The following is a 47,077-nucleotide window of genomic DNA, read 5'->3' as shown; positions in this document are numbered from 1 at the left end:
CCTGCGGGCCGCGCGCGAGGGCAACGCGGCGCGGCTGATCAGCGTCCCGGATTACGACCGCTACCTGGCCCTGCCCGAAAGCCAGAGGCGGCCGAACGACCTGCTGGTCGTGGACGGGCGGGAAGCGGCGCCGGTGATCCATGGCACCATCGAGCGCAGCCTGTTCCAGGGGGTGCAGCAGGTCTATCTGGGCGGCGAGCCGGCGGCCTTGCTGGAGGCGAGCGGCGCAGTGCTGATCGAAGCGCAATCCTCCGTCCCTGCGGCGGCCCCGACGATCACCCGCCAGCCCGCGTTGCTGCCCGAAGGGGCGGGGCTGGGCGACAGCATCACCCTGGACCTGGGCGCGGCGGAGGGCGCGCCGCCGCCAGTCGCGGAATGGGATCTGACGCTGGGCGAAAGCTCGATTCGCGACCAGGTCGACCCGGACCAACTGAGCATGGACCTGTCCGAGCCCGGCGAATATGCGCTGGCCGTCAACTGGAGCAATGCCTCGGGCACGGCCGCCGCCGCCCCGGCGCTGCTGACGGTCGCCGAGCCGGGGGCGCCGGGCCTGGATTACGCGCGGGCGGCGGGGTATTTTCACGCCGGTTCCGTGTTTTCCGGCACGGCCGAGGCCGTCTCGGGGGTGGCGAACGGCGGCAATGGCGGCTGGGACCTTGCGCGGGTCGGCTCGGGACAGGCTATCGCCATGACGCCCGCGGGCATCCGCTTCGACGGCGGCAGCTTCCTGCAGGCCTCGGGGATATCGACCAGCGGCATCGGCGGGATGTTCCTCGTCCTGCGCGTGGCGATCGAGCATCACAACTCCGGGGTGGCGCAGCTTTTCGCGACCAATCCCGCCGGCGGCCCCGTCTCGATCACCAGCAACAAGGGCAAGCTGCAAGCCTATTACCACGACGGGGAAACCTCGCGCGTGGTCAATCTCGGCGGGGCACCCGCCACGCCCGAGGCCTTCGTGATCGGGATCGAGATCGACAATGCGGCGCAGACGGTGCGCGCCTATACGCGGGGGGGAAGCATCGCGACCTTCAGCGTGCCAGGCATTCCGGGCGTGGAATACGGGACCGTCGCCATCGGCCAGAGGCTGCACGGCACGCTGACGCGCGCGGCGCTGTTCGGCCGCCCGGCGGGCGGCAGCTTTGCCGCCAGCTTCGAGCAGGTGATCGAGGATTTCCTGTCCGCCTGACGGCCCCGCAGCCCTGCCCGTTCTGCCAGCGGTCGCCCTGCCGGGGCGGCCTTTTCATGCCTGCTTTTCATGCCTGTGCGGCCAGCCCCGCATCGCCTTGCGCAAAACCGCTTGTCGGCGGGCGTTTCCCTGTGGGACATGGCGGTGATCGCTGCAAGACCGCGGCGCAGGCGTCAAGGCGGAGAAGACCCATGAACCTGACCATCGACGAGGCGCTGGCCCAGGGCGGCGCTGGCCGTTTCCAGCAGCGGCTGCTGGGCATCTTCGGCCTGGTCTGGGCGGCGGATGCGATGCAGGTCATCGCCATAGGCTTCACCGCCGCCTCGATCGCGACGAGCTTCGGGCTGACCGTGCCGCAGGCCTTGCAGACCGGCACGCTGTTCTTCCTGGGCATGTTCGCGGGCGCGACGCTGTTCGGGCGCATCGCCGACCGGATCGGGCGGCGCAACGTGCTGCTTCTGACGGTGGGCTGCGACGCGGTCTTCGGCCTGGCCTCGGTCTTCGCGCCGGACATCTGGTCGCTGATGCTGCTGCGCTTCCTGACCGGCATGGCGGTCGGCGGCACGCTGCCCGTGGATTACGCCATGATGGCCGAGTTCCTGCCGCCGCGGAACCGCGGCCGCTGGCTGGTCTGGCTGGAAGGGTTCTGGGCCATCGGCACCATCGCCATCGCCCTGACCGCCTGGATCGCGCATCTGGCTGGTGCGGCCGAGCCCTGGCGCTGGATCTTTGCTGTGGCGGCGCTGCCGGCGCTGATCGGCATCTGGCTGCGGCTCTGGGTGCCGGAATCGCCGATGTACCTGCTGCGCAAGGGCGACGAGGCCGGCGCGCGAAGGGTGGTCGACCGGGTGCTGACCGCGAACGGCGCCCGCGCGCTGCCCCAGAGCACCCGCCTGACCGCGCCGCCCGTCACCGCCGAGGCGCGGCTTTTCGGCCCCGAGCTGCGCAACCGCAGCCTGGGCATCTTTGCCGCCTGGTTCCTGGTATCGCTGTCTTATTACGGCGTCTTCGTCTGGCTGCCGGCGGAACTGGCCAAGGGCGGCTTCGGCTTCGTGCGCGGCTATGGCTTCCTGGTGCTGATGGCGCTGGCGCAGCTGCCGGGCTATGCGCTGGCGGCGCATGGCGTGGAAAGCTGGGGCAGAAAACCCACCCTGCAGGTCTTCCTGCTGCTCAGCGCCGCGGGCTGCTTCCTTTTCACCGTTGCCGTCAGCCCCTGGCTGGTCGCCCTCGCGCTCTTGCTGATGAGCTTTGCGCTTCTGGGCACCTGGGGCGCGCTTTACGCCTATACGCCCGAGCTTTACCCGACCGGGCTGCGCGGCACCGGCATGGGCACGGCCAGCGCAGTGGCGCGGGTGGGCGGGCTGCTTGCGCCCTCGCTCATGGGCTATGTGGTGGCCCGCGGCTTCGGGGTCGCCATCGGCGTCTTCGCGGCGCTGCTGCTGCTGGCCGCCATCGGCACGCTGTTCATCCGGGCCGAGACCCGCAACCAGTCCATCGTCTAGAGCCGCGGCATCCGGCGCATCGGCATGCGGAACCGCGCGACATGGGCGAGGCAAGCCGCCCTGCGTCGTTTCGCCGCGCCTGGCTGAGCCCCGGCACCGGATGCGACATGCGGCCGGGCCCGCTGCGCGGCGCCAGGCGCCCATGCCGCTGTGCGGCGTGCCGCTGGCCGTGACACCGCCGCGCCAACGGCTCGTCGTCCTGGGGAAAGGGATAAGGGGTCGGCGGCCGCTGCGAAGCGGGGATGTGATCCACGACCCCGCGCGGTCTGTCGCAGGGGAATCGGCCGCCGGCCGGGGCCGCAGATCTCGGCGGACCCTCTGTGCCGATCACGATCGGCCGCGGCATCCGCGGCCGCCTGGGACCGGCGCTGTGTCGCCAGACGGGCGCCGCAGGTCCGGCCGGCGCCGAGCCGCTTGCCGATCATGGTCCTGTCCACCGCTTGTGCCGGCGGCGCATGAAGCTGAATCTCTTGCGGATTGAAAGAGAATGTCTATCCTTTGATCGGTTTGCGGGATTCTCCCCGTGGCCCGAGGGCGGGGCTAGCCTGCCAATTTGCGAAAGGCGCTTTTCTGATCCATCCCTTCTCTCCTGGTCATGATCATGCCCAAAGACCCTGGCGCAATTTCAACGGCCGGCCTGTCGGCGGCCTTCCATCCATTCGATTTTAACGAGGAACCACCCCATGTTGAAACCTGCGCTTCTGGTGCTTGGCCTGGCCCTTGGCCTTTCGGGCTGCGCGAGCACCTGGGAAACCGCTTACGAGCAACTTGAGCCGGCCCAGACCGCCGGCTGGCGCCTTGCCGCGGTCGAGGTCGCGGTGCCCGACACACTGACCACCACCGAGGCGAACAGCTATATGCCCAATGTCGACATCGTCTGGCATGGCGAGCCGGCGGGCGACCGGCGCGTCCAGGTGGCTGCCATCCTGAAGGAAGGCATCGAAAGGGGCGGGGCCGGGCTGAAGGGCAAGACGGGCGTGCGCATCGTCGCCACGCTTACCCGTTTCCATGCCATCACCCCGGTGGTGCGCGAGCGGCTGCAGAATTCCGGCGTGCATAGCATCCACTATACCGTGCAGGTCTTCGACGCCCGCAGCGGCGCCGCGCTGAGCCAGCCGCAACTGGTCAAGGTCGAGCTTCCCGCCCTTGTCGGCCGGGCCGGGGACGAGGCCGATGCCAAGGGCCAGACCCAGCGGGTGCAGATCGTGAACCAGATCGCCGCGGCGACGCAGAACTGGCTGGGCCGCGGCCCCGATCCGCGCGGCAGTTTCCAGCGCCGCGGGCGCTGAACCCGACGAAATTCATGGGAATTGCCGGGCCGGCCCTTGCGGGCCGGTCCTTTCTTTGGCAGGGGGCGGATATGGCAAGCGTATCCGAACTTTACGAGGCCCGCGTGACGGCGGGGCGGCTGGAACCCGACGCGGCGCAGCGCGGCGTCCTGCCGGTGCTGGACCGGCTGGTGCGGGAATTGGCCGCGGCTCCTGTGCCAGCGCCGCAGAAGAATGGCTGGCTCGCGCGGTTGCGGGGCGGTGCCCCCGCGCCTGCGGCGGCCGCGGTGCGCGGGCTGTACCTGTGGGGCGGCGTCGGCCGCGGCAAGTCCATGCTGATGGACCTGGTGATGGAGGCGGCTCCCGTCGCGGCCAAGCGCCGGGTGCATTTCCACGAATTCATGCAGGAGATCCAGGCTGCGCTGGAAGGCGTGCGCAAGACCGGCCAGCAGGACGCCGTGCGCCCGGTCGCCAAGGCGGTGGCGCAGCAGGCGCGGCTCTTGTGCTTCGACGAGATGCAGATCACCGACATCGCCGATGCGATGATCGTCGGCCGGCTGTTCCAGGTGCTGTTCGAGGAAGGCGTGACCATCGTCACCACCTCGAACCGGGTGCCCGAGGATCTTTACAAGAATGGCCTTAACCGCCAGCTTTTCCTGCCCTTCATCGCGCTGATCCGCGAAAAGCTGGAGGTGGTGGAACTGGCCAGCGCCACCGACCACCGCCAGAACCGCGACGAGGGCGGGCAGGTCTGGTTCGTTCCCGCCGATGCGGCGGCGCGGGCGCAGATGGATGCGTTGTGGCAGGCCGAAACCGGCGGCGCGGCCGCCGCGCCCCTGCTGCTGGAGGTCAAGGGCCGCAAGGTCGAGATCCCGCGGCATGCCGGCCGCATCGGGCGCGCGGGCTTCTGGGATCTTTGCGGCAAGCCCCTGGGCCCGGCCGATTACCTGGCCATGGCCGAGGTGCTGGACCTGCTGTTCATCGACGCCATCCCCCGCCTGGGCCAGTCGAACTACAACGAGGCCAAGCGCTTCGTGACCCTGATCGACGCGCTCTACGAGGCCAGGGTGCGGCTGGTCGCCAGCGCCGCGGACGAGCCCGAGCAGCTTTACGCCGAGGGCGAGGGCGCCTTTGAGTTCGAGCGCACCGCCAGCCGGCTGCGCGAGATGCGCGACGCCGATTGGGGCAGGGGCTAGCCTAGCCCTCGGGCGCGGGTGGCAGCGCGTCTTGGCCCTGTTCGCGCAGGGCCTCGGCGATGCGGCGGATGCCTTCGGGGATACGCTCGGCCGAGATCGAGGAATAGGCGAGGCGAAAGAAGCCCCGCCCCCGCGCCGGCTGGGCGAAGAAGGCCGCGCCGCCCTCGATCAGAACCCCGCGCGCCTTGAGCCGGGTAGCAAGCGCCGAGGAATCCACCCCCTCGGGTGTCGCCAGCCAGAAGCTGGAACCCCCGGTCGCCTCGGGTGAGGCAAGCCGCAGCCCTTCGCGCGCGATGGCGGCCAGCATCACCTCGCGCCGCCGGGCATAGGCGCGGCGCATGCGGTTCGCCTGCGCGTCGTAATGGCCCAGCGACAGGAAATGCGCCAGCGTGCGCTGCATGTGGCCGGGCGGGTGGCGCAGCACCATGCCGCGCAAGGCGCGGGCCTCGGCGATGACGCGCGGATCGGCCACGACATAGCCCAGCCGCACGCCGGGAAAGACCGATTTCGAAAACGAGCCGATATAGATCACCGCCCCTGCGCGGTCGATGGCCTTGAGCGCCGGCGAGGGCGCGCCGGCGAAGGACATCTCGAATTCGTAATCGTCCTCGACCACGGCGAAGCCCTGCGCCTGGGCGCGCGCCAGCAGTTCCTTGCGCCGGGCCAGCGGCATGGTGGAATTGGTCGGGCATTGGTGGCTGGCGGTGGTGAAGACCGCCGCGACCCCGGGCGGGATGGCGTCGGGCGGCAGGCCGCGCGCATCGACGGGGACCGGCAGGATGCGGGCGCGGCTGGCCAGCAGGATCTCGCGCTGGCCGGGATAGGAGGGATCCTCGACCGCGCAGGAGGCGCCGGGGCGCAAGAGCACCTGCGCCACCAGCCACAGCGCGTTCTGCGCCCCCAGGGTCAGCAGGATTTCGTCGCGCCCGGCGCTGATGCCGCGCCGGGGCAGGATCTGGCGGGCGATATGGTCGACCAGTTCCGGGTCGTCGGCGTCGTAGAGATCGCCGGTCAGGCTGTCAAACTCGCGCCGGCCAAGCGCGCGCATGGCGCAGTCGCGCCAGGCGGCGTGGTCGACCAGCGCCGGATCGGCCTGGCCATAGACGAAGGGATAGGCAAAGCCGCGCCAGTCGCGCTCGCGATCGGTGCGTTGCGCGCGCACGAAGCGGCCCTCGATCTGGCTGTCCCAGTCAAAGCGCGGCGTGTCGGGCGCGGGCGGCTCGGCTTCCAGCCGCCGCTCGATGCTGTCCGAGATGTAATGGCCGGACCGGTCGCGGCTGGCCAGGTAATCGGTCGAGACGAGTTCGGCGAAGGCCTGCGCCACCGTCACCCGTGCCACGCCCAGGTGCCGGGCCAGGGCGCGGGTCGAGGGCAGTTTCTCGCCCGCGCGAAAGCGGCCGGCCGTTACCGCGGCGATGATCTGGCGCCGCAGCTGGACCTGCAAGGGCAGGCCGGCGGCATGGTCCAGGAAGAAGGCGTCGGGGGGAATCGGCATGGGGTGATCCGCGGCGGCTGGCGGGGTTCATCACTCCCCCGAATGCCGCCCCGGATCAAGGGTTCGGATCAAGGGTCAGGCAAAGACCTTGGTCAGGGCGTTGTCGATGGCATCGGTGATGCGGTCGATGTCGTCGGCGGTCGCGATCAGCGCCGGCGACAGGCAGAGCGTGTTGTTGAAGCCCGGCAGCGAGCGGTTGGTCGCGCCGATGATGACGCCCTGCGCCAGGCATTCGGCGACCACGGCCTGCACCTTCTTCTCGTCCATCGGTTCCTTGCTGGCGCGGTCCGCGACCAGTTCGGCGCCGCAGAACAGGCCCTTGCCGCGCACGTCGCCGATGACCGCGTGCTTTTCCATCAGCGCGCGCAGGTTCGAAAGCGTGCGCTCGCCCATGGCGACGGTGTTGGCCAGCAGGCCCTCGTCCTCGATGATGCGCATGTTCTCGATCGCCGCCACCGGCCCCGAGGTGCAGCCGCCGAAGGTCGAGATGTCGCGGAAGAAGCTCATGCCGTCCTCGGGCGCGTCCTTGAACATCTCGAAGACGCGTTCGGTGGTGACGGTGCAGGAGATCGCGGCATAGCCCGAGGCGACGCCCTTGGCCATGGTCACGAAATCCGGCTGAATCCCGTATTGCTGATAGCCGAACCAGGTGCCGGTGCGGCCAAGCCCGCAGACCACCTCGTCGATATGCAGCAGGATGTCGTATTTGCGGCAGATTTCCTGCACGCGCTGCCAATAGCCCTCGGGGGGCGTGATGACGCCGCCGCCGGCCGTCACCGGCTCCAGCACGATGGCGCCGACGGTGTCGGGGCCCTCGCGCAGGATCACCTCCTCGATGGCGTCGGCGGCGCGCTCGCCGTAGTTTTCCACATCCCATTGCTTGCGGTATTCAAGGCAATGCGGCACGCGCACGAAGCCGTCGGGGAAGGGGCCATAGGCGATGGCGCGCTGGTCCTGGCCCGAGGTCGCGAGCGTGCCGATGGTGGTGCCGTGATAATCGCGGTCGCGATACAGGATCTTCCACTTCTTGCCGCCATGGTGGCGCGCCGCGATCTGGCGCACCATCTTGTAGACCTTCTCGTTCGCTTCCGAGCCCGAGTTCGAGTAATAGACCCGGCTCATGCCCGGCATCTTCTCGATCAGCTTCTGGGCGAAGATGGCGCCCGGCACGGTGCCGGCGGCGCCGGCGTAATAGTTCAGCTTGACCAGCTGGTCGCGGATCGCATCGGCGATGCTTTCGCGGCCATAGCCGACGTTCACGGTCCAGACGCCGCCCGAGACCGCATCGAGGAATTCGCGCCCGGTGGCATCCCACAGCCGCATGCCCTTGCCCTCGACGAAGACGCGCGGGTCGATGGTCTCATACTGCTTGTGCTGGCTCAGGTGGTGCCAGACATGGCTGCGGTCGGCCGCGACCACCTGGGACATGTCGTTGGGGTTCAGATCGAGCGTCATGGCCGGACTCCTGCGGGTGAAGGGCGTTTTTCCCTGACTGCGCCCGAATGCGGCAAAGCGATAGAGCCAGATTTGGTGAATAGATGGAGCCAGTTCTTCCCGAGCAGGGCCGAATCGGGTTGGGATTCGGGCCGGAAATGCGCATTTTTCCGCTGCCGTTTCTGCGGGCGCGAAAGCAACGCTGCGCTGCAAAAACAATCAATATGCTGTTTTTAATATAAAATATTCGCAGCGACATGCGAATCTGCTTATGGACAGATAATCCTATCTATCCGTATAGTTTTGAAAGTTGCCTCCCCAAGAACCAATGCAACGCCAACAACAGGGTTTCCTCATGCTCAATCGTCGTCGCTTTCTGACCACATCCACCCTGGCCGCCGCCTCGCTTGCCGCGCCGGGACTTGTCACCCGCGCGCTTGCCCAGGGCGAGGCGCTGAAGATCGGTGTGCCGGTGCCGATTTCGGGCGCCTTCGCCGCCAATGGCAAGTTCGCCACCATCGGCGCGCTGATGGCCGCCGAAGAGGTCGCGGCCGCGCATGGCGTGCAGGTCTCGACCCTCGACCTCGACACCGAGGGCAAGCCTGCGACCGCGGTGCGCAAGGTGCAGGACGCGCTGGCGCAGGACGGGGTCAAGCTGTTCGCGGGCGGCATCCTGTCGTCGGAATCTCTGGCCATGGGCAAGGAGGTCGAGCGCGGCGGCGGCGCCTTCATGACCACCGCCGGCGCCGACGAGATCACCGGCGTCGATTGCAACAAGGCCACCTTCCGCTGGTCGGTGCCGACCTATGGCGCCATTAACGAAACCGTGCGCCCGATCATCGAGGCGCTGCCCGATGCCAAGAAATGGTATACGATCACCCCGCAATATGTCTTTGGCGACGGGCTGCTGAATGCCGCCAAGGACGTGTTCGCGGAAAAGGGCATCGAGCATGTCGGCAACAGCTACCATTCGCTGACCGACAAGGAATTTTCCGGCTACCTCACCAATGCCATCGCCGCCCAGCCCGACGTGCTCCTGCTGCTGAACTTCGGCGCGCAAAGCTCGGACACGCTGCGGCAGGCGGTCAGCTTTGGCCTCAAGCAACGCATGACCATCGTCGTCGCCTGGGCCTCGGGGCTCGAGCAATTCGAGGCGCTGGGGCCGGATATCTGCGAAGGCGTCTATTTCGGCGCGCAATACTGGCATGGCGCCGATACGGCCCTGAACCGCGAACTGGTCGCCAAGGTGCAGGAAAAGCACGGCTTCAACCCGAACTATTCCTTTGCCGGTTCCTATATCTGCGCGAAACTGCTGCTGGAGGCGGCGGTCAAGGCCGGCTCGCCCGATGGCGCGGGCGTCGCCGCGGCGCTGAACGGGCTGAAATACCAGGGCCTGACCGGCGAGGAAGAGATCCGCGCCGCCGACCACCAGGTCATCAAGGACTACTACCTGCTCAAGGGCAAGGCCAAGGCCGACATGGCCGACAAGGACGATTACGCCGAGGTCATCAGCGCCGGCAAATCCTTCCTTGCGCCCGAGGATGCCGGCTGCACCATGCCCGCCTGATCCCCCGCCTCCCCGCGCGGCCGCCGGTCGCGCGGGGCCTTTTCGCCCGGTTTCAGGGAGAAGCCCGTGATCTACCTTTTCCAGGTTCTGAACGGCATCGGTCTGGGGATGCTGTATTTCCTGCTTGCCGTCGGCCTCAGCGTCATCTTCGGCCTCTTGCAGTTCGTGAACTTCGCCCATGGCGCCTTCTACCTGCTGGGCGCCTATCTGACCTATGACCTGACCATGCGCGGCTTCAGCTTCTGGGCCGCCATGCCGCTGGCCACGCTGATCGTCGCCGGCATCGCCGCGCTGATCGAGGCGGTGCTGCTGCATCGCATCTACAAGCTGCCGCATACCTTCCACATCCTGGTGACGGTGGGCCTGGCCCTGGTCGTGCAGGAACTGGTCATCATCGCCTGGGGGCCGCTGGGCGGCTCGGTGCCGGCGCCCGAGGGGCTGCAGGGCGTCGTGATCCTGGGCGATTTCATCTATCCGCAATACCGGCTGTTCACCATCGGCTTCACCGCCGTTCTGGCCGGGCTGCTGTGGTGGCTGCTGGAGGGCACGCGGCTGGGCGCCATCGTGCGCGGCGGGTCCGAGTCGCCCGCGAACATGGCGCTCCTGGGCTACAACACGCTGCGCATCAACACGGCCGTCTTCGGCTTCGGCGCCGGGCTTGCGGGGCTGGCGGGTGCGCTGGCCGCGCCGATCCGCGGCGTCGAGCCCTTCATGGGGATCGAGGCGCTGTCGGTGGCCTTCGTCGTCGTCGTGATCGGCGGCATGGGCAGCTATACCGGCGCGCTGGTCGCGGGCCTGCTGGTCGGCGTGGTGCAAAGCGTCATGACCACGCTGTGGCCCGAGGGCGCGCGGCTGATGATCTATGTCGGCATGGCGCTGGTCATCGCGCTGATGCCCCGCGGCCTGTTGGGGAGGGCATGAGCATGAACCCGCTCGACAAACCTTATGCGCAGCTGGCGCTGGCGCTGCTGACCGTGCTGGTGCTGCCGCTGTTCCTGAAATCCGGCATCCTGGCGACCGAGATCCTGATCTTCGCCATGGTCGTCGCGGCCTGCAACCTGCTGCTGGGCTATACTGGCCTTCTGTCCTTCGGCCAGGGCATCTTCTTCGGCATCGGCACCTATGTCGCGGGCATCTGCCTGACGCGCTGGTCGGTCCCGGTGCCCCTGGTGCTGGCCGGCGCGGCAGTGCTTGGCGCGGCCACGGCCACGCTGGTCGGCTGGCTGTCGATCCGCCGGCAGGGGGTCTATTTCGTCATGCTGACGCTGGCCTTCTCGCAGCTGTTCTATTTCGTCGCCTATACGTTCAGCGGCGTGACCGGCGGCGACAACGGGTTGCTGGGCGTGCCGCGCCCCTTGGTCGGCGGCACGGTGCTGAACGCGCCCTGGTCCTATTACACCTTCGTCGCCATCTGCTTCGTGGCGGTCTTCGCAGTGCTGGTCATGGTCACGCAATCGACCTTCGGCCGCACCCTGCTGGCGATCCGCGAGAACGAGGGGCGGGCGGCCGCCATCGGCTTCCCGACCCGGCTGTTCAAGATCGAGGCTTTCGCCATCTCGGGCGCGGTCACGGCCTTTGGCGGCGCGCTGCATGCGATGCTGATCGGCGTCGCGCCGCTGTCGAACATCGAATACCACACCAGCGAGCTGATCCTGATCATGACCATCATCGGCGGCAGTTCCAGCCTGTTCGGCTCGGTGCTGGGGGCGGGGTTCTACCTGCTCTTGGCCGATGCGCTGTCCACCGTCTGGCCGCGCTGGCTGCTGCTTCTGGGCCTGGTGCTGGTCACGGTGGCGCTGTTCCTGCAACGCGGGCTCTGGGGGCTGGTCGAGCGCGGCTACGACCTGGTCTTCCGCCGCGAGCGGGCGCCCGAAACCCCGGCCGAGGAGCATTGAGATGACCGACATCGCCTTGCAGACCCGCGGCCTGGGCGTCAAATACGGCAATTTCCACGCGCTGGCCGAAGTGGACCTGCAGATCCGCCGCAACTCGGTCCATTCGATCATCGGGCCGAACGGGGCGGGCAAGACCACGCTGTTTCACGCGCTGACCGGGCGGGTGCGGGCATCCTCGGGCCGGATCGAGCTGGACGGGCGCGACATCACCGACACCTCGGACGACGACCGGGTGCGGCTGGGGATCGCGCGCTCGTTCCAGGTCACCAGCCTGTTTCCCAACCTGGCCCTGCGCGAGAACCTGCGCCTTGCCGCCCAGGGCCGCACGCCCTGGCAGGCGCTGGCGCCCTGGCGGCGGGCGGAAGCCAATGCCGAGGCGCTGGCCATCGCCGACGAGGTGATCGAGCGTCTGGCGCTTGCCCCCGTGGCGAACCGGCTGGCGGGCGAGCTGTCGCATGGCCAGCAGCGCCGGCTGGAGGTCGGCATGGCCATGGCCGCGCGGCCGCGCGTCATCCTGCTGGATGAGCCGACCTCCGGCATGGGCATCGACGACATCGAGGCGATGAAGCAGCTGATCCGCGACCTCGGCCGCGACCATACCGTGCTGTTCATCGAGCATAACATGGGCATCGTTATGAACATCTCGGACGTGGTCACGGTGATGCGGCTGGGCCGCAAGCTGGTCGAGGGCACGCCCGCCCAGGTCCGCGACGACCCCGAGGTGCAGCGCGCCTATCTGGGCAACATGATCACGGGGGACATCGCATGACCGCCGCGCTGAAACTGATCGACCTGCACGCCTATTACGGCAAGAGCCACATCCTGCAGGGCGTCACGCTGGAGGTCGGGCCGGGCGAGATCGTCACCCTGCTGGGCCGCAACGGCGCCGGCAAAAGCACGACGCTGAAAACCGCCGTCGGCCTGATCGCGCCGCGGCAGGGCCGGGTGGAGCTGGCCGGCCGCGACGTGACCGGCCAGCCGGCGCATCGCATCGCCGCGGCCGGGCTGTCGCTGGTGCCCGAGGATCGCGGCATCTTCCAGCTGCTGACCGTCGAGGAGAACCTGCGCATCGCCGCGCGCCGCGGCTCGCCTTGGGCTTTGGCCGACATCTACCGCATCTTTCCGCGGCTGGAAGAGCGCAGGAAGAACGGCGGCGGCCAGCTTTCGGGGGGCGAGCAGCAGATGCTCTCGATCGCTCGGGCGCTGCTCAATGGCCCCAAGGTGCTGATGCTGGACGAGCCGGTCGAGGGCCTCGCCCCGATCATCGTCGAGGAGATCGTCGCCCAGATCCGCCTGATCCGCGAGGCCGGCGTGCCGATCCTGCTGGTCGAGCAGAACCTGGCCGTCTGCAGCCAGCTTGCCGACCGGCATTACATCCTGGAACTGGGCCGCATCGTGCATTGCGCCAGCGCCGAGCAGTTCTGCAGCGACCCCGACACCATCGACCGCTATCTGGGCGTCAAGGCATGAAGGAAAACACCATGTCCAACCTGACAATCGACGCCGAAAGGCTGTGGGACAGCCTGATGGAGACGGCGCGGATCGGGGCCACGCCCGACGGCGGCATTGCCCGGCTGACTCTGTCCGAGGACGACCGCCGCGTGCGCGACTGGCTGCGCGCCCAATGCGCCGCGCTGGGTCTCAGCATGACCGTGGACGAGGCCGGCAACATGTTCGCCACCCGTCCCGGCACCCGCGCGGACCTGCCTGCCATCGCCATGGGCAGCCATCTGGATACCCAGCCCACGGGCGGCAAGTTCGACGGCGTGCTGGGGGTGCTGGCCGGGCTCGAGGTGCTGCGCACCCTCGACGCCGCCGGCTACCAGACCGAGGCGCCCCTGATGCTGGTCAACTGGACCAACGAGGAAGGCTCGCGCTTTTCGCCGGCGATGCTCGGCTCGGGCATCTGGGCCGGGGTCTATAGCCGCGACTATGGCGACGGGCGCACGGACGCCCGCGGCGACAGCTTCGGCGCCAGCCTCGACCGCATCGGCTATCGCGGCGAGGCCAAGGCGGGCGCGGTCCGCTTCGGCGCCATGTTCGAGCTGCATATCGAGCAGGGGCCGATCCTGGAGGCCGAGGAGGTTGAGATCGGCGTGGTGCAGGGCATCCAGGGCATGCGCTGGTTCGAACTGACGCTGACCGGTACGGCGGCGCATACCGGCTCGACCCCGATGGGGATGCGCCGCAACGCGCTGCTGGGCATGGCGCGGGTGATCGAGGGGATCGACCGCATCGCCAAGGCGCATAGGGACGCGGTAGGCACCATCGGCTTCCTGGAGATCAGCCCCAATTCGCATAACGTGATCCCCGGCCAGGTGCGCGCCACCATCGACCTGCGCCATCCTTCGGACGCGGTGCTGGACCGGATGCAGGCCGAGGTCGAGGAACTGGTGCGCGATGCCGGCGCGGCGGTCGGGCTGGAAAGCCGGCTGGAGCAGATCTCGCGCACCGCGCCGGTGGTCTTCGACGCCGAATGCATCGCCTCGGTCAGGGCGGGGGCGCAGGCGGCGGGCTATTCGACGCGCGACATCATCTCGGGCGCCGGCCATGACGCGGCCCATGCGGCGGCACTGGCGCCGACGACGATGATCTTCGTGCCCTGCAGGGACGGGCTGAGCCACAACCCCGCCGAATCGACCGAGCCCGAGGAATGCGCCGCCGGCGCGCAGGTGCTGCTGGAGGCGGTTCTGGACTATGACCGCCGCATGGCCGAGGCCCGCAAGGAGGCCGCCGCATGACCCGCCTTGTCCTGGCCCGGCTGAACCACGAGACCAACAGCTTCTCGCCGGTCAAGACGCCCTTGGCCGCCTTTGCCCCGAAATGGGGCGGGGAGGCGCTGGCGGCGGCCGAGAACTATCCCGCCGCCATCGGCGCCTTCCACGCCTTCGCCCACCGCATCGGCGCCGAGGTGGAAGTGCCGCTGATCGCCCATGCCATGCCCTCGGGGCCAGTCGAGGACGAGGCCTTCGAGGCCATGGCGCAGGCGATCCTGGCGGCGGTGGAAAGGGGCTGCGACGGCATCCTGCTGGACCTGCACGGCGCCATGGTCACGCGCAGCCATGACGATGGCGAAGGCGAGCTTCTGCGCCGCGTCCGCGCCGCCGCGCCGGGCGTGCCCATCGGCGTGGCGCTGGACCTGCATGGCAACATCACCGAAGGCATGCTGGAGCATTGCGACGTGATCGTCGGCTTCAAGACCTATCCGCATGTGGACATGGTCGCGACCGGCGAGCATGTCGCGCGCCTGTTCGAGCCGCTGCTATCCGGCGGCCCGCGCCCGGCGATGGCGCTGTGCCACCCGCCGATGCTGGCGGCGACGCTGTGCATGAACACCACGACCGATTGCGCCATGACCGACCTGATCGCGCTGGCGCGGCAGGCCGAGGCGCGGCCGGGCGTGCAGGCGGCGACGGTCTTTGGCGGCTTTCCCATCGCCGACCTGGCCGAGACCGGCCTCTCCATCGTCACCGTTGCCGACACGCCCGAGCTTGCGCGCGCGGTCGCGCAGGAGCTTGGCCGCGAGGCATGGCGGCGGCGCGCCGAATATGTCTATGTCGAGGAGCCGCTGGCGCAATCCGTCGCCCGCGCCGCGGCTCTGGCAGACGGTTCGGCGCCGGTTCTGCTGCTGGATCATGGCGACAATTGCATGTCGGGCGGCAGCTGCGACGTGATGGACGTGCTGGAGGAATTGCTGGCCGCCGGGCAGCAGGGCATCCTGGTCGGTCCCGTCGCCGATCCCGAAACCGTGGTGCAGCTTTTCGCCGCAGGCGAGGGAGCCGAGCTGGAAATCACCTTGGGCAACAAGACCCCGGCCGAGGGCCTGCCCGCGCCGCGCCCGCCGCTGCGGCTGAAGGGCCGGGTGACGGCGCTGTCGGACGGGCGCTATCGCGTCGCCGGGCCGATCTATCACGGGCAGGAGCTGTCGATGGGCCGCGCCGCCGCCTTCGACACCGGCGCCGCGCGCATCGTCGTCTGCGAGCAGCCGCACGAGCCGCTGGACCTGGGTTGCTTTTCCTGCCTGGGGCTTGACGCCGCGCAGGCGCGCTTCCTGCACCTGAAATCGCGCATGTATTGTCGCCCGGTCTTCGAGCCGCTTGCGCAAGCCGTGGTGGAATGCGCAAGCTCGGGCGTAACCGCCTCGGATTACGATCTGTTCGCTTTCAAAAAACTCGCCCGGCCCATATATCCGCTGGACCTGGGGACAACCTGGCAGGATTGAAGGACCGCATGGATCAGGACGCGCCGGCAGGCAAGGAACGCAGGCTTACCCGCATCAAGCTGTCGGACCAGGTGGCCGAGGACATCCGCCGCCGCATCGCCCGCGACGGCTTGCGCCCCGGCGACCGATTGCCGCATGAGCGCGCGCTGATGGAACATTACGGCTGCTCGAAAGGCACCATCCGCGAGGCGCTGAAGGCGCTGGAGGTCGAGGGGCTGGTGCGCATGCTCTCGGGTCCGAACGGCGGGCCCGAGATCCAGCCCGCCTCGATCGACATCGTCACCCAGCAGCTGCGGCAATACCTGCATTTCCAGAGGATCGACTTCGCCCAGGTCTACGAGCTGCGCCAGTCGCTGGAAGTCAGCCTGGCGCGTAACGTCATCGGCAAGCTGACGCCCGAGCATTTCCGTCGGCTGGACGAGAACATCCGCATCTGCGAAGCGGCGAACGCGGCCCAGGACCGCGCCCTGGTGCGCCGGGCCGAGACCGAGTTCCACGACATCCTCTGCGAGGCCTCGGACAACGTGATCCTGGTCTTCATGTGCCGCTTCCTGAACAGCATGCTGCGCGACCTGGTCAGCTATCGCAGCGAAAGCATGCGCGAGCACGAGATCTTCGGCGAGGCGAATATCGAAAGCCACCGGCAGCTGCTGGCCGCCTTTCGCGCCGAGGATGGCGATGCCGCGGCCCGCATCATGCACGATCACATGTGCTGCGCCGAAAGCTACATGCGCCGGCTGGACGCCTCGTTCCGCTCGGACCTGCTGAGCCGGTTCTGAAACGGAAAATCCCGGCCGCGAGGGGCCGGGATTTGTGGGACCGGGTTGGGCACCCGCGATCAGAACGGGATGTCGTCGTCGAAATCGGGCCGGTTCTGCGATTGCCCGCCGCCGCCCGAGGAACTGCCGCCCGACGAGCTGCCGCCGCCATAGCCGCCGCCACCGTAACCGCCGCCGCCATAACCGTCATCGCGGCCGCCGCCACCGCCGCCGCCGCGGCTGTCGAGCATGTGCAGCTCGCTGCGGAAGGGGCGCAGCGCCACCTCGGTCGAATAGCGGTCGTTGCCGCTCTGGTCCTGCCACTTGCGGGTTTCCAGCTGGCCCTCGACATAGACCTTGGAGCCCTTTTTCAGATATTGCTCGGCCACGCGGACCAGGGGCTCGGAATAGATGGCGACCGTGTGCCATTCGGTGCGCTCCTTGCGCTCGCCGGTATTGCGGTCCTTCCAGGTCTCGGACGTGGCGATGCGCAGGTTGGCGACCTTGCCGCCGCTGGGAAAGCTGCGGATCTCCGGGTCTTGGCCCAGGTTGCCGACCAGGATCACCTTGTTCACGCTGCCAGCCATGCTGCGGTCCCTTTCGTTGGCTTCGTTCCCGCGGGGTGTAGCGCGTGAGGGGGCGGGGGAGCAAGCGGAATGGCATCAGCGGGCACAGGCGGAAATCCGCCGATGATCGCGGCCGCCGGCGCGCGGTAAAATCCCCTTGCGGCACGCGCCGGGCTTTGCGCTATAGTGCAGCCAAAAAAGAAGACGCCATGCATGAGGGACGAATGATGCTTTCACGCGATCGGGCGATGATGCGCCAGTTGGGCCGGGCCGTGATGGTCCTGGCGTTTTCGGCCGGGCTGGCCGCCCCCGCCGCGGCCGACGGGCTGCGGCTGCAGGCGAAAAGCGGCAAGTCGCGGCTGGCCCAGTTCGAGCGCCAGACCCGGCTGATGGATTCGCGTCTGGCCGCGCAATACCAGCAGTCGGCCCGGCTGCGCCCCGGCGGCACCTCGACCAAGAGCGTGGTGGAACTGGACATCCCCACCGCGATTCCCGCCTATCGCGGCAACCGGCGCAGCCAGTATCTGCCCCATGCCCGCGCCGTCGCGCGCAAGCACGGCATCCCCGAGGATCTGTTCCTGCGCCTGGTGCAGCAGGAATCGGGCTGGAACCCGTCGGCGCGCTCGCACAAGGGCGCGCAGGGGCTGGCGCAGCTGATGCCGGGCACGGCGGCCAAGCTGGGCGTCGATCCGAACGACCCGATCCAGAACCTGGAAGGCGGCGCGCGCTACCTGCGCATGATGTACAATACCTTCGGCAGCTGGCGGCTGGCGCTGGCGGCCTATAATGCCGGGCCGGCGGCGGTGGCGAAATACGGCGGCGTGCCGCCCTATCGCGAGACGCGCAACTATGTCCGCATCATCCACGGCAGCTGAAAGGCAGGGCCGGGCAGGGCGTCCGGCCTTGGCGTTTTCCCTCAGAAGGTCGAGGGGATGACGCGGCTGTATTTCGTCCCGGCGATCGAGGCGCCGGCCATCAGACCCGACTGGCCGAAGATCATCGCCACCACCGGCTGCTGCGCGGTGATGGTATCGGTGCCCATCGAGACGCCCCCGGCGGGCAGCGCGTAATAGGCCCCGGCCTCGGCCACCCAGCCCGGCGCGCGGCGGAAATCGGCCAGCGCGGCATCGGTCTGGAAGATCAGCACATGGGCATATTGCTGCGCGCCGATCTGGAAGCCGACGCTGGCCTGCGCCGCCGAATAGTAATCCACCGTCACGTCGTTGATGCGCAGCGCGCCCTGGCCGTAGGCGCCGCCGACGCCGAAGCCCGCCTCGGTCATCAGCGGCATGTAAAGCACGCCCTTGGCGTTCTGCACCATGGGCGCGACATTGGGATAGCTGCGCAGCAGGAAGTCCCGCGTCGCATCGACGCGCGCGTCCAGCCGCGAGGGCGCATCCTGTCCGATCGCGTTCGAGCAGCCCGCGAGCCCCAGCGCCGCCCCGCCCAGCAGCACAAATCGCCGGCTCATCCCGTTGGAATACATCATCCTAGCCCTCGTTCCCTGTTCGGCGGTTGCCCCACCTGTCAAGGCGGCGATGATAGACGGGCGCGCGCCCTCATGCCAGCCTTTCGGCCACCTGCGGCGCGTAATAGGTCAGGATGCCGTCGCAGCCGGCGCGGCGGAAAGCCAGCAGGCTTTCCACCACCACCTCGCGCGCCAGCCAGCCGTTGCGGATCGCGCCCTCGATCATCGCATATTCGCCGCTGACCTGATAGGCGAAGGTCGGTGCCGCGAACTGGTCTTTGACCATGCGGCAGATGTCCAGATAGGGCATGCCGGGCTTGACCATGACCATGTCGGCGCCCTCGGAGAGGTCGCGGGCGACGCAGCGCATCGCCTCTTCGCGATTGGCGGGGTTCACCTGATAGGTCTTCTTGTCGCCCACCAGCCGCCCCGAGGCGCCCACCGCGTCGCGGAACGGCCCATAGAACCCGCTGGCGAATTTCGCCGCATAGGACAGGATCGCCACGTCCTTGTGGCCGTTTTCCTCCAGCCGCCCGCGCAATGCGCCGATGCGCCCGTCCATCATGTCCGAGGGGCCCAGGATGTCCGCCCCCGCCTCGGCCTGGACCAGCGCCATGCGGCCAAGCGCCTCGACCGTCTCGTCGTTCAGGATCACCCCGTCGCGCACCAGCCCGTCATGGCCGTTGGCGTTATAGGGGTCCAGCGCGATGTCGGTCATCACCGCCAGTTCGGGGGCCACCTGCTTGATGGCGCGGATGGCGCGGTTGCCGATGTTCTCGGGATCCCAGGCGCGCTCGCAGCTCTCGGTCTTCAGGTCCGGGTCGGAATGGGGAAAGATGCAGATCGCCGGGATGCCCAGCCGCATCGCGGTTTCCGCGGCGCGCTTGGCGCCGTCCAGCGTCAGCCGCTCGACGCCGGGCATCGAGGGGATCTCGCCCTCGCCGCCGGCGATCTCGGTCACGAAGATCGGCCAGATCAGGTTGGCGGGGGTCAGGGTCGTTTCCGTCACCATGGCGCGCAGCGCCGGCGTGCGGCGCAGCCGGCGCAGGCGGGCGGCGGGGAAGGGGGCGGTGATCGGGGTCGGGGACATGGGCAGGGCCTGTGGCTTGCAATGATCTGGCCCGAACCTGCACCCATGCCCCGCGCCGCGCAACCCCTTGCCGCCCGGCGCCGAAAATCGAGGTTTTCCTTTGCGCCGCACCCGGTTAGTTTGCCCCGCGCAACCGCTGCAAGGAGACGACGTGCCCCGACCCGAGGGAATCCTCGCCCTGCTGGACAGCCGGTCCTTCGGCTCGATCTGGTTCTGGGTGATCCTGACTCTGGCCTGGACCCTGGCGGGACGCCGCATCCTGGGCGTGCCCTCGGACGTGATTTCCGGGGCCGTCGGCGCCGAGCCGGGCCCCGAGGACGACCCGGCCGCCCTGGCGCTGCTCGACTGGCTGTCGCTGACCTTGCCGCGCTGGCGCCTCGACCGGCGCGAGGGCGCGATCCTCTTGGGCCTGGGCTCGTTCCTGCTGACGACGCTGGCCATCCTGGGCTTTGGCTACGGGCTGGAGATGGCGCAGGCGCTGGTGCTGCTGGTTCTGCCCTTCGCCCTGCTTTTCGGGTTGGAATTGCGGCTGGCGCGGCGCCTGCGCGTGATCCTGGCCCGCGCCGAGGTGGGCCAGCCGGTCAACGAGGCCGGGGCCGAGGCCGCGCGGCTGATGCGCCGGCACCGGATGGTGATCCTGGCCATGTCGGTCCTGGCGGTGGCGCTGACCGCCTTTTACGGCGCGCTCTGGATGATCCTGCATCCCTTCGGCTTCTGAACCGGTCTTGACTTCGCCGATGCCCGCTTTACCTCGGGGCGCATGGCACCGCTTCCCGAACACCTGACCCTGTCCGGCGCGCCCGAGGGCATGGACGCCGCGCTGGTCGCGCGCGAACTGGCCCGCGGCAATCCCGTCATCCATATCGCCCGCGACGACCGGCGCATGGCCGCGATGCGGGCGGCGCTGGCGTTCTTTGCGCCTGCGGCCGCGGTGCTGGAATTCCCGGCCTGGGACACCACGCCCTATGACCGCGTCTCGCCCGCCGCCGGGGTGATGGCGGCGCGCATGGCGGTGCTGACGGCGCTGGCGCATGGCGCGCTGAAAGGGCCCTTCGTGGTGCTGACCACGCTGTCGGCCGCCATGCAGCGCGTGCCCGCGCGCGAGGTGCTGCGCGATGCCGGCTTCTCGGCCGCGGTGGGCGACCGCATGGACGAGGCCGCCTTGCGCGCCTTCCTGGCCCGCATGGGATTCTCGCAGGCCCCGACCGTGACCGAGCCCGGCGATTTCGCGATCCGCGGCGGCATCATCGACATCTTCCCGCCCGGTGAATCGGGGCCGATCCGGCTGGACATGTTCGGCGACGTGCTGGAGGGCGCGCGCAGATTCGATGCAGAAACACAGCGTTCCGTCGAAAAGCTTGACCGGATCGAGCTTGCGCCCATGTCCGAGGTGATCCTGGACGAGGCCGCCATCACCCGCTTTCGCCAGAATTACCGCGCCGAATATGGCGCCGCCGCCAACGATCCGCTTTACGAAGGCATCAGCGCCGGCCGCAAGATGGCGGGCATGGAGCATTGGCTGCCCTGGTTCCACGAGCGGCTGGAAAGCCTGTTCGATTACCTGCCCGGCGCCTCGCTGGTCGCGGACGATCACCTGGACCAGGTGCGCGATGCGCGCTGGCACACGATCACCGAACAGTTCGACGCCCGGCGTGAGGCGCTGGCTCGCAAGGGCGGCAGTGACACCGTCTATCGCCCCGTGCCCCCCGCCGGGATGTTCCCCGACGAGGCCGAATGGGCGCGCTGGCTGGCCGCGCATCGGCTGCTGCGCCTGTCGGTGCTGCCGCAACCTCCTGGTCCGGGCGTGCTGGATGCCGGCGGCCGGGTCGGTCGCAATTTTGCGCCCGAGCGGCAGGCCGAGAAGGGAAATCTTTTCAATGCACTCGCGGATCATATTCGAAATCTTCAAGCTTCGCGCCGGGTGGTGATCGCCAGTTTCTCGGAAGGCGCGCGCGAGCGGCTTGCCGGGCTGATCGCCGACGAGGGCATCAAGGGCGCCAAGCCCATCGCCGATCTGCGTGACCTGCCCGACCAGCCCGGCGCGCTGGGGCTGGCGGTCTGGCCGCTGGAGGAGGGCTTCACCTCGGACGGCTCGGCCACCGGGGCCCTGGCGGTGATCTCGGAACAGGACGTGCTGGGCGACCGGCTGATCCGGGGGGCGAAGAAGCGCCGCAAGGCCGAGAATTTCCTGCGCGACACCACCACGCTGACCCCCGGCGACCTGGTCGTGCATGTCGAGCACGGCATCGGCCGCTATACTGGCCTCGAAACCGTCAAGGCGCTTGGCGTGCCGCATGATTGCGTGGCGCTGGAATATGCCGGCGGCGACCGGCTTTACCTGCCGGTGGAAAACATCGAACTGCTCAGCCGCTATGGGCATGAGGAGGGTTTGCTGGACAAGCTGGGCGGCGGCGCCTGGCAGGCCCGGAAAGCGCGGCTCAAGGAACGCATCAAGCTGATCGCCGACAAGCTGATGCGCGTCGCAGCCGAGCGCATGCTGCGCCCCGCCCCGGTGCTGGAGCCCGAGCATCACGAGATCGAAAGCTTCGCCGCCCGCTTTCCCTATGCCGAGACCGAGGACCAGGCCAGCGCCATTGCCGACGTGGCCGAGGATCTGGCCGCCGGCCGCCCGATGGACCGGCTGGTGGTGGGCGACGTGGGCTTCGGCAAGACCGAGGTCGCCATGCGCGCCGCCTTCATCGCCGCCTCGCAGGGCCGGCAGGTCGCGGTGGTGGCGCCGACGACGCTGCTGGCGCGCCAGCATTTCCGCACCTTCGCCGAACGCTTCCGCGGCACCGCGATCGATGTCCGGCCGCTGTCGCGCTTCGTCTCGGCGAAAGACGCGGCCGAGACCCGCAAGGGCCTGGCCGAGGGCACGGTGGACATCGTCGTCGGCACCCATGCGGTGCTGGCCAAGCAGGTGCGCTTCAAGAATCTGGGCCTGTTGATCGTGGACGAGGAGCAGCATTTCGGCGTCGCCCACAAGGAGCGGCTGAAGGAGCTGCGCAGCGACATCCACGTCCTGACCCTGACCGCGACGCCGATCCCGCGCACCTTGCAGCTGTCGCTGACCGGGGTGCGGGACCTGTCGATCATCGGCACGCCGCCGGTGGACCGGCTGTCGATCCGCACCTATGTATCGGAGTTCGACAGCGTGACCATCCGCGAGGCGCTGCTGCGCGAGAAATATCGCGGCGGGCAGAGCTTCTTCGTCGTGCCGCGCCTCTCGGACCTGCCCGAAATCGAGGCATGGCTGCGCGAGCACGTGCCCGAGGTCAGCACCATCGTCGCTCATGGGCAGTTGGCGGCGGGCGACCTGGACCAGCGGATGAACGCCTTTTACGACCGCGGCGCTGATGTGCTGCTGGCGACCAGCATCGTCGAATCGGGCCTGGATATCCCGACCGCGAACACCATGGTGGTCTGGCGCGCCGACATGTTCGGCCTGGCGCAGCTATACCAGATCCGCGGCCGGGTCGGGCGCTCCAAGACCCGCGCCTATTGCTACCTGACCACCAAGCCGCGGGTGCCGCTGACCCCGCAGGCGATGCGGCGGCTGAAGTTCCTGGGCGCCATCGACAGCCTGGGCGCCGGCTTCAACCTGGCCTCGCAGGATCTGGACCTGCGCGGCGCCGGGAACCTGCTGGGCGAGGAACAGTCCGGCCATATCAAGGAAGTCGGCTTCGAACTTTACCAGCAGATGCTGGAGGAGACCATCGCCAAGCTGAAATCCGGCGAGATCGAGGGCACGCCCGAGGATGAATGGGCGCCGCAGCTGAACCTGGGCGTGCCGGTGACGATCCCGGAAAGCTATGTGCCCGACCTGGACGTGCGGCTGGGGCTTTACCGGCGGCTGGCCGAGCTGACGACCAAGGTGGAACTGGAGGGCTTTGCCGCCGAGCTGATCGACCGTTTCGGGCCCTTGCCGCGCGAGGTGAACACGCTTTTGCTGGTCATCCGCATCAAGGCCATGGCCAAGCGGGCGAATATTTCCAAGCTGGATGCGGGCCCCAAGGGCGCGACCATCCAGTTCCACGGCGACAAGTTCCCGAACCCGGCCGGGCTGGTCGAGTTCATCCACGACCAGCGCGGCCAGGCCAAGGTCAGCGACAACCGCATTATCGTCCTGCGCGACTGGCCGACCGATGCCGACCGCATCAAGGGCAGTTTCGCCATCGCCAAGGAACTGGCGGCGAAGATCAGGGAAGGCAGGGCCAAGGGATAGCGCGGCTCTGGCCGCAGTGCCGAAGCCGGGGGCTTTGCCCCCGGGCCCCCAGGATATTTGGACAAGAAAGAAGCAGGGCGTGCCGAGGCCAGGCCCGCTGGGCGAACCCATGTGCGGCGTCCGGAGACAAGGGATGCGGCGAGCGTGCGGGGGATTTTGCGGAACCGCCCCTGCCTGCGGGACATCGGGCCTGGGCTGACCTGGAGGTGGCGGCTTCGTTTCCGAACCGGCTGAACGCCCCGGCAAGGGTATTCTTGGCCAGTGAAAGGGGGGCTCTCGGCGCGGTCGGCTGGCAGGCGTGCGGAAGGCAGCCAGGCCGATAACCGAAGCCCTGCCGGCGGCCGTTGGCTGGCAAGGGCATGCAAGCCCGCCCCGCTAGGCCGGCCGAAAGAAAAAGGGCGGCGTCGTGGTGGCGCCGCCCTTCGGGTCCGGATCAGTCGGCCGTCAAGAGCGGCGGCTTGGAGTTGCTGATCCTGGGCGTCTCGGGGCCGGTGATGTCGAAGACGGGCTTGTCGTCCTCGATCCGCACCCGGACCACGCCGCCCTTGGTCAGCCGGCCGAACAGCAGCTCCTCGGCCAGCGGCTTCTTGATCGTTTCCTGGATCACCCGGCCCAGGGGGCGTGCGCCCATCTTCTCGTCATAGCCGCGTTCGGCCAGCCAGTCGGCGGCCTCGGGGCTCAGTTCGATATGGACGCCGCGGTCGATCAGCTGGGCCTCGAGCTGGAGGACGAATTTCTCGACCACCTGCACGATGATCTCGCGCGAGAGCGGCGCGAAGCTGATCACCGCATCCAGCCGGTTGCGGAATTCCGGCGTGAAGGTGCGCTCGATGGCGGCGGTATCCTCACCCTCGCGCCGCTCGCGGCCGAAGCCGAAGGCGGCCTTGGCCTGGTCCGCCGCGCCCGCGTTCGAGGTCATGATCAGGATCACGTTGCGGAAATCCACCTGGCGGCCGTTATGGTCGGTGAGCTTGCCGTGGTCCATGACCTGAAGCAGGATGTTATAGACATCCGGATGCGCCTTTTCGATCTCGTCGAGCAGCAGCACGCAATGCGGATGCTGGTCCACCCCATCGGTCAGAAGCCCGCCTTGGTCGAAGCCGACATAGCCCGGAGGCGCGCCGATCAGCCGGCTGACTGCGTGCTTTTCCATGTATTCCGACATGTCGAAGCGCAGCAGTTCCACCCCCAGCGTCGAGGCGAGCTGCTTGGCCACCTCGGTCTTGCCGACGCCGGTGGGGCCGGCGAAGAGGTAGTTGCCGATCGGCTTTTCGGGCTCGCGCAGGCCGGCCCGCGCCAGCTTGATCGCCGAGGACAGCGCCTCGATCGCCGCGTCCTGGCCGAAGACCAGCCGCTTCAGCGTCGCGTCCAGATCCTTGAGCACCGCGGCATCGTCCTTGGAGACGCTTTTCGGCGGGATGCGGGCGATCTTGGCCACCACGGCCTCGATCTCCTTCGGGCCGATGGTCTTGCGGCGCTTGCTTTCCGCGACCAGGTGTTGCGCCGCGCCGGCCTCGTCGATCACGTCGATGGCCTTGTCGGGCAGCTTGCGGTCGTGGATGTAGCGCGCCGACAGTTCGACCGCCATCTTGATCGCGTCATTGGTATAGCGCAGGTCGTGATGCTTTTCGAAGCTGGGCTTCAGCCCCATCAGGATCTTGATCGTGTCGGGCACGGTCGGCTCGTTCACGTCGATCTTCTGGAAGCGGCGCGAGAGCGCGCGGTCCTTTTCGAAATGCTGGCGGAACTCCTTGTAGGTGGTCGAGCCCATGCAGCGCAGCTTGCCGCCGGCCAAGGCCGGCTTGAGCAGGTTGGAGGCGTCCATGGCGCCGCCCGAGGTGGCGCCCGCGCCGATCACCGTATGGATCTCGTCGATGAAGAGGATGGCGTCGGGATGGTCCTCCAGTTCCTTGACCACCGCCTTCAGCCGTTCCTCGAAATCGCCGCGATAGCGGGTGCCGGCCAGAAGCGCGCCCATGTCGAGCGAGAAGATGGTCGAGCCGGCCAGCACGTCCGGCGTCTCGCCGCGGGTGATCTTGAGCGCCAGCCCCTCGGCGATGGCGGTCTTGCCGACGCCGGGATCGCCGACCAGCAGCGGGTTGTTCTTGCGACGCCGGCACAGCACCTGGATGCAGCGTTCCACCTCGTCGGCGCGGCCGATCAGCGGATCGACATCGCCCTTGGCGGCCTTCTTGTTCAGGTCGACGCAATATTTCGCCAGCGCGGATTCGTCCTTGGGCTGGGCGGTTTCGACCTGGGCCTGCTCGGCCTGCTGCTCGGCGCCCTGGACCGGGCGGTTTTCCGAGAAGGAAGGGTTCTTGGCGACGCCATGGGCGATGAAATTCACCGCGTCATAGCGCGTCATGTCCAGTTCCTGCAGGAAGAAGGCGGCGTTGGATTCGCGCTCGGCGAAGATGGCGACCAGGACGTTCGCCCCCGTCACCTCGGTCCGGCCCGAGCTTTGCACATGGATCGCGGCGCGCTGGATCACGCGCTGGAAGGCGGCGGTGGGGACGGCCTCAGAACCCTCGACATCGGTGATGAGGGTCGAAAGGTCGTCCTCGATGAACTCGACCAGCATGCGGCGCAACTCGTCCAGATCGACATTGCACGCGCGCATCACCTTCACGGCATCAGGTTCTTCCGTCAGCGCGAGCAGGAGGTGTTCAAGCGTGGCAAGCTCATGGCGATGTTCGTTGGCCAGCGCGAGCGCGGCATGGATGGCCTGTTCCAGCGAGGTCGAAAAGGACGGCACTTCAAGCTCCTGTCAGTCGGCTGGCGGTATGGGCCGCCAGATTTAGCGGTCCACCTGACCAGACTGTCACGATACAGTTAAGATTTGGTGGATTCTCGCGCAGTTCAAGCGGTATTTGCGTCCGCCCCTGCCGAATTTCCCGCGGTTAAGGCAGATGTGATGTTCCTTGGCCGAATTTCAAGCATGCCGCCCCCGCAGATTGCACCGGCGCGGCCGGGATGCGCCTGGGGCGCCTTGCTCTTGCTGCGTTGCGAAAACACCTCAGAACCGATCCTTCCTGGCGCGCAGCTCGGCAAAGACCGCGGCCTCGGAAGCCCCTGCCAGGCCAAGGGAATCGGCCAGTTCGGCCACCCGCAGGAAGGGATTGGTCGCGCGTTCCTCGGCCAGGGTCGAGGGGGCGCAGGGCCGGGTGCCGGCCGCGGTTTCGGCCAGCCTTTCGCGCAGCGCGGCATTGCCCGGATCGACCGATAGGGCGAAGGCGCCGTTGCCGCGGCAATAATCATGTCCCGAGCAGACCAGCGTTTCCGCCGGCAGGGCGTTCAGGCGTGAGAGGCTGGCCCACATCGTCTCGGCATTACCCTCGAACAGCCGGCCGCAGCCGAGCGCCATCAGGCTGTCGGCGGTGAAGACCATGGCCGGGCCGGGCAGGTGGAAGGCGACATGGCCGATGGTATGGCCGGGAACGTCGATCACCTCGGCTGCTTCGCCGCAAAGCGCGAAGCGTTCGCCGGGCCGCACGGCCTGGTCCAGCGGCGGCAGCCGGGCGGCATCCCGGGCGTTGCCGATCACCGCGGCGCCGGTCTGCGCGACCAGTTCGGGCACGGCCTGGATGTGGTCGGCATGGTGGTGGGTCAGCGCGATCTGGTCCAGCGACCAGCCGCGCGCCGCCAGTTCCGCCAGGATGGGCGCGGCCTCGGGCGCATCGACCAGCGCGGTCCGGCCGTTGCCATGCACGAGCCAGGCATAGTTGTCGGTCAGGCAGCGGACAGGCACGAGTTCCAGCGGCATTGGCAAATTCCTTTCTTTGCCGCAGTCTGGCCTCGCGAGGCCGGAGGCGCAATGCATCACGACGTCTATGAGCTGCGGAAATTCTATTACAACCGTCCCCTGGGCCGGGTGGTCCAGCGCGTGCTGCGCGACCGGCTGACCGGGCTGTGGCCGCCCGATCAGGCGCAGGGCATGACCGTGGCCGGCTATGGCTTCGCCGCGCCGCTGCTGCGGCCCTGGCTGGCGCGGGCGCGGCGGGTCATTTCGCTGATGCCGGGGCCGCAGGGGGTGATGGCCTGGCCGACGGGAATGCCCAACTGCTCGGTCCTGTGCGAGGAGACGGCCTGGCCGCTGGATACCGGCAGCGTGGACCGGCTGGTGCTGCTGCACGCGCTGGAGACGGCGGACCATCCCTTCGTCCTGCTGGACGAGGCCTGGCGCGTGCTGGGGCCGGGCGGACGGCTTTTGATCATGGTGCCGAACCGTGCCGGGCTGTGGGCGCGGTCCGAGACGACGCCCTTCGGCTTCGGGCGCAGCTATACCGCGGGGCAGCTGGAGATGCAGGCCCGCGAGGCGGGCTTCGTGACCGAGCGCACGGGGGCCGCGCTCTACATCCCGCCCTCGGATCGGCGGTTCTGGCTGAAAAGCGCGCAGATGTGGGAGCGCGCCGGGCTGCGCATCAGCCAGGTTCTGGTCGCGGGCGTGGTGCTGACCGAGTTCAGCAAGCAGGTGCAGGCGCCGGCCGGGCCGGGGCGGCGCGTCAGCGTGCCCAGCCCGCTCGACGTGCTGGGCGGCATCGCCCGGCCGCAGCCGGCGGGACAGGGGGCCGGGCGCACCGCGCGGGGTCCGGGCTGAGCGGGGCGGGCGGGCCGACCGCCGCCGGGCGAATCCCCCCGCCTGCCTGCGCCGCATCGCGGTTCTGCGCAGGCGCCGGCGACCGGGCGGACGGGCTGTTTGCGCAATCGGTCGCAGCCGGTCCTCGGCCAAGGGCCGCAAACGCTCATTTTTCCGTGTTCAAGGCGGTTGCGGCAGGGAAAATCACCTGCTAGAGACGCCGCAGATTTCGGGAAGGCCTCAGCCGGATTGTGCCAGGGCCCGCCCTTGACCCGCGCTCCGCGACAGACCGGCCCGCCCGCCGGCCCGCCTGCGGAGCTTGCGCTAACCGGAAGGATGACCGTGGCCAATTCCGCTTCGATTTCCGCTGATATCGCCGGGCGTTACGCGCAGGCCCTGTTCGATCTGGTCAGGGACTCGGGCGGCATCGACGCCCTGTCCGCCCAGATCGACGATCTGGCCTCGGCCTATGACGCCAGCCAGGATCTGCGCGATCTGACCCTCTCGCCCCTCTACGACCGCCAGCAGCAGGAAACTGCGATCGGCGCGCTTGCCGGCCGCATGGGGCTTTCGCCCGAACTGGCCAACACGCTGCGCCTGATGGCCCGCAACCGCCGGCTGTTCGCCCTGCCGCAACTGCTGGCCAAGCTGCGCAGCCTGATCGCCGATGCGAAGGGCGAAGTCACCGCCGACGTGGTCAGCGCCCAGGCGCTGACGGACGAACAGAAAGCCCGCCTTGCGGATACGCTGGCCGCGAAATCGGGCAAGAAGGTGAAACTGAACGCGCGTGTCGATGACAGCCTCATCGGCGGCATGATCGTCAAACTGGGCTCGCAGATGATCGACAGCTCGATCCGCTCGAAGCTCGCCTCCCTCCAGAATGCTATGAAAGAGGTCGGATAATGGGAATCCAGGCAGCCGAAATCTCGGCCATCCTCAAGGATCAGATCAAGAATTTCGGTCAGGACGCCGAGGTGGCCGAGGTCGGGCAGGTGCTGTCCGTCGGTGACGGCATCGCCCGCGTCTATGGCCTGGACAAGGTTCAGGCCGGCGAGATGGTCGAATTCCCGGGCGGCATCCGCGGCATGGTGCTGAACCTTGAAACCGACAACGTCGGCGTCGTGATCTTCGGCGACGACCGCGACATCAAGGAAGGCGACACCGTCAAGCGCACCGGCGCCATCGTGGAAGTCCCCGCCGGCAAGGAACTGCTGGGCCGCGTCGTCGACGCGCTGGGCAACCCGATCGACGGCAAGGGCCCGCTGAACGCCTCCGAGCGCCGCATCGCCGACGTGAAGGCCCCCGGCATCATGCCGCGCAAATCGGTGCACGAGCCGATGGCGACCGGCCTGAAATCGGTGGATGCCATGATCCCGGTCGGCCGCGGCCAGCGCGAGCTGATCATCGGCGACCGCCAGACCGGCAAGACCGCCATCGCGCTGGACACCATCCTGAACCAGGCGAACTACAACGGCCGCGAGGCCGATGGCATGAAGACCCTGCACTGCATCTATGTCGCCGTCGGCCAGAAGCGCTCGACCGTGGCCCAGCTGGTGAAGAAGCTGGAAGAGACCGGCGCCATGGCCTACACCACCGTCGTGGCCGCGACCGCCTCGGACCCGGCGCCGATGCAGTATCTGGCGCCCTATTCGGCCACCGCCATGGGCGAATATTTCCGCGATAACGGCATGGATGCGCTGATCATCTATGACGACCTGTCCAAGCAGGCCGTGGCCTATCGCCAGATGTCGCTCTTGCTGCGCCGTCCGCCGGGGCGCGAAGCCTATCCGGGCGACGTGTTCTACCTGCATTCGCGCCTGCTGGAGCGTTCGGCCAAGCTGAACGAGGCCAATGGCGCCGGCTCGCTGACCGCGCTGCCGATCATCGAAACGCAAGCGGGCGACGTGTCGGCCTATATCCCGACCAACGTGATCTCGATCACCGACGGCCAGATCTTCCTGGAAACCGAGCTGTTCTTCCAGGGCATCCGCCCGGCCGTGAACACCGGCCTTTCGGTGTCGCGCGTGGGCTCCGCCGCCCAGACCAAGGCGATGAAATCGGTCGCCGGCCCGGTCAAGCTGGAACTGGCCCAGTATCGCGAGATGGCGGCCTTCGCGCAGTTCGGTTCGGATCTCGACGCGGCGACGCAGAAGCTCTTGAACCGCGGCGCCCGCCTGACCGAGCTGATGAAGCAGCCGCAATACTCGCCGCTGACCAATGCCGAGATCGTCATCGTCATCTATGCCGGCACCAAGGGCTACCTGGACGGCATCCCGGTCCGCGACGTGACCAAATGGGAGCAGGGGCTGATCCAGTATCTGCGCAACCAGAAGGCCGATCTGCTTGAGGACATGACCAGGAACGACCGCAAGGTGGCGGGCGAGCTTGAGGATGCGATCAAGGCAGCGCTGGACGGCTACGCCAAGACCTACGCCTGAGAGGAGGGATAGATGCCCAGCCTCAAGGATCTCAAGAACCGGATCGGCAGCGTCAAGAACACGCGCAAGATCACCAAGGCGATGCAGATGGTCGCCGCCGCGAAACTGCGCCGCGCGCAGGAAGCGGCGGAGGCTGCGCGTCCCTATGCCGACCGGATGGCCTCGGTGATGGCCGGGCTGACCGCTGCGGCGGCGGGCTCGGACATGGCGCCGCGGCTGCTGGCGGGGACCGGCGAAGACCGCCGTCACCTGCTGGTGGTGATGACCTCGGAGCGCGGGCTTGCGGGCGGGTTCAACTCGTCCATCGTCAAGCTCGCCCGCCTGCGCCTGCAGGAGTTGCAGGCGCAGGGCAAGCAGGTGTCGATCCTGACCGTCGGCAAGAAGGGCCGCGAGCAGCTGAAGCGCGAATACAGCGACCTCTTTGTCCATCACGTCGACATGAGCGAGGTCAAGCGCATCGGCTACGAGAACGCGCGCCAGATCGCGGACGAGATCCTCGACCGCTTCGACGCCGGCGAGTTCGACGTGGCGACGCTGTTCTACAACCGCTTCGAAACGGTGATCAGCCAGGTTCCGACCGCAAGGCAGATCATCCCCGCCGTGGTCGAGGAGGGCGAGGCCGCGGCCTCGGCGCTCTACGATTACGAGCCGGATGAAAGCGCGATCCTGAACGACCTTTTGCCGCGCTCGGTGGCGACGCAGGTCTTTGCGGCGCTGCTGGAGAATGCCGCGTCCGAACAGGGCGCGCGGATGACCGCCATGGACAACGCCACGCGCAATGCCGGCGACATGATCGACAGGCTGACGACGGAATACAACCGCTCGCGTCAGGCCGCGATCACCAAGGAACTGATTGAAATCATCTCGGGCGCAGAGGCGCTCTGACACGTAGAGGTAGAGACATGGCAGAGGCCAATGGAAAAATCACGCAGGTGATCGGCGCCGTCGTCGACGTGCAGTTCGACGGCCAGCTTCCTGCGATTCTGAACGCTCTGGAAACCGAGAACAACGGCAAGCGCCTGGTGCTGGAAGTGGCCCAGCACCTGGGCGAGAACACCGTCCGCACCATCGCCATGGACGCGACCGAAGGTCTGGTCCGCGGCCTGCCGGTGCGCGACACCGGCGGCCCGATCACCGTCCCGGTCGGCGATGCGACCCTGGGCCGCATCCTGAACGTGGTCGGCGAGCCAGTCGACGAAGGCGGCCCGGTCGAGGCGACCCAGACCCGCGCCATCCACCAGCCGGCCCCGGACTTCGCCGCCCAGGCGACCGCCTCCGAGATCCTGGTGACGGGCATCAAGGTCATCGACCTGCTGGCCCCCTATTCCAAGGGCGGCAAGATCGGCCTGTTCGGCGGCGCCGGCGTCGGCAAGACGGTTCTGATCATGGAACTGATCAACAACATCGCCAAGGTGCACTCGGGCTATTCGGTCTTCGCGGGCGTCGGCGAGCGGACCCGCGAGGGCAATGACCTCTATCACGAGATGGTGGAATCGGGCGTCATCAAGCCGGACAACCTGGCGCAATCGCAGGTGGCGCTGGTCTATGGCCAGATGAACGAGCCTCCGGGGGCGCGGATGCGCGTGGCGCTGACCGGCCTGACCCTGGCCGAGCAGTTCCGCGACGCGACCGGCACCGACGTTCTGTTCTTCGTCGACAACATCTTCCGCTTCACCCAGGCGGGTTCGGAAGTGTCGGCGCTTCTGGGCCGCATCCCCTCGGCCGTGGGCTACCAGCCGACGCTGGCCACCGACATGGGCGCGATGCAGGAGCGCATCACCTCGACCAAGAACGGCTCGATCACCTCGATCCAGGCCGTCTACGTTCCGGCCGACGACTTGACCGACCCGGCCCCGGCCACGACCTTTGCCCACCTGGACGCCACGACGGTTCTGTCGCGCGCCATCTCGGAACTGGGCATCTACCCGGCCGTGGACCCGCTCGACTCGAACTCGCGGATCCTCGATCCGGCGATCGTCGGCGAAGAGCATTACCAGGTCGCCCGCGACGTCCAGGGCATCCTGCAGAAATACAAGTCGCTGCAGGACATCATCGCCATTCTCGGCATGGACGAACTGTCGGAAGAGGACAAGCTGACCGTGGCCCGCGCCCGGAAGATCCAGCGTTTCCTGTCGCAGCCCTTCGACGTGGCCAAGGTCTTTACCGGCTCGGACGGGGTGCAGGTGCCGCTGGAGGATACGATCAAGTCGTTCAAGGCGGTCGTGGCCGGCGAATACGATCACCTGCCCGAGGCGGCCTTCTACATGGTCGGCGGCATCGAGGAAGTGAAAGCCAAGGCTCAGCGTCTCGCCGCTGACGCGGCGTAAGGGGGCGACATGGCCGACACGATGCAGTTCGACCTCGTCTCGCCGGAACGGAACCTGGTTTCCGTCCCGGTGCGCGAGGTGCGCCTGCCCGGCGCCGATGGCGACCTGACGGCGATGCCCGGCCATGCGCCGGCCATCGTCAACCTGCGCCCCGGTCTGGTGACCGTGGTGGCGGGCGACGGGTCCGAGACGGAATTCGCGGTGACCGGCGGCTTCGCCGAGATCAACAACGACTCCGTCACCCTGCTGGCCGAACGCGGGCATCCCCGTGCCGAGATGACGCAGGAGGTCTTCAACGAGATGATGGCCCAGGCCCGTCGTCGCGTCGAAGTCGCCAAGGAGCGCGAATCCGCCGGCGAGGAACTGGTCGCCGCGGCGGTCAAGCTCCTGGCCGACATGGAGGCGCTCGGCACGCATATCGGGCTTGATCCGAACCAGGCGAATTTCCCGCATTAACCGGGATTGACAAAAAAGGATGGTAAGCCCCGGTTTTCCGGGGCTTTATCTGTTCTGCGCCATCGTTTGTCATGGCGTGGGGAGGGGGGAAGGGGTGCGACGTTTCGGATATTTCGCCGTCGGTGTCGCCAATGGCTCGACCGAGATGTTTTCGGCTTTCGAGAGCGGCGGGCCGATGTGGACCGGGCATGGACCGCGGGTGGAAGTGCGATCCGTGCGCTTCGACGAACATTTCGTCGAGCCGCCGGTGGTGCATGTCTCGCTGAGCATGTGGGATGTGGACAGCACCGCCAACCAGCGCGCCGATATTCAGGCGGTGAACATCACCGCCGAAGGGTTCGAGCTGCAATTCAGCACCTGGGGCGATACCCGCGTCGCGCGCGTCCGCGCCAGCTGGATGGCCATCGGTCCCCTGCGACACGCGGACGACTGGGATCTGGACTGACCCTGCTCAGGCCTGGTCCAGGTTCAGCGCGATCAGTTCGGCCACCTGCCGCGGATGGGTGATCGGCAGCATATGGCCGGCGCCGGGAACGCGGGCGCGCCCGACATCGGGCAGCCGCGCTGCCAGCGCATCGGCGATGGCCGGGATCACGGCGGGCGAATCCTCGCCCATGACGATCAGCACCGGCGCGTCGATGGCCTCCAGCCCGCCTTCCCGCAGGATATTGGCGCTGTCTTGGCGCAGCGCCTGGTTGCTGGCCTGGACCAGGTGGATCTGCCGCGCGAGCCGCGCTTTGCCCGCGGCGGTCTGCGACTCCCAGTCGAGCCCGCCCCAGACGCCCAGAAAGGCGCGTGCCGCCTCGGCATCCTCTCCGGCGGCAAGCCGGGCCGCGACATCCTCCATCAGCGCGTCGTTCAGCGGCTCGGGGGCGGCGGCGAACAGCACCGGCTCGATCAGGGTCAGGCTGCGCACCGCTTCGGGGGCGGCGACGGCGATGCGCAGCGCCACGGTCGCGCCCATGCTGTGGCCGATCAGGTCCAGCGGCCGGTCGATCAGCATCGCGGCCTTGCGGGTGACGTCGGTGTGGTAATCCGGCGCGTCCCCGTCTTCGTCCCAGTCCGGACTTTGCCCATGGCCGGGCAGGTCCGGCGCGCTGATCCGCACCCGGTCGCGCAGCACCTCGGCGATCGGCCCCCAATAGACCGCGTTGCCCATCATGCAATGCAGCGCCAGGGCCGGGCGGTCCTCGTTGCCCGGCCAGCGCCTCAGGTGCAGCGCGCTCACAGGCTTGCCAGGTGCCGGTCGAGGAAATCCAGCCGATCCTGGCCCCAGAACCGTTCGCCCGTTTCGCGCACCACATAGAAGGGGGCGCCGAAGACCCCGGCCTCGACCGCCTGTTCCAGGTTGCGGCCGAAGGTCTCGGCGCCGACGAACAGGCCCTTGTCGGCCAGGTCCGGGTCGAAGCCCGCCGCGGCCAGCGTGCGGCGGATCACCGCGTCGTCGGCGATGTCGGCATTCTCGGCCCAGACGGCGCGCAGGAAGCCCTGCACCAGCCCCGGCAGGTCGCCGCCGCCCGCCTGTTGTGCGGCGATGATGGCATAGGACGAAGGCGCGGGGTTCACCGGCCAGAAGGCGGGCTTCAGGTTCAGCGCCATGCCCAGGTGTTCGGACCAGCGCCGCAATTCCTGCGCGCGGTATTCCATGCGCGAGGGGTGGCGGTTCGCCGGCCGCACCCCACCGGTGCGGTCGAACAATTGCAGCAGATCGACGGGCTTGTAGGTGATCGTCGCCCCGTGGCGGGCGGCGATTTCCTCCAGCCGGTTGCCGGCGAGATAGCTCCAGGGGCTGGGGGTGCCGAAGTAATAGTCGATATGCGCCATGGTTTCGTCCTCGGGGTTTGCGGGCAGGCTAGCCCGGTGCTAAGCGGGGTGCAATCGCACGAATCCAGACAGGGAAAGCCCATGCCGGCCATGACCGAACCCAAGCTCATCGCGGGAAATGCGAACCGGCCTCTGGCCAATGCCATCGCCCGCCGCATGTCGATGCATCGCGGGATGAATGTCGCCCCCGTCGAGGCGCGGGTCGAGCGGTTCAACGACCAGGAGATCTTCGTCGAGGTCTATGAGAATGTCCGCGGCGAGGACATGTTCATCATCCAGCCGACCTCGAACCCGGCCAATGACAACCTGATGGAACTGCTGATCATGACGGATGCGCTCAAGCGTTCGTCGGCGGCGCGCATCACCGCGGTCATCCCCTATTTCGGCTATGCGCGCCAGGATCGCCGCGCCAAGGCCCGCACGCCGATCAGCGCCAAGCTGGTCGCCAACCTGCTGACCGAGGCGGGCGTGGACCGGGTGCTGACGCTGGACCTGCATGCGGCGCAGATCCAGGGCTTCTTCGACATCCCGGTGGACAATCTCTATGCCGCGCCGGTCTTTGCGCTGGACATCAAGCATCACTTCCGCGAGCGGCTGTCCGATCTGATGGTGATCTCGCCCGACGTGGGCGGGGTGGCGCGGGCGCGGGAGCTGGCGCAGCGCATCGGCGCGCCGCTGGCCATCGTCGACAAGCGCCGCGAGAAGCCGGGTGAGGTGGCCGAGATGACGGTGATCGGCGACGTGACCGGCAAGACCTGCATCATCGTCGACGACATCTGCGACACCGCCGGTACGCTCTGCAAGGCGGCGCAGGTGCTGACCGAGCACGGCGCGACCGAGGTGCATGCCTATATCACCCACGGCGTCCTTTCCGGCCCGGCGGTCGAGCGGGTGCAGGCCTCGGTGATGAAGTCGCTGGTGATCACCGATTCCATCGAACCGACCGAGAAGGTGAAGGCCGCCTCGAACATCCGCATCGTGCCGACGGCGCCAATGTTCGCCCAGGCGATTCTGAACATCTGGAACGGCACTTCGGTCAGTTCGCTGTTCGAGGTGGACACGCTGGGCCCGATCTACGAAGGGCTCTATTCCGGCTTCTGATCGCCGGCGACGCAAAGGCAAGGCCCCGATCCGCTGGACCGGGGCCTTTCTCGTGCTTTCAAGGCTTTAAAGAAAGCGCGGGAACTCGATCTTCGGGCAACGATCCTCGATCACCGTCAGGCCGCGGGCGCGGGCGCGGCCGGCCGCCTGCGGATGGCGGATGCCCAATTGCATCCAGATCGTGTCCAGCCTGGGCAGATGCGCCAGCGCCTGGTCGACGATGGCGGGCACGGCCTCGGCCCGACGGAAGATGTCCACCATGTCCACCGCCTGCTCGGGCGGAATCGCGCGCAGGTCGGGATAGACCCGCTCGTCCAGGATGGTGCCGCCCGCATGGCCCGGATTGACCGGAATGATGCGATAGCCCTGCGATTTCAGGTAACGGGCCACGCCCCAGGATGGTCGCGCCTCGTTCGGCGACAGGCCCACGATGGCAATGCAGCGCACCGTGCGGGCGATGCGCGCAATGTCGTCGTCGACCGGCGAGGTGCCGATGTCGCGAAGTACTGCCAGGTTCATCTGATCCTCCCCCAGATCTCAACCGAAAGTGGCATGGAAAAAGCGCCCGGTCCAGAGGTCTGGCCGGGCGCAAGTCGCGGAACGAGGGACAGTGATCTGAACATGACCGTTCCGTGGTCATGTTCGATAAATAAATGGGAACCGTGGCTAAAAAGTTCCACCCGGCTCGCAAAAAAGTGAAATTTCACGGATTCATGCGTGCCCAGACGGCCTTGGCGCGCATCAGGATTTGCTGCGGATCGGCAAGAAGCCGCTCACGCGCCTGCTCGGAGCGCAGGAAATAGGTGCGCTGGCCGATCACCACGAAATGGCGCGGATTGCCGGGTTCGGATCGGCCTTCGGACAGGGCCAGGACGCAAAGCCCGCCAAGGCCTGGGGCATAAGCCTTTGGATTGGCCTCGAAAAGATTGCGGTTCTGTTCGCTGGCGAAATGCCAGGCCTGGCCGCGCCAGACCGTGACCAGGTCGGTGCGCCCCGGCACCGCGGCATTTTCCGTGCCATAGGAGACCGGGTCCATGCCGTCCAATGCCCAATCCTGCGCCATCGCCGCCGGAACGGGCAGGGCAAGCATCAGGCTGGCGAGAATCGGACGAATCATGGCGCGCGGGGGGTTGGTGGAACTGCTTTCGATCTGGCAAATCGGTTGGCGATTCTCAACCGGGGCGGGCGGGTTCTAGCGCCGATGTGAAGGCTGGGCTCAACTCTGTGAAGCCGCGTAAAGCGCCACCGCCGCCGCGTTCGAGACGTTGAGCGAGCCGAAATCCGCCGCGAAGGGGATGCGCAGGATGCGGTCGCAGGTCTCGCGCGTGCGTTCGCGCAGGCCGGGCCCCTCGGCGCCCAGGACCAGGCAGATCGCCCGGCCCGAGAGTTCCGCCAGCGCCTGCGGCAGGGTCTCCGTGCCGGTGCCGTCCAGGCCCAGCACGACATAGCCCATGGATTGCAGCTCGATCAGCGTATCGGCCAGGTTGACGACGCGCAGATAGGGCTGCCGCTCCAGCGCGCCCGAGGCAGTTTTGGCCAGCGCCCCGGTCTCGGGCGCGGAATGGCGCGCCGGCGCGATGACCGCGCGCGCGCCAAAGACCTCGGCCGAGCGCAGGATGGCGCCGACGTTATGCGGGTCCGTCACCCGGTCCAGCGCCACCAGCAGCGGCCGGCCCGGCCCGGTAAGCGCCAGGTCGGCCAGGCTATCCCATTTCAGCGGCTTGACCTCTAGCGCCGCGCCCTGATGGACGCTTTCCGGCGACAGTGGCACCGTTCGGTCGAAGACGCGGGCGTCGATGATCTCCGGTGCGAGATCGGCGGGCAGGGGGCCCAGCCGGTCCAGCGCGTTGCGCGTCACCACCAGCCGCAGCTTGTCGCGGCGGGGATTGGCCAGGGCGTCGCGCACCGCATGCAGGCCGAACAACCAGACCGTTTCGGCCGCGGCGGCGCGGCGGGCGCGTTCCTTGTCGATGACCCAGGCGGGTTTCTTGGATTTCTGTGGTTTCTCGGCCATGTCGCATTCCCGGTTGCTGTTTCGACTGCGCAGAAAACGCGGCCGAATGCAACCTTCGCGGCGGGTTGGCATGGTGCGCAAGGAAGTGCGACTTTTCGGCGGTTCCCTGCTTGACGCCCCCGGACGGTCGGGATAATCACCGCTTCACGCCGAAAGCGTTCGGCGGGCGACGTGCTGCAAGGTGCGGCAGCGGACTGTAACTCCGCCGGGGAGACCCATGCCTGGTTCGATTCCAGGGTCGCCCACCACTTCTTCTGAAAACTGAACAAAATCAACGAAGTGGTGTCCCGCATTCGTGCAATGCGGCAGCATGCAAATCAATAGGTTATGACGCAGGTGTCCCGCAGTTTTGCGGCTTGCCCCCTGCGCAAAAGAAAACCGTCGGAGGAGCTGGCACTCCATCCGACGGCACTGTCAAAGGTCTTCTGTCCAAAGATTATGTCACAGCTTCCCGCCGCGCAACCCCGTGGGGAGGTGCAGCATGAGCTGGAAGGTCGCGAATCTTTGCGCCGGGCGGCGCTTCGGCAGTCCGGTCCGAAAGCAGATCATCATGTTTCTGGCCGACAAGGCCAGCGATGACGGATCGGGCATCTGGTGCTCCAAGGGGACGATCCAGCGGCACACCGAGCTTGGCGAAACCACCGTCAAGCGCACCATCAACGAGTTCCTGAACGAAGGCATCCTGATCGAAACCGGCCGCCGCGCGTGCAAGAACGGTTTTACCGTCGTCTATCGCATTTCCCTTGCCGCCGTCCGCACCCTGGAGGGCATTGCCGAGCCCGATGATGAGACGGGGTCCACAGAGGACGGGGTCTGCCGTGAACCCGGAACGGGGTCCGCTGCGGACCCGGTACCCCGTCCACAGCGGACCCCAAACCTTCCTGAAACCATCCATAAACCACCTTCGCGTGCGCGTGCACGCGAGGCGGCGACGGAATCTGTGGAGATACTGAAGGCCTATCCCGCCGACCGATGTCGCAACGAAACGACCTGCCTGCATCACGTCGAGGCTGCCATGCAGAAGGTCGGGCCTGAAAAGCTTCTCTCGGCTGTAAAGCGCTATGCGCTGGAGACCGCAGGCTATACGCGCTCAAAGGTCTGCTTCTCGGATAACTGGTTCAAGATGGGTCGCTGGCGCGATTACATCGAGGACGAGCCGGAACCGCCTCAGGAACCGACCCCGGTGCACGCGGCCAAAACTGCCGACTGGATCAAATCCCGTCATCCCCTGTGCCGAACCCTGAGCGTCGGGCAGGTCCGCATGGCGCTGGACCTAGAGCTGGTTTCCCGCAGCGAAGTGCGCGCCGCAGGCTTCAGCGAGGGATTGCGTTATGTCTGATCGCGGCGGGAAATCAATCTTCGCGCATAAGCAGACCTATTCGCGCAAGGGTAACAGCAAGAGCCGGTCCGTCAGCGAGATTGCAGACGAGGCGGAGCGGTTGGACGGGGCCTGCCCGCATGTCGCGAACCCGCAGTCGCCCACCATCCTCGAAGGTATCCGGCCCTCGGAGGTGGTCGAGGTCATCGAGCAGCGTATCGCCGAACAGAACACGCTGCTGCGTCAACTGCGCAAGGAGCAGCCGGACCGGAAGGAGGCGCTGCGCGGCATCCGCAGTGACACCCATGTGCTGATCGCCAGCGTGTTCAGCTTTCCCGATCCGGTCGAGGACATGGACCAGGCCGATTACCTGCGCTGGCGCAGGGACGTGATCGCCTTTGCCAAGGCCGATGCGGTTCGGAACAAGGCCGAAGTGCTGAGCATCATCGAGCATCTCGATGAAGCCCACCCACATGTGCATGTGCTGGCGGTGCCCCTATGTGCAGAGGGCAATATGCGCATGGACGCCAAGCGCTGCCATGAAGGTCATCGCGAGCAGGACCGGCACAAGGATCACGGCTGGTCCGGCTCGCCGTCGCGCAGCTACAAGCAGGCGATGCGCGGCTGGCAGGACCGCTATCATGCCGAGGTCGGCGCGAAGCATGCGCAGGCCCGGACGGGGCCGCGCCGCCGCCGTCTGGACCGGGCTGCGTGGAAGGCCGAGCAGGAGCGGCTGAAGGCGCAGAAGGAGGCAGAGATTGCCATTTTGCGCGCCGAAGAGGCTCGTCGCCTTGCCGACGAGGAAGAGCGCCGCCGCGACCTGGTCATGCAGGACACGGTCGCCAGCCGACTTCAGGAGGCCGAGGCGGTGCATGCCATCGCGACCGGCGGGCTGATCGCCGCCATCCGGCAGATCGATCCCGACCCGGTGCTGCTGAAGCGTCTGGAGACGCCAGGCGAGATGGGCGCCTGGACGCATCACGATGCAGATCGCAACCGCGAGATGCACAGCGCGCTGGCGCCGGTGCTCAGCGACGGATTGGAGGCCCTGCGCCAGCCACCGGCAGGACCGGGGCTGCTCGGAGGGCTCACTGGTTTCCTGCGCGGCCTGGCTGGCTGGGTCAATCGTCTCGCCGATGCCAGCCCGCGCTGGCTGAAGTGGCCCGAAACGGTGGCCTATATCGCGAACGGGGCGCGGGAAGCCTTCGGGACGCCCTATGCCGCCTCGACCCTGGCCGGGGTCATCGAAGCCTCTCCGGCATGGCAATCCTTCACCGGCGAGGCGAGAGCGCGGCTGGATCAGGCACGCACGGTGCAGGCGCTGACGAATCCGCGCGACTCTCGGCCAGATGCTTCATCGCAGACGGGCATATGACAGCATGCGCTTATGCCAATATGCACATCCGGCGCCGGAGAGCCGGCAATTGCGATTGATACGATTTCTTGGTAACATTCGGTATCAGCGCACAGGAGGGCCGCATGTCCCGCAACACTTCGGTTTCGCTCGGCGATCACTTCGTCAGCTTCATCGACGCGCAGGTGAAGGGCGGCCGCTATGGCTCGGCCAGCGACGTGGTGCGGGCAGGGCTGCGGCTTCTGGAGGAGCACGAGACCAAGGTAAAGGCGTTGGAAGCCGCCCTGATCGCCGGAGAGGAATCCGGCCGGGCGGAAGGCTTCGACCTCGATCAATTCATTGCCCGCAAGATGGCCGGTCGCAACGCATGAAGGCGTTGGCCTTCACCGTCGCGGCAACGGTCGATCTGGAGGATATCTGGGATTATACGGAAGGCGAATGGGGCCTCGCGCAAGCCCGGCGCTATGTGCAGGAGCTGCGCGACACCTGCCATGCGCTGGCATCGGGTGAAAGGCGCGGCAGGTCGGTTGACGTTCGGCCTGGCTATCTGAAGTGCCTGAGCGGATCGCATGTCATCTTCTTCCGGGATCTGGGCGATACGCTGGAAATCGTCCGCATCCTGCACGGCGCGCAGGACGCCGAGCGGCATTTGTGACCGGCATGGGTCTGTGCGATGGCACGATACTCGAAGGGTAAAATTGCAATATTGGCATATGCGCCCTTAGGCGTGGAGAGCTTGATGCTGACTTATCTGCTCAGTGATTATCCGGTCCTGGCGCGGCTCGCGGCCGGCAGAACCAAGGCCACGCGGCTTGACGTCCGCGCCTGCCGCCGGCTTTACGCGCTGGCGACGGCCTCCGATCTGGGCGCGATGGGGCCGGAAGAGCGCGGGCTTTACGACAGCCTGGCCGCGAGCGAGCCGGTGCCGGGCTCCGGCAGGCCAATTGCAGCGCTTCAGGCGCAGGTCAGGGCCGATGGTTTCCGGCGCATGACCGACGAAAAGGCCTTCATGGACGAGTTGTCCGGGGAGCCGGATATGGTTCCCGGCCCCTTCAGGGTGAAATGCCTGCTTTGTGGCGATGTGGCGGAAAGCTGGTATCGCGACTGTCCCGCGCCCGCAAAGGCAAGGATTGGCATGGCCAGTTGTGCATGCGGGAATGTCAGTGCCGATTCGATGGGGTTTCTCGGCTATGGGCGCATCCTGTCGCGCCAAGCCGATAGTTTCGAGGTCCTGGATCTTGCCTGATCCGGGCGGTGCAAAGCTGTCCTGCGCCGACTGTAACCCATGGCCCAGAGTGGGCTACTTTTCGCGATTTCGCCAAATATTAGTGACCGACTATTATTTTGCGGAACCCGGTGCAAAGCACCACCCGCAAAATGTCGGACCAGGCGCTGCGCCCCGGTACCCAGCTTTCTCCGCCCATGAAGAAGATCGATCCCCCATGCCGCCCGATGGGCGGCCGCATCGCTTACGGATGAAGCGCCAGCAGATCCTGCCCGAACTGGTGCAGCGACATGACCTCGATCCCGTTCGGCAGCGGGAAAGCCTCGTCCCCCGGATAGAGCACGATCCGCCGCGCAGGTTGCAGGTCTTCGCAGGCCGAATGAAAGCCGCGCTCCACCTTCGGCGCAAGGTTGCGCTTGACCTCGACGGCCCAGATCGTGCCGCCCGGCAGGGTCAGCACCAGATCGACCTCGGCCCCCGCACCGCTGCGGTAGAACTGGGCCTGCGTCCCTTCCGGCATCAGGGCATGGGCAGTCTCGATGATCAGTCCTTCCCAACTGGCGCCCGCGACGGGGTGGCCGAGAACGTCGTCCAGCGTCGTCAGTCCCAGCAGGGCATGCAGGATGCCGGTGTCGCGCACATAGATACGCGGGGACTTGACCAGCCGCTTGCCGATATTCGCGTGCCATGGCTCCAGGCGGCGCACCAGCATCAGATCGACCAGCAGGTCGAGATAGGAGGCGACGGTCTTGGCATCGACCCCGAGCGCGCGGGCAAGCTCGGCGGCGTTCGACAGGCCGGATTGCCGATGCGCCAGCATGGTCCAGAAGCGGCGTAGCGTCTCGGCCGCGATGCGGGGACCGAGCGCGGGAATGTCGCGCTCCAGATAGGTGCGGATGAAGTCGCGCCGCCAGCGCAGGCTGGCCTGATCATCGCGGGCAAGGAAGCTGTCGGGAAAGCCGCCGCGCAGCCAGAGGCGATCCAGATCGGCGGCGGGAACCTCCAGCGCATCGAGGGGGGCGAGTTCGGCATAGGCGATCCGGCCCGCCAGTGTCTCGCCCGACTGCCGCAGCAGGTCGATGGAGGCCGAGCCGAGCAGCAGGAAGCGCCCCGCCCGCAGCCCCTTGCGCCGCCCCCGGTCGATCAGGCCGCGCAGGTTCTGGAACAGGTCCGGCACCCGCTGGACCTCATCGAGGATGACCAGCTTGTCCTCATGCGCCGACAAATAGAGTTCGGGATCGGAGAGCCTGGCCCGGTCGGCGCTGGATTCGAGGTCGAGATAGAGCGACGGGCGCTCTTCCCCCAGCTCCTGCGCCAGCGTGGTCTTACCCACCTGGCGCGGCCCCAGCAGGGCAACGGCAGGACTGTCGTCCAGCAGGGACTTCACGGTGGCGGTGATACGGCGCTCGATCAACATCCTTGCAATTATGGAGTTTGATTCCCGATTTGCAAGGTTAATTTGAGTCTATGCTCCTATTGTCGGCCGACATGAGCAAGTACTCACTGCTGGGCCGAACAGAGGGACGCGACAACGGGTCTTATCTCAAACGACACGCGAATCTATCGCACCGCGCCACACTCGGCGGCTTGGCCTGCATCGACGCATAGGCCGATTTGCCCGGCGCAGCAGTCTTCCATCAGAAACCGCACCAGGCCGTTCAGCGCCTCGAAATCGATACTGTAGAGGATCGACCGGCTTTCACGGCGCGATGCGACCAGTCCAGCGCGCTCCAACTCCTTGATGTGAAAGCTGACGTTCGAGGCGGATACACCGGCTTGGTCAGCGATCATCCCTGCCGCCAGCCCCTCGGGACCAGCGACGACCAGGAGCCGCAGGATGCGCAGACGGGTTTCCTGGGATAGCGCTGCGAATGCGGCAAGGGCTTGACGTTCTTCCATATTTCAATAATCCTATAAATGTCGAATCAAAAGGTATCGCAGATGACCATTCAAGGCAACCTCGGTGCGCTGACCGGCGCGGCCGACCCGGAAGATATAACCATCGGCGAGTTGCTGGCAGCACTGGATGGTGCGGCCGAGCTGCCGCTGGTGTTCAGTTATGACGGTCAGGACGTGAAGCCCGGCTACCACGTCACAGAAGTCAAGGCGGGCCGCTTCGAGGCGCTGGACTGCGGCGCGAACCCGGAGAGCTGGACCGAAATCTTCATCCAGCTTTGGGACGTGAACGAGGACCGTGCCCATATGCCTGCGGGCAAATTCGTCAAGATCATCGGAAAGGTGATTGAGCATGTCGATCTGGAGCGCACCGCCAAGCTGACCTTCGAGGTCAGCGACGGCGAGCGGCCGATGCAGCTTCATCGGGCGGCTCTGCCCCGGATCGATGGCGGGCAGGTCCGCGTGTCGCTGTCGCCTCGACCGGCGAGCTGCAAGCCTCGTGACCGCTGGTTTCAGGACCAGAAAAGCTGCTCGGCCCCGGCCGGGGCGCAACCCTGCTGCGGGTGATCGCCATGACCGAGCAATCTTCGCGCGTGTTCAACGTGCTGTTCCTCTGCACTGGCAACTCGGCCCGGTTAATCATCGCGGAAAGCGTCCTGCGCCGGGATGGTGGCGGACGCTTCCGTGCCTTCTCGGCCGGAAGTCACCCAAAGGGTGAGGTCCATCCGACCGCGCTCAAGGTGCTGGAGAACTTCCACTATCCGACCGATGGCCTGCGCTCCAAGAGCTGGGACGAGTTCGCCGTGCCGGATGCCCCGGTGATGGATTTTGTGTTCACCGTCTGCGACAACGCTGCCGGTGAGGCCTGTCCGATCTGGCCCGGCCAGCCGATGACGGCGCATTGGGGAATCGAAGATCCCGCCGCTGCGACGGGCACCGGGCTTTTGCGCGAAATGTCCTTCATCAACGCGCTGAGGTATATGAAAGCCCGGATCGCAGCCTTTACGGCGCTCCCCATCGCCTCCCTTGATCGGATGAGTCTTGCGACCAGGTTGTGCGACATCGGCCGGGCCGAGGGTGCGACCCGACCCCGGCCGGATGTGGCGTGAGGGGCGGATCATGGATGTCGTGATCTACCACAACCCCGACTGCGGCACGTCCAGGAACACGCTCGGCCTGATCCGCAACGCCGGGGTCGAGCCGCATGTGATCGAATACCTGAAATGCCCGCCGAGCCGTGAACTGCTGGTGCAATTTATCGCGCGCATGGGGGTCACCGCCCGCGATCTGCTGCGCGAGAAGGGCACACCCTTTGCCGAGCTTGGTCTTGGCGATCCGGCGCTGACCGAGGATCAGCTTCTGGATGCGATGATGGCGCATCCGATTCTCATCAACCGGCCCATCGTGGTCAGCCCCAAGGGGGTGCGGCTCTGCCGCCCGTCCGAAGCAGTGCTGGACCTTCTGCCCCCGCAACAAGGCGCGTTCTCGAAAGAGGACGGGGAAGCCGTGGTGGGGGCTGACGGCCACCGCGTGACGCCCGCCGCAACCTGATCGGAGACCAAGACCATGACCGCACTCGCGCCGCCTTCGCGGCTCTCTTTCCTCGACCGTTGGCTGACTCTGTGGATCTTCGCCGCGATGGCGCTTGGCATCATGCTTGGGACGGTGTTCCCCGGCCTGCCGGGCGCCCTCGATGCGCTCTCGGCCGGCACCACGAACATTCCCATCGCCATCGGCCTGATCCTGATGATGTATCCGCCCTTGGCGAAGGTGCGATACGAGGAACTGCCCCGCGTCTTCGCGGATCGCCGGGTGCTGGTTCTGTCGCTGGTGCAGAACTGGATCATCGGCCCGGTGCTGATGTTCGCCCTTGCCGTGATCTTCTTGCGCGACCAACCAGAATATATGACGGGCCTGATCCTGATCGGGCTGGCGCGCTGCATCGCCATGGTGCTGGTCTGGAACCAGCTCGCCCGAGGCGATGGCCAGTATGTCGCGGCGCTGGTCGCCTTCAACTCGGTGTTCCAGATCCTGTTCTTCTCCACCTATGCCTGGTTCTTCCTATCGGTCCTGCCGCCGCTGTTCGGGCTGGAAGGCAGCGTGATCGACGTGAGTTTCTGGACCATTACCGAAGCCGTGCTGATCTACCTCGGCATCCCCTTCGCTGCTGGGTTCCTGACCCGACGCATCCTCGTCTCCCGCAAGGGCGAGGGCTGGTATGAGACCGCCTTCCTGCCCCGGATCGGCCCGATCACGCTGGCGGCGCTCCTGTTCACCATCGTTGCCATGTTCAGCCTGAAAGGCGGCGACGTGGTGCGCCTGCCGGTCGATGCCCTGCGGATCGCGGTGCCGCTGGCGCTCTACTTCGTCATCCAGTTCATCGTCAGCTTCGCCATGGGGCGGCTGATCGAGGCCGACTATCCGCGCACAACGGCCATCGCCTTCACGGCGGCGGGCAATAACTTCGAGCTAGCGATTGCGGTTGCCATCGCCGCCTTCGGCCTGGCCTCGCCGGTCGCCTTCGCGGCGGTGATCGGCCCGTTGGTCGAGGTGCCCGCGCTGATCCTGCTGGTCCATGTCGCGCTGCGCCTCGGCGCGCGATGGTTCCCGCAGGAGGCGAAGGCGGGCGGGTCTGCGGTCATGGCGAAGACCAGATGATCGCCGCCGACGCGCCGG

Annotated in this window: 45 protein-coding genes, 1 tRNA gene and 1 pseudogene; 33 read left to right on the top strand and 14 right to left on the bottom strand. The window is 67.3% G+C overall.

Annotation, left to right across the window (positions count from 1 at the left end; translation table 11 throughout):
* The 4 genes and pseudogenes from ACDP63_RS16385 to zapE form a co-directional block, all read left to right on the top strand.
* Positions 1-1,186, top strand: a pseudogene (locus ACDP63_RS16385) (hypothetical protein); the annotation flags it as partial.
* Positions 1,187-1,377: 191 nt separating this feature from the next.
* Positions 1,378-2,688, top strand: a complete 1,311-nt coding sequence (locus ACDP63_RS16380) for an MFS transporter (protein WP_024845097.1) — start codon at positions 1,378-1,380, stop codon at positions 2,686-2,688.
* A gap of 683 nt (positions 2,689-3,371) precedes the next feature.
* Positions 3,372-3,977, top strand: a complete 606-nt coding sequence (locus ACDP63_RS16375; RefSeq protein WP_024845098.1) for a DUF6778 family protein — start codon at positions 3,372-3,374, stop codon at positions 3,975-3,977.
* A gap of 71 nt (positions 3,978-4,048) precedes the next feature.
* The gene (gene zapE, locus ACDP63_RS16370; RefSeq protein ID WP_024845099.1) at positions 4,049-5,152 is read left to right on the top strand and encodes a cell division protein ZapE; all 1,104 of its coding nucleotides are present in this window, start codon (positions 4,049-4,051) and stop codon (positions 5,150-5,152) included.
* 1 nt (position 5,153) lies between these two features.
* Here zapE and ACDP63_RS16365 read toward each other — a convergent pair whose 3' ends face one another.
* Positions 5,154-6,647 (bottom strand): PLP-dependent aminotransferase family protein, encoded by a 1,494-nt coding sequence (locus ACDP63_RS16365; protein WP_024845100.1) that lies wholly within the window; start codon positions 6,645-6,647, stop codon positions 5,154-5,156.
* 75 nt (positions 6,648-6,722) lie between these two features.
* Positions 6,723-8,102 (bottom strand): hypotaurine--pyruvate aminotransferase Tpa, encoded by a 1,380-nt coding sequence (gene tpa / locus ACDP63_RS16360; RefSeq protein ID WP_024845101.1) that lies wholly within the window; start codon positions 8,100-8,102, stop codon positions 6,723-6,725.
* Between the two features lie 334 nt (positions 8,103-8,436).
* Between tpa and ACDP63_RS16355 the strand changes: the two genes are divergently transcribed.
* The 8 genes from ACDP63_RS16355 (at position 8,437) to ACDP63_RS16320 (ending at position 16,544) form a co-directional block, all read left to right on the top strand.
* Positions 8,437-9,648 (top strand): ABC transporter substrate-binding protein, encoded by a 1,212-nt coding sequence (locus ACDP63_RS16355; protein WP_024845102.1) that lies wholly within the window; start codon positions 8,437-8,439, stop codon positions 9,646-9,648.
* A 66-nt stretch (positions 9,649-9,714) separates the two neighbouring features.
* Positions 9,715-10,569, top strand: a complete 855-nt coding sequence (locus ACDP63_RS16350) for a branched-chain amino acid ABC transporter permease (protein ID WP_024845103.1) — start codon at positions 9,715-9,717, stop codon at positions 10,567-10,569.
* 2 nt (positions 10,570-10,571) lie between these two features.
* Positions 10,572-11,543 (top strand): branched-chain amino acid ABC transporter permease, encoded by a 972-nt coding sequence (locus ACDP63_RS16345; protein WP_231486849.1) that lies wholly within the window; start codon positions 10,572-10,574, stop codon positions 11,541-11,543.
* Position 11,544: 1 nt separating this feature from the next.
* A complete protein-coding gene (locus tag ACDP63_RS16340; protein ID WP_024845105.1) occupies positions 11,545-12,312 on the top strand; it encodes an ABC transporter ATP-binding protein in 768 nt (255 codons plus the stop codon).
* On the top strand, positions 12,309-13,013 hold the full coding sequence (locus ACDP63_RS16335; RefSeq protein ID WP_024845106.1) for an ABC transporter ATP-binding protein: 705 nt from the start codon (positions 12,309-12,311) through the stop codon (positions 13,011-13,013). The genes ACDP63_RS16340 and ACDP63_RS16335 overlap by 4 nt, the downstream gene beginning before the upstream one ends.
* 11 nt (positions 13,014-13,024) lie before the next feature.
* The gene (locus ACDP63_RS16330) at positions 13,025-14,284 is read left to right on the top strand and encodes a Zn-dependent hydrolase (protein ID WP_024845107.1); all 1,260 of its coding nucleotides are present in this window, start codon (positions 13,025-13,027) and stop codon (positions 14,282-14,284) included.
* Positions 14,281-15,765 carry a M81 family metallopeptidase gene (locus tag ACDP63_RS16325; RefSeq protein ID WP_024845108.1) on the top strand — a complete coding sequence of 495 codons (1,485 nt, stop codon included), beginning with the start codon at positions 14,281-14,283 and terminating at the stop codon, positions 15,763-15,765. Before ACDP63_RS16330 ends, ACDP63_RS16325 begins: the two co-directional genes overlap by 4 nt.
* 8 nt (positions 15,766-15,773) lie before the next feature.
* Positions 15,774-16,544, top strand: a complete 771-nt coding sequence (locus ACDP63_RS16320) for a FadR/GntR family transcriptional regulator (RefSeq protein WP_024845109.1) — start codon at positions 15,774-15,776, stop codon at positions 16,542-16,544.
* A 59-nt stretch (positions 16,545-16,603) separates the two neighbouring features.
* Here the strand turns inward: ACDP63_RS16320 and ssb are convergent, their stop codons facing one another.
* The gene (ssb, locus tag ACDP63_RS16315; RefSeq protein WP_024845110.1) at positions 16,604-17,110 is read right to left on the bottom strand and encodes a single-stranded DNA-binding protein; all 507 of its coding nucleotides are present in this window, start codon (positions 17,108-17,110) and stop codon (positions 16,604-16,606) included.
* A gap of 206 nt (positions 17,111-17,316) precedes the next feature.
* On the opposite strand from ssb, the gene ACDP63_RS16310 reads away from it, so the two are divergent.
* Positions 17,317-17,964: a lytic transglycosylase domain-containing protein gene (locus tag ACDP63_RS16310; protein WP_024845111.1), complete on the top strand. Its 648-nt coding sequence runs from the start codon at positions 17,317-17,319 to the stop codon at positions 17,962-17,964.
* A gap of 41 nt (positions 17,965-18,005) precedes the next feature.
* Here the strand turns inward: ACDP63_RS16310 and ACDP63_RS16305 are convergent, their stop codons facing one another.
* Together ACDP63_RS16305 and hemB are read right to left on the bottom strand one after the other, a co-directional pair.
* Positions 18,006-18,578 (bottom strand): YSC84-related protein, encoded by a 573-nt coding sequence (locus tag ACDP63_RS16305; RefSeq protein ID WP_028710600.1) that lies wholly within the window; start codon positions 18,576-18,578, stop codon positions 18,006-18,008.
* 70 nt (positions 18,579-18,648) lie between these two features.
* Positions 18,649-19,647 (bottom strand): porphobilinogen synthase, encoded by a 999-nt coding sequence (hemB, locus tag ACDP63_RS16300; protein ID WP_409928285.1) that lies wholly within the window; start codon positions 19,645-19,647, stop codon positions 18,649-18,651.
* A 151-nt stretch (positions 19,648-19,798) separates the two neighbouring features.
* Here hemB and ACDP63_RS16295 point away from each other — a divergent pair, with 151 nt between their 5' ends.
* Positions 19,799-20,365 carry a hypothetical protein gene (locus ACDP63_RS16295; protein WP_024845114.1) on the top strand — a complete coding sequence of 189 codons (567 nt, stop codon included), beginning with the start codon at positions 19,799-19,801 and terminating at the stop codon, positions 20,363-20,365.
* A gap of 42 nt (positions 20,366-20,407) precedes the next feature.
* Positions 20,408-23,872 carry a transcription-repair coupling factor gene (gene mfd, locus ACDP63_RS16290; RefSeq protein WP_409928284.1) on the top strand — a complete coding sequence of 1,155 codons (3,465 nt, stop codon included), beginning with the start codon at positions 20,408-20,410 and terminating at the stop codon, positions 23,870-23,872.
* Between the two features lie 433 nt (positions 23,873-24,305).
* Here the strand turns inward: mfd and clpA are convergent, their stop codons facing one another.
* Positions 24,306-26,627, bottom strand: a complete 2,322-nt coding sequence (gene clpA, locus ACDP63_RS16285) for an ATP-dependent Clp protease ATP-binding subunit ClpA (protein WP_024845116.1) — start codon at positions 26,625-26,627, stop codon at positions 24,306-24,308.
* Between the two features lie 261 nt (positions 26,628-26,888).
* Positions 26,889-27,635, bottom strand: coding sequence for a hydroxyacylglutathione hydrolase (gloB, locus tag ACDP63_RS16280; RefSeq protein WP_024845117.1), 747 nt, complete (start codon positions 27,633-27,635; stop codon positions 26,889-26,891).
* A gap of 51 nt (positions 27,636-27,686) precedes the next feature.
* Here gloB and ACDP63_RS16275 point away from each other — a divergent pair, with 51 nt between their 5' ends.
* The 7 genes from ACDP63_RS16275 (at position 27,687) to ACDP63_RS16245 (ending at position 34,114) form a co-directional block, all read left to right on the top strand.
* Entirely contained in the window at positions 27,687-28,469 is a 783-nt protein-coding gene (locus tag ACDP63_RS16275; protein ID WP_024845118.1) for a methyltransferase domain-containing protein, read from the top strand.
* 315 nt (positions 28,470-28,784) lie between these two features.
* Complete coding sequence (locus ACDP63_RS16270; RefSeq protein WP_024845119.1) at positions 28,785-29,351, top strand: F0F1 ATP synthase subunit delta; 567 nt, start codon at positions 28,785-28,787, stop codon at positions 29,349-29,351.
* A complete protein-coding gene (atpA, locus tag ACDP63_RS16265) occupies positions 29,351-30,886 on the top strand; it encodes a F0F1 ATP synthase subunit alpha (protein ID WP_024845120.1) in 1,536 nt (511 codons plus the stop codon). Before ACDP63_RS16270 ends, atpA begins: the two co-directional genes overlap by 1 nt.
* Positions 30,887-30,898: 12 nt before the next feature.
* On the top strand, positions 30,899-31,771 hold the full coding sequence (locus tag ACDP63_RS16260) for a F0F1 ATP synthase subunit gamma (protein ID WP_024845121.1): 873 nt from the start codon (positions 30,899-30,901) through the stop codon (positions 31,769-31,771).
* A 17-nt stretch (positions 31,772-31,788) separates the two neighbouring features.
* Entirely contained in the window at positions 31,789-33,213 is a 1,425-nt protein-coding gene (atpD, locus tag ACDP63_RS16255) for a F0F1 ATP synthase subunit beta (protein WP_024845122.1), read from the top strand.
* Positions 33,214-33,222: 9 nt separating this feature from the next.
* The gene (locus ACDP63_RS16250; protein ID WP_024845123.1) at positions 33,223-33,669 is read left to right on the top strand and encodes a F0F1 ATP synthase subunit epsilon; all 447 of its coding nucleotides are present in this window, start codon (positions 33,223-33,225) and stop codon (positions 33,667-33,669) included.
* Between the two features lie 94 nt (positions 33,670-33,763).
* Positions 33,764-34,114 carry an H-type lectin domain-containing protein gene (locus tag ACDP63_RS16245; protein ID WP_024845124.1) on the top strand — a complete coding sequence of 117 codons (351 nt, stop codon included), beginning with the start codon at positions 33,764-33,766 and terminating at the stop codon, positions 34,112-34,114.
* Positions 34,115-34,120: 6 nt separating this feature from the next.
* Here the strand turns inward: ACDP63_RS16245 and ACDP63_RS16240 are convergent, their stop codons facing one another.
* Positions 34,121-34,897 carry an alpha/beta fold hydrolase gene (locus ACDP63_RS16240; protein WP_409928283.1) on the bottom strand — a complete coding sequence of 259 codons (777 nt, stop codon included), beginning with the start codon at positions 34,895-34,897 and terminating at the stop codon, positions 34,121-34,123.
* Positions 34,894-35,493, bottom strand: a complete 600-nt coding sequence (locus tag ACDP63_RS16235; RefSeq protein WP_024845126.1) for a 2-hydroxychromene-2-carboxylate isomerase — start codon at positions 35,491-35,493, stop codon at positions 34,894-34,896. The genes ACDP63_RS16240 and ACDP63_RS16235 overlap by 4 nt, the downstream gene beginning before the upstream one ends.
* Before the next feature lie 81 nt (positions 35,494-35,574).
* On the opposite strand from ACDP63_RS16235, the gene ACDP63_RS16230 reads away from it, so the two are divergent.
* Entirely contained in the window at positions 35,575-36,594 is a 1,020-nt protein-coding gene (locus ACDP63_RS16230; protein WP_024845127.1) for a ribose-phosphate pyrophosphokinase, read from the top strand.
* 66 nt (positions 36,595-36,660) lie between these two features.
* Here the strand turns inward: ACDP63_RS16230 and ACDP63_RS16225 are convergent, their stop codons facing one another.
* The 3 genes from ACDP63_RS16225 to rlmB form a co-directional block, all read right to left on the bottom strand.
* Complete coding sequence (locus ACDP63_RS16225) at positions 36,661-37,113, bottom strand: CoA-binding protein (protein WP_024845128.1); 453 nt, start codon at positions 37,111-37,113, stop codon at positions 36,661-36,663.
* A gap of 184 nt (positions 37,114-37,297) precedes the next feature.
* Positions 37,298-37,711 (bottom strand): YHS domain-containing (seleno)protein, encoded by a 414-nt coding sequence (locus ACDP63_RS16220; protein WP_024845129.1) that lies wholly within the window; start codon positions 37,709-37,711, stop codon positions 37,298-37,300.
* A gap of 99 nt (positions 37,712-37,810) precedes the next feature.
* Positions 37,811-38,608, bottom strand: coding sequence for a 23S rRNA (guanosine(2251)-2'-O)-methyltransferase RlmB (rlmB, locus tag ACDP63_RS16215; RefSeq protein WP_024845130.1), 798 nt, complete (start codon positions 38,606-38,608; stop codon positions 37,811-37,813).
* A gap of 164 nt (positions 38,609-38,772) precedes the next feature.
* Between rlmB and ACDP63_RS16210 the strand changes: the two genes are divergently transcribed.
* The 6 genes from ACDP63_RS16210 (at position 38,773) to ACDP63_RS16185 (ending at position 42,526) form a co-directional block, all read left to right on the top strand.
* Positions 38,773-38,856 (top strand) — tRNA-Tyr (locus ACDP63_RS16210).
* Between the two features lie 233 nt (positions 38,857-39,089).
* Positions 39,090-39,947: a hypothetical protein gene (locus ACDP63_RS16205; RefSeq protein ID WP_028710599.1), complete on the top strand. Its 858-nt coding sequence runs from the start codon at positions 39,090-39,092 to the stop codon at positions 39,945-39,947.
* Positions 39,940-41,301 carry a plasmid recombination protein gene (locus ACDP63_RS16200; protein ID WP_028710598.1) on the top strand — a complete coding sequence of 454 codons (1,362 nt, stop codon included), beginning with the start codon at positions 39,940-39,942 and terminating at the stop codon, positions 41,299-41,301. The genes ACDP63_RS16205 and ACDP63_RS16200 overlap by 8 nt, the downstream gene beginning before the upstream one ends.
* Before the next feature lie 104 nt (positions 41,302-41,405).
* Complete coding sequence (locus tag ACDP63_RS16195; RefSeq protein ID WP_024845133.1) at positions 41,406-41,651, top strand: type II toxin-antitoxin system ParD family antitoxin; 246 nt, start codon at positions 41,406-41,408, stop codon at positions 41,649-41,651.
* A complete protein-coding gene (locus ACDP63_RS16190; protein ID WP_024845134.1) occupies positions 41,648-41,935 on the top strand; it encodes a type II toxin-antitoxin system RelE/ParE family toxin in 288 nt (95 codons plus the stop codon). Before ACDP63_RS16195 ends, ACDP63_RS16190 begins: the two co-directional genes overlap by 4 nt.
* Positions 41,936-41,953: 18 nt before the next feature.
* The gene (locus ACDP63_RS16185; RefSeq protein WP_147278009.1) at positions 41,954-42,526 is read left to right on the top strand and encodes a hypothetical protein; all 573 of its coding nucleotides are present in this window, start codon (positions 41,954-41,956) and stop codon (positions 42,524-42,526) included.
* Between the two features lie 223 nt (positions 42,527-42,749).
* Here the strand turns inward: ACDP63_RS16185 and ACDP63_RS16180 are convergent, their stop codons facing one another.
* A complete protein-coding gene (locus ACDP63_RS16180) occupies positions 42,750-43,922 on the bottom strand; it encodes an ATP-binding protein (protein ID WP_036747930.1) in 1,173 nt (390 codons plus the stop codon).
* 143 nt (positions 43,923-44,065) lie between these two features.
* Positions 44,066-44,404: an ArsR/SmtB family transcription factor gene (locus ACDP63_RS16175; RefSeq protein WP_028710997.1), complete on the bottom strand. Its 339-nt coding sequence runs from the start codon at positions 44,402-44,404 to the stop codon at positions 44,066-44,068.
* 42 nt (positions 44,405-44,446) lie between these two features.
* On the opposite strand from ACDP63_RS16175, the gene ACDP63_RS16170 reads away from it, so the two are divergent.
* The 4 genes from ACDP63_RS16170 to arsB are packed head-to-tail and all read left to right on the top strand — an operon-like array spanning position 44,447 to position 47,059.
* Positions 44,447-44,968: a DUF6428 family protein gene (locus tag ACDP63_RS16170; RefSeq protein ID WP_051419865.1), complete on the top strand. Its 522-nt coding sequence runs from the start codon at positions 44,447-44,449 to the stop codon at positions 44,966-44,968.
* 5 nt (positions 44,969-44,973) lie between these two features.
* Entirely contained in the window at positions 44,974-45,510 is a 537-nt protein-coding gene (locus tag ACDP63_RS16165; protein ID WP_181817367.1) for an arsenate reductase ArsC, read from the top strand.
* Between the two features lie 10 nt (positions 45,511-45,520).
* Complete coding sequence (arsC, locus tag ACDP63_RS16160) at positions 45,521-45,952, top strand: arsenate reductase (glutaredoxin) (protein ID WP_028710994.1); 432 nt, start codon at positions 45,521-45,523, stop codon at positions 45,950-45,952.
* Between the two features lie 15 nt (positions 45,953-45,967).
* Positions 45,968-47,059, top strand: a complete 1,092-nt coding sequence (gene arsB / locus ACDP63_RS16155) for an ACR3 family arsenite efflux transporter (RefSeq protein ID WP_028710993.1) — start codon at positions 45,968-45,970, stop codon at positions 47,057-47,059.
* Positions 47,060-47,077 lie beyond the last annotated feature (18 nt).

It is taken from the genome of Paracoccus sp. P2 (assembly GCF_046335115.1).
Taxonomy (GTDB): Bacteria; Pseudomonadota; Alphaproteobacteria; order Rhodobacterales; family Rhodobacteraceae; genus Paracoccus; species Paracoccus pantotrophus.
This window is presented reverse-complemented; position numbering and strand designations above follow the sequence as displayed.

Coding starts and splice junctions, on each gene's coding strand:
- ACDP63_RS16330 (WP_024845107.1), top strand. CDS start 13,025: ATGTCCAACCTGACAATCGACGCCGAAAGGCTGTGGGACAGCCTGATG.
- arsC (WP_028710994.1), top strand. CDS start 45,521: ATGGATGTCGTGATCTACCACAACCCCGACTGCGGCACGTCCAGGAAC.
- ACDP63_RS16335 (WP_024845106.1), top strand. CDS start 12,309: ATGACCGCCGCGCTGAAACTGATCGACCTGCACGCCTATTACGGCAAG.
- ACDP63_RS16345 (WP_231486849.1), top strand. CDS start 10,572: ATGAACCCGCTCGACAAACCTTATGCGCAGCTGGCGCTGGCGCTGCTG.
- rlmB (WP_024845130.1), bottom strand. CDS start 38,608: ATGGCCGAGAAACCACAGAAATCCAAGAAACCCGCCTGGGTCATCGAC.
- atpD (WP_024845122.1), top strand. CDS start 31,789: ATGGCAGAGGCCAATGGAAAAATCACGCAGGTGATCGGCGCCGTCGTC.
- ACDP63_RS16200 (WP_028710598.1), top strand. CDS start 39,940: ATGTCTGATCGCGGCGGGAAATCAATCTTCGCGCATAAGCAGACCTAT.
- zapE (WP_024845099.1), top strand. CDS start 4,049: ATGGCAAGCGTATCCGAACTTTACGAGGCCCGCGTGACGGCGGGGCGG.
- ACDP63_RS16180 (WP_036747930.1), bottom strand. CDS start 43,922: ATGTTGATCGAGCGCCGTATCACCGCCACCGTGAAGTCCCTGCTGGAC.
- ACDP63_RS16320 (WP_024845109.1), top strand. CDS start 15,774: ATGGATCAGGACGCGCCGGCAGGCAAGGAACGCAGGCTTACCCGCATC.
- ACDP63_RS16225 (WP_024845128.1), bottom strand. CDS start 37,113: ATGAACCTGGCAGTACTTCGCGACATCGGCACCTCGCCGGTCGACGAC.
- ACDP63_RS16380 (WP_024845097.1), top strand. CDS start 1,378: ATGAACCTGACCATCGACGAGGCGCTGGCCCAGGGCGGCGCTGGCCGT.
- ACDP63_RS16325 (WP_024845108.1), top strand. CDS start 14,281: ATGACCCGCCTTGTCCTGGCCCGGCTGAACCACGAGACCAACAGCTTC.
- ACDP63_RS16175 (WP_028710997.1), bottom strand. CDS start 44,404: ATGGAAGAACGTCAAGCCCTTGCCGCATTCGCAGCGCTATCCCAGGAA.
- gloB (WP_024845117.1), bottom strand. CDS start 27,635: ATGCCGCTGGAACTCGTGCCTGTCCGCTGCCTGACCGACAACTATGCC.
- mfd (WP_409928284.1), top strand. CDS start 20,408: ATGGCACCGCTTCCCGAACACCTGACCCTGTCCGGCGCGCCCGAGGGC.
- ACDP63_RS16230 (WP_024845127.1), top strand. CDS start 35,575: ATGCCGGCCATGACCGAACCCAAGCTCATCGCGGGAAATGCGAACCGG.
- ACDP63_RS16235 (WP_024845126.1), bottom strand. CDS start 35,493: ATGGCGCATATCGACTATTACTTCGGCACCCCCAGCCCCTGGAGCTAT.
- arsB (WP_028710993.1), top strand. CDS start 45,968: ATGACCGCACTCGCGCCGCCTTCGCGGCTCTCTTTCCTCGACCGTTGG.
- ACDP63_RS16170 (WP_051419865.1), top strand. CDS start 44,447: ATGACCATTCAAGGCAACCTCGGTGCGCTGACCGGCGCGGCCGACCCG.
- hemB (WP_409928285.1), bottom strand. CDS start 19,647: ATGTCCCCGACCCCGATCACCGCCCCCTTCCCCGCCGCCCGCCTGCGC.
- ACDP63_RS16185 (WP_147278009.1), top strand. CDS start 41,954: ATGGCACGATACTCGAAGGGTAAAATTGCAATATTGGCATATGCGCCC.
- ACDP63_RS16220 (WP_024845129.1), bottom strand. CDS start 37,711: ATGATTCGTCCGATTCTCGCCAGCCTGATGCTTGCCCTGCCCGTTCCG.
- ACDP63_RS16250 (WP_024845123.1), top strand. CDS start 33,223: ATGGCCGACACGATGCAGTTCGACCTCGTCTCGCCGGAACGGAACCTG.
- ACDP63_RS16260 (WP_024845121.1), top strand. CDS start 30,899: ATGCCCAGCCTCAAGGATCTCAAGAACCGGATCGGCAGCGTCAAGAAC.
- ACDP63_RS16310 (WP_024845111.1), top strand. CDS start 17,317: ATGCTTTCACGCGATCGGGCGATGATGCGCCAGTTGGGCCGGGCCGTG.
- ACDP63_RS16365 (WP_024845100.1), bottom strand. CDS start 6,647: ATGCCGATTCCCCCCGACGCCTTCTTCCTGGACCATGCCGCCGGCCTG.
- ACDP63_RS16195 (WP_024845133.1), top strand. CDS start 41,406: ATGTCCCGCAACACTTCGGTTTCGCTCGGCGATCACTTCGTCAGCTTC.
- ACDP63_RS16375 (WP_024845098.1), top strand. CDS start 3,372: ATGTTGAAACCTGCGCTTCTGGTGCTTGGCCTGGCCCTTGGCCTTTCG.
- ACDP63_RS16190 (WP_024845134.1), top strand. CDS start 41,648: ATGAAGGCGTTGGCCTTCACCGTCGCGGCAACGGTCGATCTGGAGGAT.
- ACDP63_RS16340 (WP_024845105.1), top strand. CDS start 11,545: ATGACCGACATCGCCTTGCAGACCCGCGGCCTGGGCGTCAAATACGGC.
- tpa (WP_024845101.1), bottom strand. CDS start 8,102: ATGACGCTCGATCTGAACCCCAACGACATGTCCCAGGTGGTCGCGGCC.
- ssb (WP_024845110.1), bottom strand. CDS start 17,110: ATGGCTGGCAGCGTGAACAAGGTGATCCTGGTCGGCAACCTGGGCCAA.
- ACDP63_RS16205 (WP_028710599.1), top strand. CDS start 39,090: ATGAGCTGGAAGGTCGCGAATCTTTGCGCCGGGCGGCGCTTCGGCAGT.
- ACDP63_RS16270 (WP_024845119.1), top strand. CDS start 28,785: ATGACCGTGGCCAATTCCGCTTCGATTTCCGCTGATATCGCCGGGCGT.
- atpA (WP_024845120.1), top strand. CDS start 29,351: ATGGGAATCCAGGCAGCCGAAATCTCGGCCATCCTCAAGGATCAGATC.
- ACDP63_RS16165 (WP_181817367.1), top strand. CDS start 44,974: ATGACCGAGCAATCTTCGCGCGTGTTCAACGTGCTGTTCCTCTGCACT.
- ACDP63_RS16355 (WP_024845102.1), top strand. CDS start 8,437: ATGCTCAATCGTCGTCGCTTTCTGACCACATCCACCCTGGCCGCCGCC.
- ACDP63_RS16305 (WP_028710600.1), bottom strand. CDS start 18,578: ATGATGTATTCCAACGGGATGAGCCGGCGATTTGTGCTGCTGGGCGGG.
- ACDP63_RS16275 (WP_024845118.1), top strand. CDS start 27,687: ATGCATCACGACGTCTATGAGCTGCGGAAATTCTATTACAACCGTCCC.